Below are 45,499 nucleotides of genomic sequence, written 5' to 3'. Positions count from 1 at the left end.
CCTCGTTACTGAATGATATTTTTTGGACCTTTGGGATCAATGCCCCGCTGCATCAGAAAAAATATCATTCAGTAACGAGGCCTGTTAAGTACTTAAGTTTTATTGACACAGTTTATTTTACACACCCTTACAATTAAAAATTTGATATAACCTGGTTCATATACTTTCCCGTTAGACTTGTCATACCTGCAAATCACCAAAGCATGAATAGACTCCGGTGTATCCCTAAGTATGATCGGGCTGCCATTATTTATTTCCGTCTGTACATCCGCGAAAGAAAGATTAAAATGAGAATCTAAAAAAAGGCGGCAACAACTGTTACCACCTTTTTTAGATTCTCACCATTTATTTTTTACAGGCGTCTGTACATGTATGCCCTTTCTCACCGTGCGCATACACATGCTTGCCGCTATCATGGCAGGTCTGGGTGCATACGTGATCTTTCAACTTCATTTTCTTTTCTGTTTTGGCTTTTGGCTGCTCCTTTTTTTTGTCTTGCGCCTGGGTTGCTAATGAAAAAGTTGCCAGGATACAGGTTGCAATGAAAATTTTGCTGATCGATTTCATGTTTCTTTGTTTGTTTTGTTATTGAATAGTTACTTTAATGATGTTACTAATGGCAGGTAACGTAGTAAACCCATTGGGATTAGGTACAGCCTGTATAGGCTTTGATTCAGTCAATGGAGTTCCCGCCAGGTTAAACTGTGTAATACCTGCGCCGGGGAATTGATTCACCGCGGTTCCATCATCATACAATCCAATGGAAGAAGAAACATCGCCTTTCTGCGTAGCATCCCAGCCATTGTCTGAAGTAGCAAAAAACCAGTCGTTGGAGAACCCATACATAGTCGCAATCGCAATCCTGTCACCTTTTATTACCGATAACATTTGAGATACTTTGCCGCCATCAGCGCCATCAATACGTGGCAACAATACTGTATTGGTAGCATCCTTCAGTACATACACTGCTTTTACGCCTTGTTTTGTTTTCAACGTAGCTGCCAGTACATCAGCATTTCCTTTTTGTGCCAGGTCTTTCAGTCCTTCGCCGCGGTCATTTTCTCCTGTCATAAAGAAAGGATTCTGCTCACCGTTGTATACAACCACTAACACAGGTGACAATGGTGTAAATATGCCGGTTTTGCCCATCAGGTAAGTATGCAGTACAGAATTATCGCCCATTTCTGCAATGTTGCTAACACCATTGGCCGAAAGCTTGCCATCTGAGTAGATGGCCTCGGGCAACAATTGGTTACCACCGGCTACATAAGAAAGGGTCCATACACCAGGGCTGAAGGGAGTTTCATTAGCTGTACCACCCGATGTGTTGGTAATAGTAACCGTAAACATAGAATTGCCATTATAGGCTATCGATACCTGCATTAATTTTGAAGCGGCCAGGTAGGTGTTACCATAATCATCAGTTCCATTTACTTCCTTAATGTTCTTTGTCACTTTTTCCATGGTGCCCGGGTGCATTACTGCAGAACCTGGCGCCTGGTTTACCCGCGTACCATTGTCCCATAGTTTTATTTGTGCCGATACATCGCCGGTAATAGGGCTGCCATCATCGTTGTACAATTTAATGCCTGGATTCTCCGGAGCAAAAAAGAGGTCATTACTCCAGCCATACATCGTGGCAAATGTAAGCCGCTGGTTTCTGGCGGCAGAAAAAGTAAAGGTGGTTGATTGACCAGGCAAAATCACTGGTGGCGTACCTGTTCCCTGGAAAATGCCGGTCTCTACCAGCGGTTTGCTGTTAAGCACATTCTCGATGGTAATGGTTTCTGATTGGCTGGGCGGCATATCATTGTCTTTTTTACAGGCGGCCAGAGATAGTAAAGATGTTAATAACGTGCATGTTATTAGTGAGTTATGCTTCATTTATGGTGAGTTTTAATACTACAAAACAAAAGAAACGGTGTCCCACAGATATTGCAGAATTGTAACAAAAGTATCACAGTGATAATTCCTGCCTTTTATTTAGCAACTTTGCCTTCATCAATATGGACAATAAAACAGTACTGATCATCGAAGATGATCCCAACATAGTGGAGCTGCTACGGATTCATTTGCACGACCTGGGTTGTAAGGTGGCATCGGAAAGTGATGGATTGAAAGGATTGGCCTCTGCAAAAGAAGGCCATTTTCAGCTGATTATACTGGACATTACTTTACCGGGGTTGAATGGAATGGAGGTGTGCAGGAAATTACGGCAAACCGACCGGCAAACGCCTATTCTGATGCTTACCGCCAGAAGCGAAGAGATAGACAAAGTAATGGGACTGGAAACGGGGGCCGATGACTACCTGACCAAACCTTTCAGTATCCGCGAATTCATTGCCCGCGTAAAAGTTATTTTCCGCAGAAGCGAAGATTTTACTGCTGAAGCGGGTCCTGCAGCAGCATCTTCCGTAATAACCTTCAGTGGACTTGAAATAGACCTTGACAAGCGAAAGGTAACACTCAATAGAAACCGGGTAGACCTTTCACCCAAAGAGTTTGAACTGATCACTTTACTGGCATCGAACCCCGGTAAAAGCTATAGCCGTAAGCGACTGCTGAACCTGGTGTGGGGATACGATTTTGAAGGTTATGAACACACCGTAAACAGTCACATCAACCGGCTGCGGGCAAAGATTGAAGAAAATGTATCGAACCCTAAATTTATTTTAACCACCTGGGGCGTAGGTTACAGGTTTAACGAGGAATTATAAATGTCAGTACGAACTATAAAAGGCAATCGGCTTTTCTGGAAGATTACCGCAGTGTTTACCGGGCTGTTGATTATTTTGGGAGTAGTATTTGTGATCATCGCTTCAAATTTTTCCAGGTCGTATTACACCGCTGCACACCAGGAATTGTATGGCGATATAGCCCTGCACCTGGCTACATTTACACAACCTTTTAAAAATGGCCGCCCCGACACTACTGTAACGCATGACATCATTCATAGTACAATGGTGGCTAACCCCAGCGTGGAAGTATATTTGTTGGATACGGCTGGAAATATAAAAGACTATGTTGTGCCGGATAAAACGGTACAGATACACCGGGTAGATATTGCCAAGGTAAAACAATGGCTTGCTGCATCCAAAATGCAACGGCCCCTGGGCGATAATCCTAAACAGCCAGGTGAACCCAGTATATTTTCTGCCGCACCTGTGCGCGAAAATGGACGGTTGGTGGGATATGTATACGCCGTACTGGCTAGTGAAAAACAAAAAGCCATTTTGCAGTCGTTAGATAATAATTTGTACTTACGCCTGGCCAGCTATATGTTTTATGCAGCGCTGGCTGTAGCGTTTATCGTAGGCGTTGTGACTTTTTTCCTGATCACCGATAGTATTTGCCATATAGCCGGTGTGGTTAAACGATTTAAAGAAGGTGATTATACCGCGCGGATTGAAGGATATGCACAGGGTAACCTGGGTATGCTTACCTCCACCTTTAATGAAATGGCAGATGTGATCGTAGATAATATTGATAAAATTTCTGCCACCGACAAATTTCGCCAGGAGTTGATCGCAAACGTATCACACGACTTGCGTACCCCTTTATCTATCATGCAGGGATATGTGGAAACACTGATGATGAAAAAGGATGAACTGACTGCTACAGACAAGGAAAAGTACCTGACAATCGTATATGACAGTAACCGGAAGTTGTCGGTACTGGTTGAACAATTGTTTCAATACGCCAAACTGGAAGCTAATTTGATAACGCCTGAAAAGGAACCATTCCTGATCGCCGAGCTGGCGGCCGATATTATGATGGCTTACCAGTTGATGGCAGCTGAAAAGAAGATCCGGCTCAGTATTCAGGTGCCTGATAACTTACCGCTCGTATTTGCCGATATTTCTCTTACAGAGCGGGTGTTGCAGAACCTGCTGGATAACGCTTTTAAATTTACCCCCGCCGGCGGAATCATTACTATTCTTTTAACTGAAACTAATACCGGGGTGAAAGTAGCCGTAACAGATACAGGCGTGGGGATTTCTCCAGAGAACCTGGCGCACATTTTTGAACGTTATAAACAGATCCATCCCCGGTCACCCGAATCGAAAGGAATGGGCATAGGGCTAGCCATCGTAAAGAAAATATTAGAGCTTCACCAGGCGGTCATAGAGGTGTCCAGTGAACCAGGTAAAGGAACCACCTTTAATTTTGAATTACAGGCTATATGAAAGAGAAAGATGCTGTTTGCATCGATTCGGTAATTCTCAATTGCCTGTCATTTTTCTTTAGCATTCTTCCCTGATTACCACCTTAGAACGCTATATCAATTACCAAATTTTTCAGGGACATACTATTCTGTCAATTTGATAAGCAATTACAAATAAAAAAATGCTTTTGCCATCGGCAAAAGCATTTCATCCTCTTTAACGCTTCGTAAAACACACCTGCGAAGGATATTTACTATAAGCAAAAATAATTGAAGAGAAAGGCCCAACTGCCGGCCCGGTTTCCGGGTCAAGCACATACACATTCCCGTTAGATTTGTCATACCCGCAAAGCACCACAGCATGTCCCTGCTGAACAGACCCTGGCGTATACCCAAGTATGATCGGGTTGCCATAATTTATTTCCGACTGTACATCCGGGAAAGAAAGATTACTGATGGCAAGAACCCGGCTCAGGTTATTCATCAGCTGCAACGCATTACTGGGAGACCCCGGTATATTACACGGACCAGGATTAGCGCAGCAAGGCTGGTTCATCATCATACTGGCCAGCTGGCACTGACTGCCCGGCTGCGCAGGATAGAAATAATTATGAACGCTGACAGAACAAGCCAGCCAGCACCAGTTGCTTTGCTCCTGTTTCTGGACTGTAACAGGCAGGACTTTAGCTACATCCACATTTATTTTGGATGCAATAGACTCCATACTTAATTCATTGGAAAGAATCTGGAAGTCAGACGGTATGGCGCTGACAACTTCCTGTTCCTGTAAAGTCTGAGAATGATTTTCCATAGTCAGGTTATTTGAGATGATAGCCTACTCTTTTAAAGGTTTTTCGGCATCTACCTTGAATAAAAGCAGCATTGGTTGCAGATGTAATAACTCCCGAAGGCGCTAAAATGTTCAGGAACAGGAATTTTTTTATCAGCAGGAACAGGATCACCGGCACAAGGTTTCTTTTTTATAATAGCCCAGACAGGAAGCTGATCTTACGCAAATCCTTTTCCGTTATATCTATTGTGACATAACGAGCTAAAGCATCTTGTTTGAATTTTATAATTCTTAGTTTGATTCCTGCAATTGCAATTCTGAGGATCGAACTAAATTTGTTGCTAAACGTTAAGAGACAAGGAAGCATCGGTCAAATTCTTTTAAGGGAATCTCTCTGCAACAGATAGAGAGTGCTGGTTTTGCGCATGCCTGCACCTATTCCTGTATAAGCGATTTTACCCCTGCCATCTGATCCCCCTGCAAATTTTTTATTACTGAAAAGCATTCCTTTATGGTGAAATTAAACATCAACCAGAAAGAGTACTCCGTCGATGCCAGCATGGACATGCCACTGCTATGGGTATTGCGGGACCTGCTCGGACTGACCGGTACGAAATTCGGTTGCGGTATGGCACAATGTGGCGCCTGTACCGTTCATCTGGACGGAGACGCTGTCCGTTCATGTGTTACACTGGTTTCAAGAGCTGTCGGGAAAAAGATAGTGACAATTGAGGGATTGTCGCCCGATACCACACATCCGCTGCAGCTGGCCTGGAAAGAAGTTGATGTACCGCAATGCGGCTATTGCCAGTCCGGTCAGATCATGGCGGCGGCTGTACTATTGAAAGAAAATCCAAATCCTACTGATCAGGATATTGATGATGCAATGTCCGGGAATATCTGTCGCTGCGGCACCTATCCCCGTATCAGAAAAGCCATTCACCTGGCAGCTAAAATGCAGCAGGAAGGAGGTAACGGAAAATGACAGACATACTTAAATCTAGTCGTCGCGGCTTCCTGAAAACAGGAGCTGTATTCGGCAGCGGACTGCTTATCTCATTCGCAGTACCCGGTGCCCGCAGAATAGCCAGCCTGACTAACGCCCAGGGTGGCATGTTTGCGCCTAACGCGTACCTGAGCATAGGTACTGACAATACATTAAAGGTATTACTGGCACATGCCGAAATGGGACAGGGCATATGGACCACCCTTACTATGATGATAGCAGAGGAGCTGGATGCCGACTGGAGCAAAATAGTGGTGGAACACGCTCCCCCCGGAGAACCATATAAACACCCCGCTTTCGGTATCCAGCTGACGGGCGGCTCCAGTACCACCTGGTCAGAATTTGAACGTTACCGCAAAGCAGGCGCCATGGCACGTGCCTTACTGGTACAGGCTGCCGCCGCAAGGTTCGGCGTACAGCCCTCCGCCTGTAAAACAGAGAATGGTTACGTAATAGCAGGCGATAAACGCGCCAGCTACGGAGAACTTGCCGCCGATGCCGCCAAACTGCCACCTCCAACAGATGTTCCCCTGAAAGAGGCCAAAGACTGGAAATATATAGGTAAAGGCGCTAAACGCCTCGATACGCCGGCCAAGATCAATGGCACCGCCATCTTCGGTATGGACGTTCATTTCCCCGGTATGCTGACTGCCCTGGTGGCCCATGCGCCGGTATTTGGCGGAAAGGTGAAGTCCTTCGATGCCTCTAAGGCCAAAGCCATCCCCGGCGTACGCAAAGTAGTACAGGTCCCCTCCGGCATAGCCGTTCTGGCAGATCACTACTGGGCAGCCAAAAAGGGCAGAGACGCCCTGAAAATAGAATGGGACCTTGGCCCGGGAACATCCGTAAACACCACTCAGCTTTTTGCAGACTACAGGAAACTGGCCGATACCCCAGGCATCAAAGTGGTACAGGAAGGTAACGCAGATGCTGCCTTTTCCAAAGCAGCCAAAATAGTGGAAGCTGAATACACTTTCCCTTACCTGGCCCATGCTCCCATGGAACCATTGAACTGTACCATTAAGCTGGAAGACGGAAAATGTGAGATATGGACAGGTACCCAGGCGCCCGGCCTGGAACAGGCGGCGGCAGCAAAGATCCTGGGACTGAAACCTGACCAGATCACCGTAAATACCACCTTCCTGGGAGGAGGCTTCGGAAGAAGAGCTACCGCCGCGTGCGACTGGGTCACCGAAGCGGCAGAGATCATCAAAGCACATGGTAAAGGCACCGTGAAACTGGTATGGTCCCGCGAAGATGATACCCGCGGCGGATACTACCGCCCCGCCTTCCTGCACCGTGTCAAAGTTGGCCTGAACGCAGAAGGAGCTCCCATCGCATGGAAACATATGATAGTAGGCCAGTCCATCATGGCAGGCACCATGTTTGAAGTCATGATGAAAGACGGCATAGACCCCGCATCAGTGGAAGGTGTGAACGACTCTCCCTACATGGAGGCCATCCCAGACCGCTACATAGGGCTTCATTCTCCCCGCAACCAGGTGCCCGTACTCTGGTGGCGCTCTGTAGGTCACACGCATACTGCCGCTGTAATGGAAACCATGATAGATGAACTGGCACATACAGCAGGACAGGACCCGCTGGAATACCGCCGCAAGCTGCTGAAGAACCATCCCCGCCACCTGTCAGCGCTCAACCTGGCAGCAGAAAAAGCAGGATGGGGTAAACCACTGCCTGCCGGAAGATTCCGTGGCATAGCCGTGCACGAATCATTCCTCAGCTATGTAGCCCATGTGGCAGAAATATCTATCAATGACGATGGCAGCATCCGTGTACATCGCGTGGTGAGCGCTATAGACTGCGGACTGGCGGTAAACCCCGATGGAGTAAAAGCACAGATCGAAAGCGGTATCAACTTCGGCGTTGGTGGCGCATTGACCAGCGAGATCACGTTGGAAAACGGACGTGTTCAGCAGAGCAATTACCATGACTATCGCGTTGCCAGGATGTTTGATACGCCTCTGGAGATAGAGGTATATATCGTAGACAGCAAAGAGAAGATGGGAGGCGTAGGAGAGCCCGGCGTACCGCCTGTAGCTCCGGCCATAGCCAACGCCGTTTTTGCTGCTACCGGCAAACGCCTCAGGGACCTGCCCTTTAGCAAGACAAACCTGAAAGCGTAAATACACTACTCCCGATTATTGTACACATAATGAGATGTTATGGCACAAAGAAATAAAAAACAAGTTTTTCATATAAAGAAGATGATTTATCTTCTGTTGGGTGTGACGGCCGTTTCATCCGTTGCATTATCTTTCCGGACAGACGCGCTGAACATCAGCCGGAAAGAAACAACAGAAGAGCCGGTGGCAGAAGCAGATAGCATAGTATCTAAAAAAGCGTTCCTGCAGGCATACAAAGTGCTCATGCATCCACGTTGTATGAACTGTCACCCTACAGGCGACAGACCCCTTCAGGGAGATGACAGCCATGTACATACCATGAATGTGAAAAGGGGTGTCGACGGAAAAGGATTGTACGCCATGAAATGCTCTAACTGCCACCAGCCTCAGAACACACCAGGACTGCACATGCCTCCGGGAAATCCCAGCTGGCACCTGCCGCCTGCAGACATGAAGATGGTCTTCCAGGGAAAATCTCCCCGGGAACTCGCCAGAACCCTGCTGGACAAGTCTCTGAACGGTCATAAGGACAAAGCGGCGCTGCTGGAGCACGTTGCCCACGATACCCTGGTGGCCGCAGGCTGGCACCCTGCAGAAGGACTGGCACATCTGCCCATGAGCCGCGCCGAATTTGTGAAACACTTTAAAACCTGGCTGGATAAGGGCGCTTATCTGCCTGATAAATAAGGATGAAGGAAATTGCAGATATACTGACATCATTTAAACTTGCACAACAGGCCGGGAAGAAAGTTGCCCTGGCCACTGTTGTGCATGTGGAAGGCTCCTCTTACCGCCGCCCCGGAGCCAGGATGCTGGTTACGGAAGACGGACAGCTGACCGGCGCCATCAGTGGCGGATGCCTGGAAGGAGATGCCCTTAAAAAAGCGCTGCTGGCCATCATGCAGCAGCAAAACAAACTCGTCACCTACGATACCACAGACGAAGACGATGCCCGCCTCGGCGTACAGCTGGGCTGTAACGGTATCGTTCACATTCTCTTCGAGCCCATAGACCCGCAGGCGCAACACCATGCCCTGCATCTCCTGGAACAGGCAATGGAAAAACGCAGGGACGCCGTACTGGTCACCCTCTTCCGCCTCAGCAAAGCGGCAGAACAACCCGGCACCTGCCTGCTGTATGCAGATGGTGCTTTCAGCGGACCATTGGAAGAAGGCGCCCTCAGAACTGAAATAGTGAACGACGCACTGGAAACAATGGGCAACCGCCAGAGCCTTATCCGCCGGTACGGAGATGAAAAGCCTGCCCTGCATGGTTTCATCGAACTTTTACAGCCACCTGTTTCCCTGGTTATAGCCGGTGCCGGCAATGATGCCATACCACTCGTTGAAATGGCAGCCATCCTCGGATGGCATACCACAGTAGTAGATGGAAGAGCGCTCTATGCCACGCCCGCAAGGTTTCCCCGGGCTTCCAGGGTCATCGTAACCAAGGCCGCAGAAGTACCTGAAAAGGTAGCTATAGATGCGCGCACGGTTTTTGTACTGATGACGCATAACTATAACTATGACCTGGCCCTCCTCGAAGCGCTGCTGCAGGCTAAAGAAGAAGTGAGATATATCGGTACCCTCGGACCGAAAAAGAAACTGGCGCGCATGCTGGACGAGCTGGCCATAAAAGGGATCTCCGTTACCGGAGAACAGAGGGCAAGGATCCATGGGCCGGTAGGCCTGGATATAGGGGCGGAAACATCGGAAGAGATAGCCCTGTCTGTAATGGCAGAGATCAAAAGCATCCTGTCTGACAGAACAGGCATCCCTCTCAGGGAAAAGGATGGTCCCATTCATGCTTTGTAAAATCATTCATGATGGAAAACGTTGGCATATTGATCCTCGGTGCTGGTAATTCCTCACGTTTAGGTCAACCGAAACAACTGCTGGAATTCCAGGGAAAACCACTGATCTGCAGAATGGTAGATGAAGCCTCCGGCGCAGCAAGCGGCCCGGTAATGATCGTGGCAGGCGCCAGCGCCGTTGAAGTGAAATGTAAACTGCAGGGAACACCCGCACTGATAGTGATGAACGACAACTGGGTAGAAGGTATGGGCAGCTCCATCGCTACCGGCATGAAAGCCATGACCCAACAGTTCACAGAACTCGAAGGAGTGATCATCATGGTATGCGATCAGCCCTATGTCACCAGCGCATTACTACGCCAGCTCGTAGAACAGCACATCATCACCCGCAAAGGGATCATCGCCAGCACTTACGACAATACCGCCGGTACGCCGGTCCTTTTCCATAACAGGTACTTCCGCGCACTCTCCGGCCTCACAGGCCAGCAGGGCGCAAAAAAGATACTGCAGCAATCGACGGACGATCTGGCCCTCGTGCCCTTTCCCCTCGGTGTGCTCGACATAGACACCGCTGAAGATTATCAGCGATTATTAACAGGGGAACTTAGCCAGACTGACAGATGATAATTGATGGATTTAACCGTGTGCACGATTATTTGAGGATATCCCTTACTGATAACTGCAACCTGCGCTGCTTCTATTGCATGCCGGAAGAAGAGTACGACTTTACACCAGCTTCCCGCCTTATGCAGGCCACCGAAATATATGAACTTGCAAAAGTATTCACAGACAACGGAGTACGAAAGATCAGGCTTACCGGCGGTGAACCACTGGTACGTAAAGATGCTGCAGCTATCATCCACTCCCTTTCCACCTTACCGGTCGAGCTTACATTGACCACCAACGGAGCCCGCCTGCATGAATTTGCAGACGTGCTGACAGCCGCCGGGGTACGCTCTCTCAATATCAGCCTGGACACCTTACAGGCAGACAAATTCCTCTTTATCACCAAACGGGACCTCTTCCACCAGGTAAAAGAGAATATCGACCTGATGATAAGCAGGGGAGTGCACGTAAAAGTCAACGTAGTGGCAATGAAAGGACTGAATGATACAGAGATCTGCGATTTCGTGGAATGGACCCGCCTTACACCGGTGCACGTACGTTTTATTGAGTTCATGCCTTTCAGCGGTAACCGGTGGACAAGCAACAAGGTATTGTCCCTGCAGGAAATTCTTACTATTATTGGGGCAGAATACGATTATCTTCCCCTCAAAGGCGGGGCGCATGATACAGCTAAAGGGTTTATAGTACCCGGTCACGCCGGTACATTTGCTGTTATCAGTACCATGACAGCCCCTTTCTGCAGTACCTGCAACAGGATGCGGCTCACAGCAGACGGCAGGCTAAAGAACTGTCTCTTCTCAAAAGAAGAAACAGACCTGCTCACAGCCTTACGCAATGGTCAGGAAGTATTGCCGCTTATCAGGAAAAGCGTAGGCGGCAAAGCGAGAGAGCTGGGCGGACAATTTGCCGCCTCCCTGCAAACCATACAGGCAGAAACAATTGAGAACAGGAGCATGATCACTATAGGCGGTTAACTAATTCAACTCATCATGGAAAAGCATATAAAGGATATTCTGTCAAAAGGGATTCTCAAAGTAAATGGCAGCCTCTGGCTCGAAAGCAGCGGTAAACGTTTCTTTGGCCCCGGCCCTGTAGAACTGCTTGAACTGATCAGTGAAACCGGCTCAATCAACCAGGCCGCCAAAAGAATGAAAATGTCCTACAAAAAAGCATGGGAACTGATCAACAACCTGAACAGCATGTCCGCTTCCCCGCTTGTTCTTACCAGCACAGGTGGCGATAACGGTGGCGGCTCAACTATTTCAGATGAGGCCAGGCAACTGATCGTCTATCACAAAGAACTCCGGACACGTTTCAGTCGCTTCCTGGAAGAAGAAACCAAACGGTTGCAATAAAAGAGGGTTCCTCTTTTTTTTCTTGCCGTTATGTATGTAATTATATAACGATAGCAGAACTCAAACATTAAGCCGCGCGCAGCGCAAAAAAAAGCACCCTCAAAAAATCGCTTTCGCCGAAGGCGAAAGCGATTTTTTGAGCAATTTATCTCGCCTTGAGCACTATTAAACAAACCATTATGAAAACACTTTTACTATTAGCATGCACGCTCGCAACATCCATAGTAGCCGCCCAGGACACCAGCTACATCCAAAGAGACACGGCAGTCAAAATCCTGTCAGAAGTAACCGTATCCGCTTCCCGCACCCGTGAAAGACTCCTCAGTTCCCCCGTAAGCATCCAGAAAGCTAATTCCGCATACTTCAACAACTCTCCCTCACCAGGATTCTTTGACGCCCTGGAACATTTACAGGGCGTACAGATGATCACCCCCAGCCTTGGCTTTAAAGTGCTCAACGCACGCGGCTTCGCCAACACTACCAACGTCCGCTTCGCTCAGCTGGTAGACGGTATGGATGTACAGTCACCTCATATCGGCGGACCAATAGCCAACGCCCTTGGCCCCTCAGATCTGGACATCAGCAATGTAGAGGTCCTTCCGGGCGTCGCCTCAGCGCTCTATGGCATGAATACTATCAACGGACTGGCAAACATCTCTACAAAGAACCCATTTGTATCCGAAGGAGTAAGCATACAGCAGAAGACTGCACTGACACATCTGGGCGACAGGAACAGCCGGGCAAAGCTGTTCTCAGAAACCAGCCTGCGTTGGGCAAAGGTCATCTCCCCGCAACTGGCATTTAAACTGAATGGTACTTTCAGCAAAGGATACGACTGGATAGCAGACGATCACCGGGAACTGAACCCTAACGCCAATGCAAGTACGGGACTGACCGGGGCAGACAACCCGGCCCAGGATCCGCTGAGCAGCTACGGCAACGAATCGTCAGACAGGCGAACAATTTCCCTGAAAGGCAGGAACTATGTAGTGGCCCGCACCGGCTACGATGAAAAAGATGTGGTAGATTACGACCTGCAGAACATCAAAGCAGACGCAGGACTTTACTATCGCCTGAGATCAGGCGCCACACTGAACTACATGTATCACGTAGCCTTGCTGGATAACGTCTACCAGCGCGCCAACCGTTTCCGTTTACAGGATTACCTTGTACAACAGCATGGTCTGCAATACCAATCCAACAGTGTACAGTTAAAAATATACCTGAACAGGGAAAATACAGGCAACTCCTATAACCTGCGCTCCATGGCAGAGAACATTGACCGCAATTACAAAGCCGATAACATATGGTATGCCGACTATACCAACGCCTTTAATACCGCATCCAATGCCGGCGCTACTGCAGCACAAGCCCACCGTGATGCCCGCACAGCTGCCGATGCCGGCCGTTATCTTCCCGGAACTGCTGCTTTTAACCAGACCCTGCAACGTTTACAGCAGATCAATAACTGGGATACCGGCGCTGCCCTGAAAGTTAAAGCCAGCTTCATTCATGCCGAAGGACAATGGGAACTGACCAACGGACTGTTAACCGGATTGAAAAAGAGCACCGGTATGGAATTAATGGTAGGAGCAGATCATCGTACATATATCATTGAACCGGATGGTAACTATTTCATCAATCCTGAGGCAGGGAAGGAGTACAGCAATATCAACTATAGCAAAACAGGTGGTTTTGTCTCTGTTACGCAATACCTCCTGCATAACAGCCTGAAGCTGGGCGCCATTCTGCGTGCTGACAAGAACGATTATTTTCCGTTGATGTTCACACCAAGGTTTACAGCGGTCTATTCCCCTTCAGACATGCACCACTTCCGGCTTTCCTTCCAGAGCGGTTATCGTTATCCCAGCATCTTTGAAGCCTATTCCAACGTAAACAGCGGTGGCGTAAAACGTGTAGGCGGATTACCAGCCATGTCAAACGGTATTTTTGAAAACGCCTGGCTGCAATCTTCCATTACCACATTCCAGCAGGCAGTATTGAATGATATTAACAGCAACGGATTAACACAGGCCCAGGCCATTACAAAGAACGCCGGCCTGCTGAAGAAGAACCCTTATACCTACATAAAAGCGGAGCATGTCAATTCTTTTGAAGGTGGACATAAAGGTGTTTTCATGCAGGGGCGGCTCTTCCTGGATGCAGATTTTTACTTTAACAAGTATAAAAATTTCATTGCCCAGGCTAATATGAATGTACCTAATACCACAAATACAGATTCCATTCCTTTTGCTTTATATAACAGGTCCAGGCAAAGCCCTTACCGCATGTGGACCAACTCCCAGACAGAAGTTTACAACTACGGTGGCAGTCTGGGATTGACCTACACTATACATGGGTACACCGCCAATGCAAATACTTCTTATGCAAAGCTGCGGATGTCAGGAAAAGAGGACGGGCTGGAAGATGGATTCAATACACCCGCCTGGATGCTGAACCTTTCCGTGGCAAAAGAACGCCTCTGGAAACAGGCAGGAGCAGGCATATCCTGGAAATGGCAGAGCAGCTACTACTGGCAGTCCTTCCTCGTGAACGGTGATGTGCCTGCTTATTCATCGCTGGATGCACAGGTAAGCTGGAACTTCAGCAAACTCGGCTGCAAAGCAAAACTGGGCGCCAGTAACCTGCTGAATAAGTATTACTATTCCTTCCTCGGTGGCCCGGCCATAGGCGGTATGTATTATCTCACGCTTACATACACTGTAAAATAATAGCCGGCCGTAGGCCGGTTACCCCTCTCTAAAAAAAATGGTTTCGCCGAAGACGAAACCATTTTTTTTCCCCACTCTCAATCAAAAAGAAATTGCACTACCAGAAAATCAGTAACTTGGTAAACTGTATCTGAAATCAAGCAACATGAGGACTGCCAACTTAAACATAAATAAGCATTTTGAAGAAGTATGCTGTAACCTGCCTCCCAACGGACAATTTACTGTATACCGGTTGGAAGATATGCTCGGGCTACCACCCCTGTACAGACGCCGCGACTTCTACAAAATAACACTGATGACAGGAGATGTGAAGTTGCAGTATGCAGATCAGGGCATCCTGGTAGACCGCCCGGCTGTACTATTCTCCAACCCGCTCATCCCTTATTCCTTCGAAGCGCTCTCTGAAAATGTGAAGGGGTTTGCCTGCCTGTTTACTGACGCTTTCCTGAAGAATGGCGATCGCTCCGCATCTTTACAGGATTCACCTCTCTTCAGGATAGGTGCTTTCCCCGTTACCTTTCTCAGTGATATACAATACAATACACTCAGTGATCTTTACAACAGGATGATCGCCGAAATGGAGACGACCTATGTATACAAATTTGAGCTGATCAGGAACTATGTGAACCTCGTGATCCATGAAACCATGAAAATGGAGCCTGTCAATGATACCAGACCTCATCATAATGCCTCCAGCCGCATAGCCATGCTTTTCATGGAACTCCTGGAAAAACAGTTCCCTATAGGAGCTCCCTCCCAGGTATTACAGCTGAAAACGGCAGGTGACTTTGCCGGCAGCCTCGCCATTCACGTCAATCACCTGAACCGGGCAGTCAGGGAAGTAACCGGTAAATCTACAAGCATCCATATCACAGAACGTATTATCACAGAAGCCAGAAGCCTGCTGAAAAATACTGACTGGAGCGTAGCCGAAATAGGGTATAGCCTGGGCTTCGACTATCCTGCGTATTTCAATAATTTCTTCAAGAAACAGACAGGTGTTACACCAAGATCAGTGAGGTAATCTGAAAAGGGCCGGGCGCCGGGCCCAGCCCTTGCCGCACTGGAATCATGGGCCAACGAACATGCCAGTGAGGAAGTGAATAGGTTGACAGAAGGAAAAAAGGTAACGTTAAATTGAGTTACAGCACACTTCTCAGGCTCTCTTTCAGCTGACTGAGATACTGTGTAACCGAAGTAGCGGTGCCGGATTCCGGGTATTCAACGGCACAATTACTTTTAATATAACTTTTCACATCTGCCATTTGCCAGATAGCCCCGCCTTTTAAGTCTGCATAGTCCTTCTTGAACCTCGTCATATCTGACAGGATCTCAGCCGGGTTCCGGGCGTTATGCCTGTCGGCCGATGTACAGGTGCTGAATGAGCCCCGGCACAGGAATATAGGATAAACCGGGATACTGGTTTCCAGGTTCTTAGCCCATACACCCGGGTTATTGTTCCTGCCGCCATCGTAGCACTGAACATAAACAGCATCTATAAGACCTTTCTCCGAACCGGTTATGATCCTCTTCCAGTAATCATAGTTCCGGAAAGGGCAGAGTGTCATATGCAGGTCCAGCTGACCAAACATTTTACCCAGCTGTATGATAGATTCACTGTCGTATACTGATTCATCATCAATGCATACCGCATCAACAGCCAGTTCCTCCTTCAGCACCTTCGCTATATTATAGAGCGTACTGTTAACACCTGTCCCCGTCGCTATACCGCTAACGGTCTTCGACGGATTATACCAGTCAAGAATAAAATCATAAGTATTAGGCGGTTGATTGTACCATCTGCCTTCCAGCAGGAACTCAATACGGGTAACCGAAGTTTTACTCTTTTTCAGGGATGCCACACGTTTCAGCCATTCCCTGCTGCCCACAAACTTCCCGTCATGAATAATAGGATTGACATTATCATCGCCGGAATATACGTCACCGTTAGAGCGTATCCAGAAGCTTGATAAGATGATAGTTGTAAAACCGGACCTTTTTAAGGTATCATAGGTGGCATCATCTCCCGGGTATAAACCCCTTCCAAACATGGTCAGGTTGGTGGCCGCCGGAGAAGCCTGCCCCTGGCAGACATGAGAATATACACCTGTTGCCAGTAGGATAAACAATAAGAATAATTTCTTCATAGAGAGACCTGTAGTTTATATTATCACTTCGTTTAGAACAAGAGGCTAAACTTAATACATTTCTCTCTTTTGTATTAGTTTAATGTATTATATATGTGTAGTATTACACTAACGGCAATTATTGAGGATCGGTAAAAAAAGATAATAGTAGGTAAACATTTTCCACTTGAGCTTGTTACTCATTCTAACGTTGTCTTAACTATCCTATATTCCTCTGAAAATCTATCAGGAATAGTTGGCATATTTGCGATCAAATTTTATCAAAAACCTATTAAATCTTAAGTATGAAGAATTATCTGGCAGAATTTTTTGGGACCTTCTGGTTAGTTTTTGGCGGATGTGGTAGCGCGCTTTTTGCAGCCGGCATCCCCGAACTGGGAATAGGATATCTTGGGGTATCCCTGGCCTTTGGACTAACGGTACTGACTATGGCTTATGCGGTAGGACATATTTCCGGAGGTCATTTTAACCCCGCTGTTTCATTCGGTTTATTTGCAGGAGGCCGTTTTCCAGCTAAAGAATTATTGCCCTATATCATTTCCCAGGTACTGGGAGCCCTTGTTGCCGGTGCTGCGCTTTATTGCATAGTAAAAGGCAATAATACGCCTATGGTGATAGATAACACCCATGCCGGCGCTTTTGCTGCCAACGGCTATGGAGATCTGTCCCCTCATGGCTACACGCCTGGCGCCGCATTCCTGGCAGAGTTTTTACTCACGGCTTTCTTCCTGATCATTATATTAGGTGCAACAGACAGGTTTGCTAATGGCCAGTTTGCAGGAATTGCAATAGGGCTTGCCTTAACGCTCATTCACCTCATCTCTATTCCCATTACAAATACATCAGTAAATCCGGCCCGCTCCACATCCCAGGCAATATTTGCAGGAGGTGGCTACATACCGCAGCTCTGGCTGTTCTGGGTAGCGCCCATAGCAGGGGGGATACTGGGAGGCCTTATATATAAGACCCTGTTGCAAAAACCGGAAACCAGATAAATTAAAGGCAGGAGCTGCTTACATAAGCAGCTCCTGTATAAAGAGTAAAGTTATATGTCTATTGTACAATCAGTTTGTGAGTAGACTTAGCCCCTTTGTCACTTATAATGATCACGTTATATAACCCCGGCTGTTTGTTGCTCAGGTTAAATGGGATCTGTTGTGTACCTCCTGCAGCAGACCTGATAATACCAAGATTATCTACTACACGGCCCATGGCATCATATACTGTGATAGCTGCTTTCTCATTGCTTTTCAACGTTACTGTTATCGTAGCCTGGCCATGAGCAGGGTTAGGATAAACATTTGCAAATTTTACAGCAGCTTCTGATGTATGCTCCGGAGCAGTATAAGCAAGTCTTGCTGCGCTGCTTGCTGAACAGCTGGCGGCTGAAACACCTTTACCTTTAACTTCTATCCAGTCAATATCTGCCGTAGCAGCGGATGCTACTGATTCCAGGCGGATAGTGTTGCTGCCGGCTTTTAATGATACCGTGGCACTGCTGGTAGCAAATGTTGTGCTGTTGCTCGTTTTCGCAAATGATTGCGCACTGTTTACAGTTGCACCGTTTACGATCAGCGCCATAGTATAGGCACTACTGCTGCTGCTGTTCACATAACGCCATGTCAGGGTATAGGTACCAGCCTGGGTTGCGTTTACTTTCCACTCAACGCCCTTACCTGCAGAATTGCTCAGGTTCACAACTTTACCGTTATTAGCGCCGCTGTTGCTGCTGATAGCGCCATCATAGCTGCAAAGTCCGGTAGTAGCATCATCTTCTATTCTGATAGTAGCAGTAGATGTATCGCCGCCGCCAGTGCTTTCAGCCTTGAAGTTGGCCGTAACAGATTTATTGCCGCTCATGGTTACTGATGCTGAAGCAGAAGTGCCGGTAACAGCGCCGCTCCATCCTGTGAAAGTATATCCTGTGGCCGGTGTAGCCTTTACCGTTACTACCGTCCCGGACTCATATGTACCGGCCCCTGTCACGGTACCACCTGCAGCTGGCGACGCTGTAGTGGTGAGTGTATAAGTAACAGGTGTTGGAGGTGTAGTGCCACCGCCGCAGGTAGGGCTGGTCAGCGTGGCGCCGGCGCCCGCTGTAACCTGGCTCTTTACATTGGCAACAGGAGTGACGCTTAATGAATAAGGAGGTTTAAATGAGGTACCACTGCCTGCTGTGTTGCCGGAAGTGTTGGTGAAAATATTATCCCTCACAGTGATGGCTGTGAACTTCTTATCCATCAGATCTATAGGATTTTTAACATTCTCAAACACGTTGCTTTCCACCAGCAGGTCTGCTTCAAAGCCTGCCATTACGCATTGTGCTGCCACTGAGCTGTTAAACAGGTTGTTAACCAGGTGTACTTTACCAAAGCGTACCCTTGGCATACGTGCTTTACAACCTTCTGCCCACCAGCAGTTCTGCATTGTAACACGCAGCTTGCCCCTGTCGCCCGTAGCACCGTCGCTGGAGCCGAACAGGTTAGAGAACCTGTGGTCGTCCGAACCACCTGAACCACCTGCAATAGGAGTTTTCTTGTACGTAAATTTGCACCAGGTTACAGAAACGTAATCAGCTGCACCTTTAATATCCAGGTTGCCGTCTAAACCATCCTGGTATTCACAATGGTCTACCCAGACATTAGTACTGTTGTCTATGGTCATGTTATCCCATCCATCAGTGTCATAAGCTGCCGGTCCTTCAAATGTGAGGTTCCTGAAGATGACGTTTGAGCATCTTTTTACATAGAGGATGCCCGAGCCGTCCTTTGTTTTGTCGTTAGACACTAACCTGGAACCTGGCAACCCATAGATCGTTTTTCCTGACTGGTCCTGGAAACTGATTCGGCCGCCTGCAGGAAAGGTGATGGTGCCTGAAACATGCACCACCTTCACAGAAGAAGATGTAATGGCTGATTTGAGTGCATCATAGGTTGTAACTACAGTTGCTGTGGCTGTTCCTCCACCTGTAACCCCTCCGTTCTGGCTGGCCCAGCCGGTAAGGGTGCATTGGCTTCGGGCAGATAAATTGGTAAGGCACATAGCAGCACCAGCTACCAACGATAATAGTTGGGTTTTCTTCATAGGTGTGTTCGGTTTTATGGTTATTGGTTAAAAAATAGGATAGTACAGATCTGATCAGGTTAATACAGGTATAACAATTGTTTCACTGTGTTTTAATAATTGTTTCACTGTGGTTTTTCGTTCGCTTCGGGCGCAAATGTCTGTAACTTTTGCATAATTTAAAATTATTCACATGAGTATTTTTACGCAAACGTTTCCGGAGCCTGTAAAGCAAAAAGGCCGCATCTGGTCAGATACGGCCCTTTTCTGTTGATAATCTTTTAGTTCGGAGTGCTTATCATTATGCCATCTCCATTGTGCCTACCAGTTTTTCTATCTGCTCCAGCACTGTCTGACGCAAAGCTTTCACCAGTTCAGGAATGAAATTGCCATCAGCCGTATCCGTTAACCATGGGTTCATCGTAGTAGAGATCAGTATATTTACCGGTTCGTCATTATCAGCAGATAACCCTAACCGCACCTTATAATCATCTACAAATGGTTTCCCGTAAGAGTCAATATCAAACTGTGACTGGGTCACATACATCGGAGTAGTGGATGGATGGTCATGTTCTCCCGGAGACAGGCTGAGGGCCTGGAAAATATTCAGGTTCAGCTCATTCAGCTTGTCCACATCTTTATTCAGCACACCATTTTCCTTAAAGTTGAAAGTGTAGGTGATAATGATCTGGTCACTGCCCAGTTCCGGTAATAATGCCACCGCCTGCGGATTTGCCATGATCTCCTCATTGGTTTTCGGAACGATCTCATTTTTGATGAAATCATATTGTTCTTTCACCTTCTGAGGATCTTCACCGTTCTTCTCTGCCGGAAGACGCTGGAACGGAACAATGATAAACGGATCATCCGGCTCTGCCATAGTAATGAAAGCACTGTACAGGCGTTTACTGTTGAAGAGACATTTGCCAAGTATCTGCCCGTACCCGCTCTGGTCCAGTGGAATGACCTGGTGACTCAGGTATGTCGCAGCTGCAGCAGCACCCGGCTTGGAACCTTCCAGTCCATAAATACCCACAGTAGGATCAACACCGCCATGATATACCACCGGCGCCGTAAATGCTACCAGGTTACGCATAGCGCCGTTCTTATAACACAGACCACCGGCTGGGTATGGAATATAACCGGCTTTATGCGGATCAATAGTGATGGAGTCACATTCCTGTATATGCTCATACTGCTCAGTTACATACGCATTCATCGTAAGTGCAGGCGTATACAGCAGAACATTTTTGGACACCTGGCGCTCCGGTTTCCTGAGAATGGAAGTGAAGTAACCACCCCATGCTCCATCAGCATGTACAACGAAATTCAGCCCTTTCTGCCTGAATTCCTCCCTTACCTCCAGTATATCTTTCAGCGGATCTACTGCGCTTTCTTCCGTACTGCCTATCACAGCAACCACCATCAGTACCGGACTGCGTTTGTCAAGTGCTTTCTGCAGCTCTTCTCTCAGACGCCCAATATGTAACCGGGCATTTTCATCTACATATACCTTGATCAGGTTATTGGCGCCTATTCCTAATACTGCGGCAGATTTTGGCCAGGAATAGTGACAGGTGGAGGCTGCCATCATAGAGGGCGACTGAATACCGCTGTCAATGTATTGTTTGATACCGTCAAAACCTATATTCTGGATACTGTAGTTGTTCATTACAGCTGTCAGTACATCCGGGCTGATATCGAATTCACTCTGCAGTCTGTCCGGTAAACTGAGCACTTCATCGACAGAAAGGTTCAGCAGGTCCCAGCTATTGGCGTCTGCTATAGTAGTGATGGTCCCATTGGCCAGTTTTATTTTCATACCACTGGCTTTCTGCAGTATAGGATCATTCTCAATGGCAGCGGCCAGGCTGATAGGATAATATTTCAGGTTGCGGGCAGCCCACATCGCTTCATTGTTAGCAATAGAACCATCGCAGGTAATATGTCCCCAGGCCTTAGGCGTGGAAGTATTATCCAGGATATTATATCCAAGCATTTTACAAAGCTCGTCACCCACAATCATTTCCAGTACTGTAGTAACCGGAGACGCCTCTGCTGCCACGTTATTGGGGTTATAGAGCATTGTTCCGAAATAACCGGCCATACTGGGCAGAGTGGTGTCCCAGTTCATGTGCGATTGCCAGCGATAGCTCCAGAAAGGCACAGAACCTTTCAGCTCCTGGAGAAGTACATCCAGCTTGTCAGATAATACCTGCACCGTCTCCTTGTATTCGGGTGTCTGCTTCATTTCTTCCGTTACATATACAGGATCGTCAGGATACAGGTTCTTACGGTCATTACAGTGATTGTCCATCGCCCTCTGGATCAGTTGATGCAATAATGCCGTATTTTCTGCCTTGGGGCCAAGGAACCAGCCTGCAAGAGAATCAGAACCGGTACCCTTTACTTTCAGCTTTGCAAGGATTTCACTTTGCTGCTGTTGCAGCTTACGTGCAAAGAAGTGTTTTGAGGTTTGAGGATGTTTCATCGGTGGATTATTTTGAGTGAGAATAATGGTATCTGTGCAATGCACTATTATGCATAGAAGCCTTTCATAGCAGTTGCTTCAGCAGGCATATTGACAATTTCCGTATCAAAGAAAATATTATCTCCTACCTGCAGTTCGTATACCTCTTCCTGCCCCTGGAAGGTAACCTGGTATGTGCCGGCAGACAATGGCGGATTTGAAGGCATGGGCGTGGATGACATACCTGTAAAACCCACATTAGCAGAAATAGCGAGTTGATCCGCAGGCAACCAGTCGGGCACTTCACTCAACGCCATAATGTTAAGGAAGTCTTCCTCCATGGTCAGATAATGATCAATAAAAGCCTCTTTGGCATTCCCGAAAATGATATAGGTCATATCATCAGGGTAGGGGATAGAGTAGTCAAAATGACGCGCATAAACAACACGGGCAATAGTGGTCTGCACATTATGAATAAGCGGCTTGTCCGTATTGGGATCTGCAGGCATACCCCTGAAAATATCCGCCTGGAAATTTTTGACCTTGCCAAGCATTACATCAGGAATAGTGAAGAGGTCGGTCAGAAGATTTCCCAGTACATAAAAATTACCTGGATTCTCTTCTCTGTCCGCCAGGTATTGCGCTTTGGCATCCGGGGGAATAGTTATTTCCAGGGTTACCTGGTACATGTGATTGGGCATATTGAACATTGGCAGATGACAGATGTATAATGCCTCTGTGCCATTGAGAATAAACCCATGCTGATCCGGGGTGTTGATAATTGGATTGTTCATATTTTGAGGAATTAAGGTGTTCGGAGATACACAGCATTACATTATTGTCTGGAGGTAAATGCCGGTCGCAGATTGAGGTAGTTTTATGGTCTTTTGAGGTGTTAATGCGTATAAATACATTCCATGCCTTGCCAAGTTAAACTATATTTTGAATTCACAAAAATATTGTTTGGGAATCTCCTTTGTAAGCCGGTTATCCCCTCTCAAAAAATAGATTAACTTATATTAAGTATTCGTCCTATAATAACACGATCAGGATTAAGGCCACGGAAACGGTACAGGATTCATATAACAATCAACCACTTCAATTATTCTGATAGTAGGGTTTTCAAACTGTTGCAGCGACAATCTCAACGCTTCCAGTGATGGCGCTTCTTCCTCACATTCAATACCACCACCTATAGTAAAATAACAGGTATAAATATGCTTTTCTATTCTTTCAGCCGCCTGCTGCCGCTCTCTTTCAGCAGTTGCTTTGTCGGAATTAGCTTTAAGTATTGTTACATCACCCATTAGCACCTCCGGGTATTTTTGCAATAAGCTGGCTGTTTCCTGTAAATAAGCCTTGTTTAAGGTGATAAACTGCTCTCTGGCAGAACGGTTGGCATATATTTCAGCGCGTTGCGCAGTATATTGTTTATCTAAAGCGTTATCAGGCTCCAGCATTGACGTGTAATACCCGTTCACTGTCACCCATACAGGCGTTTCAATCGTCATTTCAAACCAGATATTTATTGTAATAAGATCATTCTTTGCCAGAAAATGAACCTCATACGCAATCTGCTGCTCTTCAAAATCCCCGAAACCATAACGCCGGAGGAACGCAAAATTTCCCTCAACAGATAACCTGATTTCGTCATAAAAGTTAGCCATACTCTTCATAGTTGAAAATTAGCAATAATCGGATAAAAAAGTATACTTAAGATAATCATCCTTTCAATAGCTTTGATAAGGCAAATAACGTTATGAAAACCTGTAGCTACAGTTGTAGTATTTACTCTCTGATCTTCTAAAAACTTCATGTATGTTGAATAGCTTTAGTGCTGTACTGGCGGCGCTCGGGATGTCTGTATCCCTGCTGGCCGGTTGCGGCAAAAACGGTAACAATGATCCTGCTCCCTCGCCAACTGGCACAGAGCGGAGGGAGGCGTCAGCCGAACTAACCAATGGCTGGGGCCATGGTGTTAATCTCCAGCCATCTTATTATAACGGTGGCAACGTCACCTTCGGATGGTCTCTGATGAAATCTTATACTAAGATCAAAACCGTCCGTATTGAAATTGAGCCCACAGTTAGCGTCACATTGGCTAAAAGCTGGATCCAGCAGGCTATCAGTAACGGCTATGCCGTTATAGCCACTTATCACAAATACACCGTCCTGGGCTCTGACGATGCTAACGAACTTACAGCCGCTGCCAACTGGTGGAAGAATAACTATGCTACCCTGGCAGGCGCCGGCGCTTTCACAATCAATCTTATGAATGAATGGGGAAGTCACAACATAACATCCAACGCTTACGCCGCCGCTTATAATAACGCCATCAGCATCGTAAGACAGGTATACAGCGGCCCTATTATCATTGATTGCGCCGGCTGGGGACAGGAAACAGCTACCGCCGCAGCAGCCGTAAAAGGGCAGGGGGGAACAAAGATCAACGATACCAATATTATTCTTTCTGTACATATCTATCCCAACGGCTGGAACCAGGGTAAAAATCGTAACCTGCAGAATGCTGACCTTGACGATCTCGCATCTGCAGGACGACCCTGTATAGTAGGGGAGTTTGGCAATAGCCCCTCCGGTAGCGTAGACTGGTCCGGCATGGTCAGCTATGCAAAGTCCAAAGGATGGACCGTATTAGGTTGGTGCTGGAACGGAGACGGCGGAACTATGAACATGGTCTCTCCTGCATGGACCACTAATCCCACAGCTTCCTCTTACAGCGCAGGTAGTTACTTTAATGTGATATACAATTTATTATAAGTAAATAGCGGGCAGTTATCTGCCCGCTGTTTATTTTAGCTCATCCGGTAACCATTGAGGCAAACCGGATACCTCTCTCCTGGCTTTATCAGAGACCGGAACAGCCCATTTATCAAAGAACACAGAAAGGTTCTTTTGCGTGGCATTACAGATCATTTTAAACCAGTAATCCCTTCTTTCCTCTTCTGTTGATGGATACCGTTCCTTTGGCAAGGCTCTGTATACACGGTGAACTTTCTCTATAGCCTGCCAGCCAAAGCCTTCTATGATCTCTATATACATACAAAGGGCAAGGAACGGATCTTCAGACCACTTTTTAAAGTCAGCCCCTTCCGCCATGTATTTTTTTATCTTGTTAATGACAGCCTCTTTACCTGGTATGTCTTCATGATTATATATACCTTTTCCCAGCACTTTGTCAAAAACATACATGGTGTAAAGATTGGTTGTCACTTCGCCTAATTCCTGGAAGTCTATTCCCCAGAATTGATGCCTGTGCCCCAACTCATGAAAATGTCCCCACGACCCATGAAGACGCATATATTCTTCATCAAGCATATAGATGCAACTTAAATCATCCGGAGCAACGATCTTTTGATATGATGTGAACATGTAACCGAAAGCCACCTGTTTATCAATAATTATTCTTTCAGGATGAGTTCTCGATGAAGGGATATTGGCCAGAGCAGCATCTGCATCCAATACCTCATCCCAGAACCGCATTAATTTTTCGGGATCTTCAAGAGTTCTTATACGCTCAGCAGGAACGGTGAGAATAACCTTATCAGTGGCCAGTTCCGCCCACGGTGCACCGAAGTTCCTTATACTGTCCCTCCAGTCATTAACATTCGTAATACCTGACTTAAAGTAAGGATATTTGACAGCGCCACCTATCTTCAGCGTCACCACCTTCAAATGGGAAGTGTCGGGCACGGAGAGATATAATATGCCTCCATAGGGAGAGTAAACTACAGTAGTATCTTTTGTTATATCGAAGCTGCTGGTAAGATCATAAGGTTCCCGCACAAAACGGTCCATATGCAGAAGATTATCATCGTGTACACCTATCCGGATCTTTAAGTTCTTATCAACATAATCATCGGCAATGGAGACAGTGACCTTTTCTCCGGCAGGTACATACAGGCCTGTACTATGTAAAGCATGGTAGGGAGATCTGGGCTCCAATAACCCCTGGGCGCCTGTTTTTACCGGTATTTCAATTGTCCTGGTTACTCTTGGTGCGGCAGGAGAGACTCCGCCCGGAAAAATTTTACTTGCCGGGGCTATATAATATGGATTGGGAGCCTTTCCCACTTTCCTGGCGAATAAGAGGCTTTGCAACTCATACTTCAAAAAAGACCTTACTCTGTCCTTATAGATGGGGCTTTCCTCGGAAGGCACAATCGGATTGTCTTCGCTGTAACCCAACGACTCTTTGATCTCATTGGTCAAAGATGTATCCGCAAAATAAACAGCAAGACTTATAGAGGAGGTAACTGCATCTTTTATTCCCTTGTTTTGATAATGAGTATCATTATCTGCCAGCTCTTTTAAAATAGTATTTATGTGTAAATAATATGGAATGCTGTCCTCCAATGCACTCGCTTTTGTATGTTCAGATGGGTTAAAAGAATGATAAACACCTGCTTTTGTAAATAGTTCATTGAGATGAAGTGAAGGACTGCTTTGAGGATCAGCGCTAAACATCTTTGCCAGAGGTGAGCCAAAGATAAGTGTACCACCCCGGCGCACAAATATTTCTATCTCCTCCATTTCAGTTGAATCAGTTATATCTTTTGTAAGTAACAGGATATTTACCGAAGGATCAGAAAGGCTCTTGCTGTCAGACACAGTTGGGAAATGCCGCTCTTTAAAGAGTTGTTGTAACGTATCAGATCCTCCCATCAACAGGATCTTTACTGCCTTTTTATTTCCCCACAGGATTGTATTGGATAGAATGTTCCTGGTATCCGGGTCCCTTAACATAGGGGCAGTAAAATATTCAGAAGACCCGAAGATAATGATCTTACCCTTGCCCAGTGAGGTCTTCACAATATTATTAAAGAGGAAAGGCTCTTCCCCCTCAGCTTTGACCGTGGTTATGATTTCCGGTCTGTGATCAAAAATATAAGTTGGGCAAATATAGCCGGGGGTATCAGGTAAAGGTATTTGATGAACGCCCTTTAGTAAGATCGCCCGGTCTTTTTGCTGTGCATTTGCATGTACACCTGTAATTAGGAATATAGTGATTAAAAGGACCGTATTACATAAACATGGATATTTTGTGTCTTTCTTTTTGTCATTCATTTCTGTAGGTTTTATAGTCGGGACTGTAAGGGAAAATAAGGAAATCTCACTGAATAATAGCGTTATTAATTGAGTAGTGTACCAGTTTAAATTCCTGGCGGGCCGCTGTCCAGATGTTCCCTCTCAAAATCTACCGCAAAAACGTATATTTATTACTCATTAACCCGGTAATCTATGCAGCTGACAAAAGCTATTTTAATCGCCTTCCTGTTATGTAAAAGCTTTACATCCTGTGCACAAAGCACATCCATCTGGAAAAATAAGAAATGTGCGGTTGCACTTACTTACGATGATGCAATCAATATTCATCTCGACAAAGTTATTCCTGCCCTGGATAGTGCAGGCCTAAAAGGTACATTCTACCTCATCGGTTCTTCAGACGCCTTCACCAAACGCATCCCCGAATGGAGAAAGGCCGCTGCCAATGGGCATGAGCTGGGAAACCACACCCTCTTTCACCCCTGTTACGGAAAACGGCCAGGCCGCGAATGGGTAAGACCAGATTATGACCTTAACATCTATACCCTGCAGCGAATGACAGACGAAGTGAAAATGAACAACGCACTACTGGAAGCTACTGACGGTAAAAAGAAGCGGACACTGGCCTGCCCCTGCGGAGATACAAAAATTGGCGATTCCTCTTATCTGTACGGCGTGAAAGATAACTTCGTTGCTATACGCGATGCCACGCCGGATGCCTATGATGTAAACGGTTTCGGCGGAGTGAACATTCAATGGGTGACCGTCATAAACAACTCCGGCGATCAGCTGATAGCTGCCGTAAAAAAAGCAATGGAAAGCAATGCACTGCTGGTCTTTGTTTTTCACGGCGTAGGAGGAGACCACGCCATTAACGTATCTGCACAGGCCCACAGGGAACTGCTGCAATTCCTGAAAAAGAATGAATCACAGGTTTGGGTGGCTCCTTTTATCGAAATAGCAGAAAATATTAAGAGAAAGTAAGGAAAGCAGCGCTCAGCAGGAACTGTTCCTGTTGAGCGCTGTTATCAGCTTAAGGCCTGTTTTAAATAATGGCCTGTATGTGAGTCTTTTACCGCAACCAGGTCTTTCGGTGTACCCTCAAAGATCACCTGCCCGCCTTTATGGCCTCCTTCCGGCCCCATATCAATGATCCAATCCGCACTTTTTATGACATCCAGGTTGTGTTCTATTACAATCACTGTATTCCCGCCATCTACCAGCCGGTCCATCAGGGAGATCAGCCTGCCGGTATCAGACATATGTAATCCCGTAGTAGGTTCATCCATCACATAAATACTGCCCTTTTTATGCAACTCACTCGCTAACTTGATACGCTGGCATTCCCCGCCGGAAAGAGTGCTTAACGGTTGTCCCAGCGTCAGGTATTCCAGCCCTACCTCCATCAATGTCTGCAGCTTCTTTGAGATATCTTTTGCGGTAAAGAACTCACTGGCTTCTTTAATGGTCATTTCCAGTACCTCAGAAATATTTTTACCATCCAGTTTATAAGTAAGTACCTCATCCTTATACCTTTTACCCTGGCATATTTCACAAGGTGTTTTCACTCCCTCCAGGAAAGCCAGGTCTGTATAAATAACACCAGACCCCTGGCAGTTTTCACAAGCTCCTTTTGAATTGAAAGAGAAGAGCGACGCGTTCACATTGTTGGCGTTGGCAAAAGCTTTTCTTAACAGGTCCATTATACCGGTATAAGTAGCCGGATTAGACCTGCTGGATGTCCCTACGGGCGACTGGTCAACCAAAACAGCCTCCGGGTAGCGGGTCAGGAAAGCATGATGTATCAGAGAGCTCTTACCCGAGCCGGCTACGCCGGTAACTACTGTCATAATACCGGTAGGAATGTTAACAGATACATCCCGCAGGTTGTTGATCTTTGCATGAGTAACAGGAAGATGCCCGGTTGCTTTCCTGTATTGTTCTTTTAACGCAAAAGCATGGTTCATATACTTACCCGTCAGCGTATCAGACTTCAGCAGCCCGGCAAGACTTCCTTCATACATGATATTACCACCCTTTGAGCCCGCCATAGGCCCTACATCCACTATATGGTCGGCAATCCTGATCACATCAGGATCATGCTCTACTACTATTACTGTATTACCTTTATCTCTTAGCTTAGTGAGCAGCGAATTAAGCCTGTAAACATCCCTGGGATGTAATCCTACACTCGGTTCGTCAAAGATATAAAGTACGTCTATCAGGCTGCTGCCCAGATGTTTTACCATCTTCACACGCTGGGATTCACCACCGGAAAGGGTATCTGTCGGCCTGTTGAGGTTCAGGTATTCCAGTCCCATATCCACCAGGTGCTGTAACCGCTCTGTAAGCGTTTCTATCATCGGTTGAGCGATCGGGTCATCTATCTCCCGTAAAAAGGGAATGAGCTCACCTACTTCCATTGCCGACAACGATGCAATGTTCTGCCCGTTTATTTTGCAGCTTAATGTCTGCTGATTCAACCGCGCGCCCTTACATAGCGGACAAGGCCCATACTGCATATAAGGGGCCACCATCTTTTGTGTACGTTCAGAAAGTGTCTTTAGGTCCCTCTTTATATATGAACGATTGAATTTTTCAATAATACCCATGTAGGTGGCATTCATCGTGCCTTCCCCCATACGCAGCTTAAACTTCCTGGGAGGACTGTATAATAACAGGTCCATCTCTTCCTCTGTATAATCACTCAGCTTCTTATCTACATCAAAATAACCTGTATTGGCATACATATCTTTTTCCCAGCTTGCAAAGCCCGGTACCTGTAACGCCCCTTCCCTTAATGACTTATCAGGATCATAAAACTTTGTTCCGTCAAATCCCAGCTTCTGTCCCAGGCCGTTACATTCCGGGCACATCCCTTGCGGGTCATTGAAAGAAAAAACATTTGAGTATCCTGCAAATGGTTTTCCTATCCTGGAGAAAAGCAGGCGGAGCACAGGGGAGATGTCTGTAATAGTACCCATGGTTGAATGAGAACCGCCCCCCAATCGTTTCTGATCAACAACAATAGCCATGCTTAGTTTATCAATAACATCCACATTGGGCTGAGGATAGCGGGGCAGAAGATTGCGGATAAACATACTGAAGTTCTCATATAACTGCCTTTGTGCTTCGGTAGCAATCGTATCAAACACAATGGATGATTTTCCTGAGCCTGATACTCCCGTAAATATGTTGATCTTCCTTTTGGGAAGACGAACATCAACATTTTTTAAATTATTCTCCCGCGCACCGCGGATCTCGATGTATTCCTGGGTCATAAGCTTATTGAATAGGTTTCCGGTTGTTGCTACAGTGGTTGTTTCAAAGATAGAAATTTCTTTCATTCCCCTTCATTTGAAAAACATCAGGACAAATTGAGGGTACTTTCCCTCGCTTGCGTAAAGAAGTCCTGTCCGGGATCTGTATTGAATTTCTTAACTTTGTACTATGGCTGCTAAAATTGAAAGATCCGTATCCGAGTTTAATAATGAGTTGAAACTGAAAGGCTTTAACGTTTGGCAAATTGAAAGTGACAGCAATGCCACTAAAACCTACAGCAGGAAAGACTTTTATAAGATCTGCCTGACTTCCGGCAGAAGCGTTATCCATTATGCTGATCGTAGTTTCGAGCAGGAGGGAACAGTTTTGTTCTTCGGTAACCCCCATGTACCCTACTCCTGGGAAACGTTGTCTACTACCTATGTTGGATATACCTGCCTGTTTTCTGAAGACTTTGTGAAGCATTCCAACCGCTCGGAGAGCCTACAGCAATCGCCTTTGTTTAAGATTGGCGGCACGCCTTTATTAAAGATTACCGAACCGCAGCGCCTGTTTCTGAACGGTATCTTCCGGAAAATGATGGAAGAGCAGCAGACTGACTATCAATACAAAGACGATTTGATCCGTAATTACATCAACCTGATTATACATGAGGCGCTGAAATTGCAGCCTTCTGAGCAGATGGACAAACAGAAAAATGCGTTGTCCCGGATCACTTCCGTTTTCCTCGAACTGTTGGAACGTCAGTTTCCGGTAGAGACGCCTGACCGGCCATTAACGCTGAAGTCCGCTAACGATTATGCTAAAGCGCTGGCAATCCACGTAAACTACCTGAATAAAGCCGTTAAGGAAACCACCGGCAAATCTACAACTACACATATCAGCGAGCGTATTGCCCGGGAAGCAAAAGCGCTCTTACAGCATACTGATTGGAATGTTGCAGAGATTGCCTATGCGCTGGGCTTTGAATATCCTACATACTTTAATAACTTCTTCAAAAAGCTCACAGGAAGCAATCCTTCAGCGTTCAGAGAAGCAGTGATTTGAAATTCTTAAGGATTAATTTGAATTCCTTTAGCTGCAAAGTTCATTTTCATGGACCTTTGCTGTATGAAAGACATCTTCGAAAGATTAAAAACAGGCCAGCTTGTACAGCTCCACGATCCGGAATTTCACAGGGTCGATGAAATTGTAACCCGGACTCTGGCACTTTCTCCGGCATTGAACGCAGCTACAGATACAAATGAGATGCGTCAGAGGCTGAGCGGGATCATCGGATCACCATTGGATGAGACTACAACAGTATTCGCCCCTTTCTACACCAATTTTGGCCGTTTCATTACTATCGGCAAACATGTATTTATTAATCACGCCTGCTCATTCCTGGATATGGGTGGCATTACCCTTGAAGATCATGTGCTGATCGGGCCAAAAGTTAACCTTATCACCGAAAACCATCCACTCGATCCCGTAAATCGCCGTGGCATGTTATGTCAGCCCATTTTAATTAAACGGAACGCCTGGATCGGCGCCGGTGCTACTATTTTACCTGGTGTAACTGTAGGTGAGAACGCTGTTATTGCGGCCGGTGCCGTGGTTAGTAAAGATGTGCCCGATAATACCGTAGTGGCTGGTATCCCGGCTAAAGTAATTAAACAGATTTCCTGAATATGAAAAAGTTATTATTTATAGCGATCATTTCGCTGGCCGTCACATGCCAGCTATCCGCACAAACATCCAGGCAAATAAAAGCAAAATCAATGGAGAATAAACAGCAAACAACACAATACACTTTTAATTTAAGTGATAAGGTGACAAGAAAGAAAGTGAACTTTAAAAACCGGTACGGAATAGTACTGACTGCCGACTTGTACCTTCCTAAAAACCATACCGGCAAACAGATGGCAGCACTCGCTATTAGTGGGCCGTTCGGCGCCGTGAAAGAACAATCTTCTGGATTGTATGCTCAGAATATGGCCGAACGTGGCTTCGCTGCTCTTGCCTTTGACCCGTCGTATACTGGCGAAAGCGGAGGCGAACCACGTAATGTAGCCTCCCCAGACATCAATACGGAAGATTTCAGCGCGGCTATAGACTACCTTGGCCTGCAGGATTTCGTAGACAGAAACCGTATCGGCGTTATTGGAATATGTGGCTGGGCCGGCATGGCGCTGAACGCAACGGCTGTAGACAAACGCATCAAAGCAGTAGCTACGACCAGCATGTATGATATGTCGCGCGTAATGGCTAAAGGTTATTTTGATAAACTGACTACAGAAGAACGCACAAAAATGCTGGAGCAAATGAGCCAGCAGCGTTGGGAAGATGCAAAGAATGGTAGTCCGGCTCCATCTGCAAACAATTTACCTGAAAAATTGAAGGGAAACGAACCACAATTCGTAGTTGATTATTTTAATTATTATAAAACCCCGCGTGGTTTTCATCCCCGTTCCATCAATTCAAATGCTGCCTGGACAGCAACAAACGCACTTTCATTTATGAATATGCCTCTGCTGACTTATATTAAGGAGATCGCCCCTCGCCCGGTCCTTTTTATTGCTGGTGAAAATGCACACTCGCGCTATTTCAGTGAAGATGCGTACAAAGCAGCCGCAGAGCCTAAAGAATTAATGATTATTCCCAATGCCAGTCACGTTGATCTATACGATCAGTTGAACATTATCCCTTTTGATAAGCTGGCTGTTTTTTTTAATAACAGTCTTAAATAGAAGGAGAATTGGCATGGTTTAAACTTAGAACGCGTTCTTATTTTGAGAGGTTTGTAGGGGCATACCCAAAATGTTTTTTAAAGCTGAACGAAAAGTGTGACAGATCTTCAAAACCTGTTTCAAGATAAACTTCAGCAGGCTTTTTCTTATACTGCGTTATCTGATAATGAGCCAGCTCAAGTCTTTTTTCTGTAAGCCAATGACGGGGCAGTGCATTAAATTTCTTCCGGAAATCCCTGTTAAAAGTAGAAAGGCTCCGGCCTGTAAGATAAGCGAACTTCTCAAGTGGCATATTGAACATGAAGTTCTTTTCCATAAAATCAACCAGGTCAATTTTACCCGGATCATCGAAATGTGACAATATATCATCAATAGCCGGATCAATGATCCTCAGAATACTGATTGCCTCATTGATCTTCAATGAGGCTATGTTTTCGGGAAAGTTGTCTTGCATGTCAAAATAAGGAATGAGAGATGCCATGCAGCTTTGCAAAAGAGGATGATGGCCAAAACAACATATCTTCTGTGGCGGAGTGCCTTTGGGCTTAAGGCTAAGCCCGCCATAGAGTTCTTTAAGCCGCTCCACAGACAGATGCATGGCTACCGTTTTATGCGGCAGTCCATCTTTCGGATAGTTGATAACTGTAGCCAGCTGATTTCTTGGAATTAAAAAAATGTCGCCAGGCCCGAATAAATAACTTGTACCCGCCTGGATAATTTTTGTTTCACCGGAAATGAACCATACCAGCATGTGATGTTCAAATACGACTTCTGTTTTGAACAAGCTATCCTCGTAGCAGGATAGTTTTATATCAGGTGTAATATATTTAGTCTGGAAATTCATGCCTTTTCAATATAAGGAATAAAGCCGGAAGTGCTATTCCGGCTTTACTACGCAAAATTAAAATAATACAGTGTCAGTTAACCGGAAACTTAATACCTGTCATTTGCTCACTTAACACCCACAACCGCCTGGCGTTTTCCACATCCAGTGAATAAGGCCTGACGCCACGCAACGTTGAAGGATCATCATACCTGTGTTCTATATTGCCCAGGTCCGGCTCCGCTATATCACCATCCTCACAATATACACCGCCAATATTATTCAGTAGCGGACTGACCGCGCACCAGGTCGTTGTAGCCGCTCCCTGGGAAATGGTCTTTAATCTTTGAGCCACTTCTGGCAGTATATTCCCATCTTCACCATGTGTTCCCATTTGCTTAAATAGTTCAACCGGCGCTTCACGTCCCAGGTCCGTCTCGGGGATAGAACCGGGATGCACGGCATAAGCTCTTACACCAAAAGCTTTGCTGCGATGGTCCAGTTCTACGGTAAAAAGATTATTCGCCGTCTTGGACTGTCCGTATCCCTGCAACGTTTCATATTCCCGTTGCTCAAAATTAGGATCATCAAAGTTGAAAGGAGCCATCTGGTGACCGAAAGACGATACATTTATAATTCTTGCGCCATCAGCCTTTTTCAGGGCTGGCCATAGCAGGGCCGTAAGCTGGAAATGCCCCAGGTGGTTAGTAGATAACTGTGATTCAATATTCCTGGCATCGCGGCGAAGGGGCACCCACATAATTCCGGCATTATTAATAAGAAGGTCAAGAGCTTTGCCCGTCAACAGGAAACTTTTCGCAAACTCATTTATAGAATCCGGGTCCATCAGGTCCATAGTACCAATAGTTACGTTGGGGATAGAGCGTAAATTCTGAGCTGCCTTTTCCATATTCCTGGCAGGGACCCATACTTCCGCACCGGCGTTTACCAGCACTTTTACAGTTTCAAGCCCTATGCCGGCATAACCGCCGGTTACAATAGCTGTCTTGCCTCTCAGATCAATTCCTCTGATCACTTCAGCTGCAGTCGAAGTGGCTGAAAATCCGGATTGAAGGGGTTGTTGTAAAGCTCCATTGTAGTTATCTTCCTTTGTTGTCATTTTAAATTGTTTTTAATCTGCAACAAAGGTAGCATTGCATATCTCCCGGGGCTTTGTTCAAAATGTCAATTTTGCTTTGTTATGCATGTCATGCATAAGAGCTCATTTAAAGCATGCTATTCACCGAAAGTTATGGTATCGCCAACACTGATAGTACCACTGCCATGATACAGAAGGTTCTGGCCAAAATAGATCTTATTATTCCTGTTACGGTAAGTGCTGAGTGTTTTCAAAGGCTCTTTCCCTTTTACTGCGGTTTCCTGGTCTGTAGTGGTAATTACACATCGTGCGCAGGGTTTAACACCAAAGAACTGAACATCTCCAATACCGAATTGTTTCATATCATCTTCCTGGAACGGTGTTCCCCCGGTAAAGACTATATTAGGCCTGAAACGGTTCATTGGTAAAGGAGACGATAAACGGCTGTTAAGGTCATCAAGAGATGCCTGGCCAATTATCAGTAACGGATATCCATCAGAAAAACTCGTGATTTCTTTATTGCCGGCATAATTTTCATCTACCAGCCGCCGGGTGCTGTCCGGCATATATACCAGCCTGCAGGGAATATCCAGTTGCTCACTGAACCAGGCGTCTGCTTCAGCGCTTACCAGTTGTGCAGGATGTGATTCTCCCCATACAGAGACTATAATAGTTTCAGTAGATGCCGGCTGAAAAGGTATCCGGTAAAAGAAATCTGTTTTCCTGACGTTTATCACCAATAAACCTTCACTGTGCAGGCTTACATGCAGGCATGCCATAACAGGTACTTCACGCTGCGAAAGGAAGCGGTTATTCTCATCTACCAGCATCCACCTTCTGTCGTACTCAAAACCACGGTCTGTAAGAGCAGCAGCCGGTAAGGCAATACCCCCTAACGATTTGATGGGGTAAATGTATAATTCACTAACGGTAAGCATAGAGCTAAGATACAGAACTTGTTGATTTATTTGACGCTGGTAATTTTTGTGGTATCCCGGTTCAGATTTTTAACCGGCCGCAGGCCAAATGCTCTCTTCCCGAAAAAAGGGTTTCGCCTCGGCGAAACCCTTTTTTCGGGAAGAGAAATATTTTCTGACTATATTTAAGCCGGCCACTTATTAACCGTTATGACAAACAAGCAATTTCTACAGGCACTGACCTTACTGATACTATCTGTTATCTTTCAGCATACAGCCCGGGCACAGGAATGGACGCCATTATTCAATGGTAAGGACATTAATGACTGGATCGTAAAGATCCATCATCATGAAACCGGCAATAACTTCGGAAATACCTTCCGCGTACAGGATAGCACTATCCAGGTCCGTTACGACCAGTATGGCAATTTTAATGAACAGTTCGGGCATCTGTACTATAAGATTCCCTTTTCATATTATCACCTTAAACTGGAATACCGTTTTACAGGAGAATGGGAAAAAAACGCCCCTTCCTACACAATACTCAACAGCGGAGTAATGTACCACTCCCAGGACCCGCGTACCATGCCCAAAGAACAGGACTGGCCCATTTCTATTGAGATGCAGTTCCTGGCAGGGCTGGGAGATGGGCAGCCAAGACCAACCGGCAATATGTGCTCTCCCGGAACGCACGTTGTGTATGAAGGTAAGCTGGATACCCGGCATTGCATCAATTCCAGCTCTAAAACCTATGGCAAGGATGAATGGGTCCAGGCAGAACTGATCGTTCTCGGAGATTCACTGATCACGCATATTATTAACGGAGATACGGTATTAAGGTATTCTAAACCACAGATAGGCGGGCCGGTAGTGAACAGGTATGATCCTAAGCAGAAGAAAGACGGGAAGTTGCTGAGTGCAGGGTTTATTGCTTTGCAGAGTGAAGGACAGCCTGTAGATTTTAGGAATATCAGGATATTGAACCTGGAGGGCACGCCCTCCAGGAAATGATCACTATTCCTTGTTCTCCTTTAACCACTTTAGCCGGCGCTGATCAGGCAGATGCTTTACGGTGAAGTTTTCAAACTTAGCATTGAAACCATTCCCGTCAGGGCTTGCCGCCATCATGCCAACCATAACAGGTGTATTATCCTGCAGCCAGGCATTTCTCATTAAGATATATGTTTTATCATCAAAAGAATAGTATATCTCTACTGCGTCAAGTTTTCTGACCGCTTTTATCCATACAAAGGGAAGCGTTTTATCTAAAGTGATAATGCTCCAGTCACTCGTTTTATGGGTGACTACAGTGCTCAGGTTAAACTTGCCATCTACAAACTCAACACCTGCCTTGATGTAATTCTCTTTATCTATACGAAGCATTAATCCCATCTGGTCAAATCTGGCTTTATAATCGCCGGTGATCTTCACTTTTGTTTCAAATTCCCCGCCATATACGCCATAACAGAAAGGCGCATCATCTACCGTAAATCCATAGTGGGAAATCCTCCAGTAATCGCTCTGAGGGGTAACAAGCATAGAAAGGACATCGTTCTTTACCTCCCATTTTTCAGGTTCATTGAACCATTGCAGCTTCTCCGGTCGTTGTGCTGACACTGTTCCTAAAGCCATGATACTCATCAGGCTTAATGCTAATTTCTTCATATTTGTTGAAACTTTAATTATTAGGCAATTTCCCCTAGTTTCGCAAAAGTAAAATGGTGCCGGTCAGTAGTCAATACTGATAAATAACCATTTTGGGGATGACAATGAGTAATATCTTCAGCACACTCAGCAAAAAGTTATTGGAGCAATCCTTTGAAGGGGAGCAGAATGCTTCCCTGCAGCTGGCTAATTGTCAGTATATAGCTCAGATGTACGCCAGGGTAGAGAGTTCTGTAGCTGTTCTGAGTGATCTCAAGTATAATAAAAGTTATATATATAACGGCGCCGCCGCTGCAGAACTGGGACTTTTAAATGAAGATAATTCAGCAGAAATCGATTCTATCTGGGAAGAAGCCATTTTTGCCAGGATTCACCCCGAAGATCTTTCAGAAAAACATCTGCTTGAACTTCAGTTTTTCCAGCTGTTAAAGAGCCTGCCTGTTTCTGAGCGTTATAATTATCACGTCATAAGCAGGATCAGGATGCGGAACAGGGTGGGGGATTATGTTCCGGTGCAACATCGTATGTTTTACGTCTGCAACTCTCCCAATGGCAGTATCTGGCTGGCGCTTTGCCTTTATAATTTTTCCTATACTCTTTCTGCCCCTGAAGCTTACGAAGGAATGATCGTTAATGCGGCAACAGGTGATATTATCAGACCTGACAGGCAAAAATGTGATGATATTCTTTCAGACCGGGAGAAAGAAATACTGAAGCTGATTAAGAAAGGAAAAAGAAGTAAAGACATAGCAGCGCAGTTGTCTATAAGCATAAATACTGTGAACAGGCATCGTCAGAACATACTTGAAAAACTACGGGTAACTAACTCTCTTGAAGCCTGCCGGGTAGCTGAACTGATTAAACTGATTTAGCCGCATTGTATATTGAAGATATCTTTCTTCAGCACTCCGCTAATTTGGAAAACAATATTTTTTCCTTCGTATACTCAATACATTTACTTTTGCGTAGTCAACCTATATTTTGCTTGTTATAACCCCCATGCTTAGTGATTATTTATTAAACATAAACCCCGCAATTATGAAAATGAGAACCCGTTTAACACTATTCGCGTTAGCCCTGTCAGCTACTCTATTTACGTATTCCTGCACAGAAAAATCTCAGGATGTTCCAAAAGTCAATACCGGAACTGAAAATCTTATTGAACGTGATGCCAATCCGCAAAGCCAGGCCATTCAGTATTACAACAGGATCAATGATGCATTCGGTGTATCGGCAGAGAAAGACAATAGCGCAGCTATTGCCGGCTTCCCTGACTACTATGGTGGCGCATTTATCAATAAGGAGAATAAGCTGGTGGTGTATGTGAAGGGAGATCTTGCTGCTTCAGGACAGAAGATTGCCGGCATTACAGGTGGTAATGATGTCGTTATCAAACCCTGTAAATTCTCTTATAAAGAGCTCACTGCAATCATGAACAAGCTGAACAGTATCAAATTAAGCAATGCAAGAACATCTTCTGCTGCAAACCTCACAGCATGGGCTTTGATGGATGCGGAAAACAGGATTGTGGTAGAACTGGAAGACTACAACGATCAGAAGATCGAAGAGTTTAAAAGATCAATCCTTAATTCCCCAGCCATTGAATTCAGGAAGTCAGCAGGCAGGATTACCCTGGAAGCCAGCCTGGACCCCGGATGTAAGGCTGCTGTCAATGTCTCCGGTACCAGCTATGGGTCATTTGCTTTCCGGGCCAGACGTACATCAGATTCTAAAAAAGGTATGGTAACGGCAGGGCATGTTGTATCAGTAGGAGGAACGATCTATTACAGCGGCAGCAGCATAGGCACCTGTTCAGCATCTATTCAGTCAGGTTCTGTTGATGCGGCTTTTGTACCTGTTAATGATACAGTAGCATATACTCCCAGTAATACTTTATGCGGAACCGCTACTGTGCTTTCAACATCTACAAGCTTACCGGGAACAGGTACGCTGGTAAATATGAGAGGAGCAACTACAGGCACATCTTCCGGCAATATCATCAGCACCAATGCAAGCACTACAACTGCCGCAGGTATCTCTTATACAAATCTGACCAGTGCTGATTATACCAGCGCCGGTGGAGACAGCGGAGGTATTATCTATACATATGTAAGCGCTAGCAATACCAGGTTTACAGTTGGTCTGCACCTGGGCGCAAGCGGTACCACAAGGTATTTCACCAAGGCAGGCCTGGCGCTTACCGCTTTAAGCGTGGCAAGATATTAGTACTAAACTGCTTAGGCAGGAATTGCTATTGAACAGAAATTTTCCGTAATATAGTCATCAAATTTACCTGCTTATGCGAATTTCATTGTATTACTTAATTATTCCTGCGTTCATCCTTGGCAGTTGTGGCAACCCCGGTGGGAAATCTGCCTCCGACAGCCAGGATACCAGCAATCCTTCAAAAATGCAAGATACTGCGGTGTCAACAGGAACAGCCGATCCTGCCGGTAGCATTGCTATGACAGTTGTTCCTGCTGCTTTTAAAGCAGGAACAGTAGGTGAAGCTAAGCTCACCATTACTAATAATGCTGCCGAAGAAATAACATTCGGTGATCCTTACAGGGTAGAGTATAGTAATAACGGCAACTGGGAAAAGGTAACTCTTTTTGACAGTGTCTCATTTACTGCAATGGCTCATGGGCTTGCTCCCGGAAAATCACAGGAATTTTCCATTAATCTGCAGCCCATGCCGTATGATTATAAGCCTGGCCAGTATCGCATATTGAAAGATGCACAGGCAGGAGAGAAGAAAATACAGTTAACAGCAATATTCTCTGTAGAACAGTAAATACCCTTACATAAAGCAGCTGGCAGGAAACATCCCGCCAGCTGCTTTTTTATTGCTAAGACAGCTTTCTGTCAGACATTTCAATTGCCACATCATTTATACTGGCATAGCGTTTACGCATCAAACCATGTTCATCAAACTCCCATAGCTCATTACCATAACTACGGTACCATTGCCCATTGCTGTCATGCCATTCGTATTCAAAGCGAACAGCTATCCTGTTTTCAGTAAAACTCCAGAGTTCTTTTTTCAGTTTATAGTCCAGTTCTTTCTCCCATTTCCTGGTAAGAAATGCTTTCACTTCTTCACGGCCATTAATAAACTCTGCCCGGTTTCTCCATTCAGTATCTGTTGTATAGGCCTTGCATACAATTTCAGGATTCCTGGAATTCCATGCGTCTTCAGCTAATTGTACCTTCTGCCTTGCAGTATCCAGTGTAAATGGAGGTAGTGGATGTTTTTGTTCCATAAAATTGATCTGTTTAAAATCAGGATGCGAGAAAATTAAGAATGTCGTCAGCTATTTCAGAAAAGTGTGTCTCCAGCGCAAAGTGCCCTGTGTCATAGAATTTCACAGTTGCATCAGCAAGGTCCTGCTGATAAGCTATTGCTCCGGGTGGCAGAAAGAAAGGATCTTTATTGCCCCATACAGCCAGCAGTTTGGGCTTATATGTCCGGAAGTAATGCTGAATGGTAGGGTAGAGCGCTACGTTGTTGGCATAATCCTTCATCAGGTCTAACTGAATGTCGACATTACCCGGCCTGTCCAGGAAGTGCTGATCTAATGTGTAGGTTTCCGGCGCAATCAATGAAAGATCAGGTACGCCTTCTTCATATTGCCACCTGGTTAGTTTCAGCTCTGTAAATGCTCTCAGGCTTTCCCTGTTCTCTTCGGTTGGCGCTTCCCAGTATTGCCGTAAAGGATTCCACGAGTCGCTCAACCCTTCTGCATATGTATTCCCGTTTTGGGAGATAATAGCACTGATTTTTTCCGGGTGTTGCATAGCCAGGCGATAACCTACCGGTGCGCCATAATCAAACACATAGATAGCAAACTTATCCAGCTGCAACTGCAATGTAAAATCTGATATATATTTTGCCAGGTTATCAAATGTGTAGGAAAAGTCTTTGAAAGATGGTGCATCAGAATAACCGAATCCTGGCAGGTCCGGAGCTATTACCCTGTAAGTCCTGCTCAGTAACGGAATAAGGTTTCTGAACATAAACGATGATGTGGGATAGCCATGCAGTAAAAGTATTACCGGTGCATCAACAGGGCCAGCTTCGCGATAGAACAGCTTAAGGTCGTTTACCTGTATCGTACGATAGTGAACAGCGAGTGTTTTCATTTTTTATTTTTTTTCAAAAAATAAGTAGTGTCTCAGTTTGGTCCCAGGACCAAACTGTCCTGATCAAATAGTTCTAACTGATAACTATCCAAAAGTAGGCTGATTGTTTGATCTCTAAAAATGATTAATTTTGATTGGTGAAATCATAATTAGTGATGTATGAACACGAATGACCTGAAAATATTTGAAGCAGTAGCTGCCTGCGGCAACTTTACCAAAGCGGCAGAAACCATGTTTACAGTACAGTCTAATGTCACCGCAAGGATCCGCAGCCTGGAGCAGGAATTCAATACAGAATTATTCCTGCGTAATTCAAGAAAAGTAGCGTTAACGCCCGCCGGCGAAATACTCATGCGATACTCAAAACAGATCGCTTACCTGCTGGAAAAGGCCAGGACAGAAATGCAGGGTGCAGATCAGGTCAGCGGGGTACTAAAGATCGGCTGCATAGAAACCACAATGGCCTTAAAAGTACCACAGATGCTGCAGGAGTTTATGGAAGCGCATCCCAATGTAGACCTGGAGTTCACTTCATCTCTTCGTACAGCCCTGATTCAGGAAGTACTTAACTACAGGCTGGATGCTGCCTTTGTATCTGCTCCTATCAATATTCCGGGACTACAGGCAGATTATATAAAAGAAGAACAGCTGGTCATCATTACCTCTTCAAAGGTCAGTTCGCTGACAGCATTGGCAAAAGAGAATAAATTACTGACCATAGTAGTATTTGACCAGGGATGTGTATTTCGCGAACGATTGGAATCATGGTTAAGCGCTAAAGGAATCGTACAATATAAAGAGATCGTAGTCAATTCGTTGGAAGGTATTGTCAACTTTGTAGAAACCGGGTTGGGAATTAGTATTCTGCCACAGGAAATCATTAACGCTTTCTACGCCAGAAGAAAGCTGAAAACATTTCCGCTTAATAAAGAATTAGCTACTATGACAACTGTGCTTATCTATAGAAATGATATACCCCCATCCGGGGCATTACAGGCTTTTATTGATATGTATAAAACGGGTGACTAATTTTTATCCGTCCCACTCTTGCGGATAAATCCCCCTCAAAAAATCATCTCCGGCTGGCCGCAGGCCAAAACCATCGCCCTCAAAAAAATCACCCTCAAAAAATCGCTTTTACCGAAGGTAAAAGCGATTTTTTGAGCAGTTCCATCCCATCTTTATCAGTTTTTTGTTTTTTTTACATATATCCCGTATATTGTTATATAATAACCTATTCTGAAAATGTGCCGGCTGTATTAAGTTAACCATCTATAACCCAAACCAGATATGCCAAAATCTTCCCTCTGCATGCTTAACAGACCCATATACCCGCAATCCTTGTAAATACCTTAAACCCAAAATAAAAACCATGATTTTGCTTAAAGTTAGAGAACTTGCGATGAAAAGCCATTTAGGCATCATCCTTTGCTTTTGTTTTTTATTCTTCAGTTGCTCAAAAGACAGAGCAGCAATAAAAGCAGCCAAAGATGCAAATGATAAATTAATTGCATCGAAGTCAGCCCGTATAGCTTCTTATTCTTCTACAGATCTGTTCCGGGGCATAATGTTTATGAGTGGCGCCGCTGCCGCAGAACTCCCTGAAATACAGGAACAGGTCCAATTGATCCGGATCCTCAATCCCACTGCAGAAAACCAGGAGAACCTGACCCGTATGCAGAATAACTTTATTCATCAGATAGAAGAACAATACCCGGGGTATATCGATTCCTTTGCAGAAACTATCAGATCCGACGATCATGAACGGATCAGGGAAGAATTGACCAGGGCGCAGGATATCATATTTGCTGCAGTTTCCAAATATTTCAGGTTCGAAACAGGTACCGCTACATCTGCAAGAGAACAGGTGCTTGAGCTGTTTAAAAATAAACAGGAAGAAATAGAAGACCTGGTGACAAAGCTCCAGTTTGAGGAGATCTCAAAAGAAGATTTTGAAACCCGCATAATGAGCACGCTGAACCTTGATGAAACACAATTGCGCGCACTGGCTGAATCAGCCGGAACAGACCCTGACAGCAACCTCTTTGGCGGATGTGTGGCATTCCTGTCATTTGTAGGATGTAACGTTGCCGTTGCTATCAACATAGCAGGATATGTAAACATTGCACTTGCTGCCGCCGTTGCTGTTGCCGCTGCTGCATGGGTATTTACTTACAAATGGAAATGGAACGGCGGACCAACAAAAGCCTTCACAGAACTGGATTATGAGAAGTATATAGACAGAATTGTGATAACTTTTTGATAAACCGCTTGTATGTTAAGACTCGTTTTCCTCGTTACCATATTTTCTGTATTCCTGTTAATTGGCTATGTTATGGTAGGCTCCTTACCCGGAGCCACCATAACCATGTCAAAGCTCAGCAAAATTCAAACTGTCAGCATTTTTCCTGAAGGCTGGGCATTTTTTACAAAAGACCCGCAGGAAGAAGATTATCTTCTTTTCCAGGCAGATGAACAAACCGGAAATTTTATAAATGTGATCAGTCCTACCTCTTCGCCTGGAAATGCATTCGGCCTGAACAGAGTTAGCCGGTTACAATCCCAGGAGCTTGGATCAGGTATACACCACATCCGTGACAGCTCATGGCTCGACATAAAGGGAGATTTAACGGCGAACACACTTTTGATCAGGGATATGAAACCCATTGCCATCCCTATCAGGTCGCAACGTCCTTATTTTGAAGGTACCTACATCCTGCAGAAGATAAGACCTATCCCCTGGGCATGGGCTAAAAGCTTCAATGAAAAGAATAGAAAATCAAAAATCTGCAAAATTGAATTTAAGAAACTCCCTCATAAGGCTGGATAGCTATATAGAGTATTACGCCAGCTATTCAATATATAATAATGCCTTAGGGCTGGCAAGAACGCTCCTTGCTGCAGGAACAGCGTTAACACTACTTTTTACTGACGAAAAAGTGCTGTTTAAAAGCGGGTTACATCCAGGCTGGAGCAGTGAGATCGTTCCCATCAATGCGCTGAATTTCTTCAATTTAGTTCCTGTTAATTTCATTACGCTTACAAAATGGATCGTCTTCCTTATTTTAATCATCATTGCATCAGGCTGGCGCCCCCGGTTCACCTGTATCCCACATTGGTATATCTCGACCTGCTTCCTTAATTCAGCACTGGATATTGAAGGTGGCGACCAGATCACTTCAAACATAACGATGTTGTTATTGCCAATCCTGTTAATGGATAGCAGAAAATGGCATTGGCAAAGACTCAGCACAAACGGGAACAGCTTTGGAGAAAAGGTAAGAGGAATAATTTCCAATACCTTGTTCTATGTAATAAAACTACAGGTCTGTGTAATTTATTTCCACGCTGCCATCGGAAAGATAGGCGTGAATCAATGGCTTGATGGAACGGCGCCGTATTATTGGTTTAACCACCCGGTTTTTGGCATGAGCAGCTGGTTAAAGCCGCTATTGAATCCTTTTC

Annotated in this window: 41 protein-coding genes (1 of these 41 running past the window's edge); 25 read left to right on the top strand and 16 right to left on the bottom strand. The window is 45.5% G+C overall.

Features of this window, described 5'->3' with window-relative positions:
• Positions 1–345: 345 nt before the first annotated feature.
• Together GO493_RS28120 and GO493_RS28115 are read right to left on the bottom strand one after the other, a co-directional pair.
• The gene (locus GO493_RS28120; protein ID WP_157309569.1) at positions 346–567 is read right to left on the bottom strand and encodes a hypothetical protein; all 222 of its coding nucleotides are present in this window, start codon (positions 565–567) and stop codon (positions 346–348) included.
• Positions 568–585: 18 nt separating this feature from the next.
• Positions 586–1,806: a spondin domain-containing protein gene (locus GO493_RS28115; protein WP_232539141.1), complete on the bottom strand. Its 1,221-nt coding sequence runs from the start codon at positions 1,804–1,806 to the stop codon at positions 586–588.
• A gap of 200 nt (positions 1,807–2,006) precedes the next feature.
• Between GO493_RS28115 and GO493_RS28110 the strand changes: the two genes are divergently transcribed.
• Together GO493_RS28110 and GO493_RS28105 are read left to right on the top strand one after the other, a co-directional pair.
• Complete coding sequence (locus tag GO493_RS28110) at positions 2,007–2,717, top strand: response regulator transcription factor (protein ID WP_157309567.1); 711 nt, start codon at positions 2,007–2,009, stop codon at positions 2,715–2,717.
• On the top strand, positions 2,718–4,187 hold the full coding sequence (locus GO493_RS28105) for a sensor histidine kinase (protein ID WP_157309566.1): 1,470 nt from the start codon (positions 2,718–2,720) through the stop codon (positions 4,185–4,187).
• A 195-nt stretch (positions 4,188–4,382) separates the two neighbouring features.
• Here the strand turns inward: GO493_RS28105 and GO493_RS28100 are convergent, their stop codons facing one another.
• The gene (locus tag GO493_RS28100) at positions 4,383–4,976 is read right to left on the bottom strand and encodes a C39 family peptidase (RefSeq protein WP_157309565.1); all 594 of its coding nucleotides are present in this window, start codon (positions 4,974–4,976) and stop codon (positions 4,383–4,385) included.
• 490 nt (positions 4,977–5,466) lie between these two features.
• Between GO493_RS28100 and GO493_RS28095 the strand changes: the two genes are divergently transcribed.
• From GO493_RS28095 to GO493_RS28055, 9 genes are all read left to right on the top strand, one after another.
• A complete protein-coding gene (locus GO493_RS28095; RefSeq protein WP_157309564.1) occupies positions 5,467–5,940 on the top strand; it encodes a (2Fe-2S)-binding protein in 474 nt (157 codons plus the stop codon).
• A complete protein-coding gene (locus tag GO493_RS28090; RefSeq protein ID WP_157309563.1) occupies positions 5,937–8,105 on the top strand; it encodes a xanthine dehydrogenase family protein molybdopterin-binding subunit in 2,169 nt (722 codons plus the stop codon). Before GO493_RS28095 ends, GO493_RS28090 begins: the two co-directional genes overlap by 4 nt.
• 81 nt (positions 8,106–8,186) lie before the next feature.
• Positions 8,187–8,792 carry a hypothetical protein gene (locus GO493_RS28085; RefSeq protein WP_232539140.1) on the top strand — a complete coding sequence of 202 codons (606 nt, stop codon included), beginning with the start codon at positions 8,187–8,189 and terminating at the stop codon, positions 8,790–8,792.
• 2 nt (positions 8,793–8,794) lie between these two features.
• Positions 8,795–9,919: an XdhC family protein gene (locus GO493_RS28080; RefSeq protein ID WP_157309561.1), complete on the top strand. Its 1,125-nt coding sequence runs from the start codon at positions 8,795–8,797 to the stop codon at positions 9,917–9,919.
• Positions 9,920–9,927: 8 nt separating this feature from the next.
• Positions 9,928–10,542, top strand: a complete 615-nt coding sequence (locus GO493_RS28075; RefSeq protein ID WP_232539139.1) for a nucleotidyltransferase family protein — start codon at positions 9,928–9,930, stop codon at positions 10,540–10,542.
• Positions 10,539–11,519: a GTP 3',8-cyclase MoaA gene (gene moaA, locus GO493_RS28070; RefSeq protein ID WP_157309560.1), complete on the top strand. Its 981-nt coding sequence runs from the start codon at positions 10,539–10,541 to the stop codon at positions 11,517–11,519. Before GO493_RS28075 ends, moaA begins: the two co-directional genes overlap by 4 nt.
• 15 nt (positions 11,520–11,534) lie before the next feature.
• The gene (locus tag GO493_RS28065) at positions 11,535–11,900 is read left to right on the top strand and encodes a winged helix-turn-helix domain-containing protein (protein WP_157309559.1); all 366 of its coding nucleotides are present in this window, start codon (positions 11,535–11,537) and stop codon (positions 11,898–11,900) included.
• A 179-nt stretch (positions 11,901–12,079) separates the two neighbouring features.
• Positions 12,080–14,632, top strand: coding sequence for a TonB-dependent receptor (locus GO493_RS28060; RefSeq protein ID WP_157309558.1), 2,553 nt, complete (start codon positions 12,080–12,082; stop codon positions 14,630–14,632).
• A gap of 145 nt (positions 14,633–14,777) precedes the next feature.
• Entirely contained in the window at positions 14,778–15,656 is an 879-nt protein-coding gene (locus tag GO493_RS28055; RefSeq protein WP_232539137.1) for a helix-turn-helix domain-containing protein, read from the top strand.
• A 118-nt stretch (positions 15,657–15,774) separates the two neighbouring features.
• Here GO493_RS28055 and GO493_RS28050 read toward each other — a convergent pair whose 3' ends face one another.
• Positions 15,775–16,779: a hypothetical protein gene (locus GO493_RS28050; RefSeq protein WP_157309557.1), complete on the bottom strand. Its 1,005-nt coding sequence runs from the start codon at positions 16,777–16,779 to the stop codon at positions 15,775–15,777.
• A 284-nt stretch (positions 16,780–17,063) separates the two neighbouring features.
• Here GO493_RS28050 and aqpZ point away from each other — a divergent pair, with 284 nt between their 5' ends.
• Positions 17,064–17,774, top strand: a complete 711-nt coding sequence (aqpZ, locus tag GO493_RS28045) for an aquaporin Z (RefSeq protein ID WP_157309556.1) — start codon at positions 17,064–17,066, stop codon at positions 17,772–17,774.
• Between the two features lie 58 nt (positions 17,775–17,832).
• Here aqpZ and GO493_RS28040 read toward each other — a convergent pair whose 3' ends face one another.
• The 4 genes from GO493_RS28040 to GO493_RS28025 all read right to left on the bottom strand — a co-directional run bounded on the left by GO493_RS28040 (position 17,833) and on the right by GO493_RS28025 (position 23,979).
• Positions 17,833–19,863 carry a pectate lyase family protein gene (locus GO493_RS28040; RefSeq protein ID WP_157309555.1) on the bottom strand — a complete coding sequence of 677 codons (2,031 nt, stop codon included), beginning with the start codon at positions 19,861–19,863 and terminating at the stop codon, positions 17,833–17,835.
• A 280-nt stretch (positions 19,864–20,143) separates the two neighbouring features.
• The gene (locus GO493_RS28035) at positions 20,144–22,333 is read right to left on the bottom strand and encodes a pyridoxal phosphate-dependent decarboxylase family protein (RefSeq protein WP_157309554.1); all 2,190 of its coding nucleotides are present in this window, start codon (positions 22,331–22,333) and stop codon (positions 20,144–20,146) included.
• Positions 22,334–22,380: 47 nt separating this feature from the next.
• Positions 22,381–23,106 (bottom strand): hypothetical protein, encoded by a 726-nt coding sequence (locus tag GO493_RS28030; protein ID WP_157309553.1) that lies wholly within the window; start codon positions 23,104–23,106, stop codon positions 22,381–22,383.
• A gap of 258 nt (positions 23,107–23,364) precedes the next feature.
• The gene (locus GO493_RS28025) at positions 23,365–23,979 is read right to left on the bottom strand and encodes a hypothetical protein (protein ID WP_157309552.1); all 615 of its coding nucleotides are present in this window, start codon (positions 23,977–23,979) and stop codon (positions 23,365–23,367) included.
• A gap of 151 nt (positions 23,980–24,130) precedes the next feature.
• Here GO493_RS28025 and GO493_RS28020 point away from each other — a divergent pair, with 151 nt between their 5' ends.
• Entirely contained in the window at positions 24,131–25,090 is a 960-nt protein-coding gene (locus GO493_RS28020) for a glycoside hydrolase family protein (RefSeq protein WP_157309551.1), read from the top strand.
• Positions 25,091–25,120: 30 nt separating this feature from the next.
• Here the strand turns inward: GO493_RS28020 and GO493_RS28015 are convergent, their stop codons facing one another.
• Positions 25,121–27,142, bottom strand: coding sequence for a M60 family metallopeptidase (locus GO493_RS28015; RefSeq protein ID WP_157309550.1), 2,022 nt, complete (start codon positions 27,140–27,142; stop codon positions 25,121–25,123).
• A gap of 429 nt (positions 27,143–27,571) precedes the next feature.
• Here GO493_RS28015 and GO493_RS28010 point away from each other — a divergent pair, with 429 nt between their 5' ends.
• Positions 27,572–28,360: a polysaccharide deacetylase family protein gene (locus GO493_RS28010; RefSeq protein ID WP_198315854.1), complete on the top strand. Its 789-nt coding sequence runs from the start codon at positions 27,572–27,574 to the stop codon at positions 28,358–28,360.
• A gap of 44 nt (positions 28,361–28,404) precedes the next feature.
• Here the strand turns inward: GO493_RS28010 and GO493_RS28005 are convergent, their stop codons facing one another.
• A complete protein-coding gene (locus GO493_RS28005; RefSeq protein ID WP_232539136.1) occupies positions 28,405–30,723 on the bottom strand; it encodes an ATP-binding cassette domain-containing protein in 2,319 nt (772 codons plus the stop codon).
• A 103-nt stretch (positions 30,724–30,826) separates the two neighbouring features.
• On the opposite strand from GO493_RS28005, the gene GO493_RS28000 reads away from it, so the two are divergent.
• The 3 genes from GO493_RS28000 to GO493_RS27990 are packed head-to-tail and all read left to right on the top strand — an operon-like array spanning position 30,827 to position 33,387.
• Positions 30,827–31,705 carry a helix-turn-helix domain-containing protein gene (locus tag GO493_RS28000; RefSeq protein ID WP_157309549.1) on the top strand — a complete coding sequence of 293 codons (879 nt, stop codon included), beginning with the start codon at positions 30,827–30,829 and terminating at the stop codon, positions 31,703–31,705.
• A 48-nt stretch (positions 31,706–31,753) separates the two neighbouring features.
• Positions 31,754–32,326 carry a sugar O-acetyltransferase gene (locus GO493_RS27995; RefSeq protein ID WP_198315853.1) on the top strand — a complete coding sequence of 191 codons (573 nt, stop codon included), beginning with the start codon at positions 31,754–31,756 and terminating at the stop codon, positions 32,324–32,326.
• A 2-nt stretch (positions 32,327–32,328) separates the two neighbouring features.
• A complete protein-coding gene (locus tag GO493_RS27990) occupies positions 32,329–33,387 on the top strand; it encodes an alpha/beta hydrolase (RefSeq protein WP_157309547.1) in 1,059 nt (352 codons plus the stop codon).
• Positions 33,388–33,424: 37 nt separating this feature from the next.
• Here the strand turns inward: GO493_RS27990 and GO493_RS27985 are convergent, their stop codons facing one another.
• The 3 genes from GO493_RS27985 to GO493_RS27975 form a co-directional block, all read right to left on the bottom strand.
• Positions 33,425–34,231, bottom strand: a complete 807-nt coding sequence (locus GO493_RS27985; protein ID WP_157309546.1) for a helix-turn-helix domain-containing protein — start codon at positions 34,229–34,231, stop codon at positions 33,425–33,427.
• A gap of 73 nt (positions 34,232–34,304) precedes the next feature.
• Positions 34,305–35,330, bottom strand: coding sequence for an SDR family NAD(P)-dependent oxidoreductase (locus tag GO493_RS27980; RefSeq protein WP_157309545.1), 1,026 nt, complete (start codon positions 35,328–35,330; stop codon positions 34,305–34,307).
• Between the two features lie 116 nt (positions 35,331–35,446).
• Positions 35,447–36,247, bottom strand: a complete 801-nt coding sequence (locus GO493_RS27975; protein ID WP_157309544.1) for an MOSC domain-containing protein — start codon at positions 36,245–36,247, stop codon at positions 35,447–35,449.
• A 189-nt stretch (positions 36,248–36,436) separates the two neighbouring features.
• Here GO493_RS27975 and GO493_RS27970 point away from each other — a divergent pair, with 189 nt between their 5' ends.
• On the top strand, positions 36,437–37,237 hold the full coding sequence (locus GO493_RS27970) for a 3-keto-disaccharide hydrolase (RefSeq protein ID WP_157309543.1): 801 nt from the start codon (positions 36,437–36,439) through the stop codon (positions 37,235–37,237).
• Positions 37,238–37,240: 3 nt separating this feature from the next.
• Here the strand turns inward: GO493_RS27970 and GO493_RS27965 are convergent, their stop codons facing one another.
• Positions 37,241–37,891 carry a DUF1349 domain-containing protein gene (locus GO493_RS27965; protein WP_157309542.1) on the bottom strand — a complete coding sequence of 217 codons (651 nt, stop codon included), beginning with the start codon at positions 37,889–37,891 and terminating at the stop codon, positions 37,241–37,243.
• Between the two features lie 104 nt (positions 37,892–37,995).
• Here GO493_RS27965 and GO493_RS27960 point away from each other — a divergent pair, with 104 nt between their 5' ends.
• The 3 genes from GO493_RS27960 (at position 37,996) to GO493_RS27950 (ending at position 40,685) form a co-directional block, all read left to right on the top strand.
• Positions 37,996–38,763, top strand: coding sequence for a response regulator transcription factor (locus GO493_RS27960; protein ID WP_157309573.1), 768 nt, complete (start codon positions 37,996–37,998; stop codon positions 38,761–38,763).
• Between the two features lie 166 nt (positions 38,764–38,929).
• Positions 38,930–40,117: a chymotrypsin family serine protease gene (locus tag GO493_RS27955; protein ID WP_157309541.1), complete on the top strand. Its 1,188-nt coding sequence runs from the start codon at positions 38,930–38,932 to the stop codon at positions 40,115–40,117.
• Positions 40,118–40,190: 73 nt separating this feature from the next.
• Positions 40,191–40,685 carry an immunoglobulin-like domain-containing protein gene (locus GO493_RS27950; protein ID WP_157309540.1) on the top strand — a complete coding sequence of 165 codons (495 nt, stop codon included), beginning with the start codon at positions 40,191–40,193 and terminating at the stop codon, positions 40,683–40,685.
• Positions 40,686–40,740: 55 nt separating this feature from the next.
• Here GO493_RS27950 and GO493_RS27945 read toward each other — a convergent pair whose 3' ends face one another.
• Both GO493_RS27945 and GO493_RS27940 read right to left on the bottom strand, forming a co-directional pair.
• A complete protein-coding gene (locus GO493_RS27945) occupies positions 40,741–41,154 on the bottom strand; it encodes a nuclear transport factor 2 family protein (protein ID WP_157309539.1) in 414 nt (137 codons plus the stop codon).
• Positions 41,155–41,173: 19 nt separating this feature from the next.
• Positions 41,174–42,034: an alpha/beta fold hydrolase gene (locus tag GO493_RS27940; RefSeq protein ID WP_157309538.1), complete on the bottom strand. Its 861-nt coding sequence runs from the start codon at positions 42,032–42,034 to the stop codon at positions 41,174–41,176.
• Between the two features lie 159 nt (positions 42,035–42,193).
• On the opposite strand from GO493_RS27940, the gene GO493_RS27935 reads away from it, so the two are divergent.
• The 4 genes from GO493_RS27935 to GO493_RS27920 form a co-directional block, all read left to right on the top strand.
• Positions 42,194–43,063 (top strand): LysR family transcriptional regulator, encoded by an 870-nt coding sequence (locus tag GO493_RS27935; protein ID WP_157309537.1) that lies wholly within the window; start codon positions 42,194–42,196, stop codon positions 43,061–43,063.
• A gap of 373 nt (positions 43,064–43,436) precedes the next feature.
• Complete coding sequence (locus GO493_RS27930; protein ID WP_157309536.1) at positions 43,437–44,297, top strand: hypothetical protein; 861 nt, start codon at positions 43,437–43,439, stop codon at positions 44,295–44,297.
• Positions 44,298–44,309: 12 nt separating this feature from the next.
• Entirely contained in the window at positions 44,310–44,864 is a 555-nt protein-coding gene (locus GO493_RS27925) for an SdpA family antimicrobial peptide system protein (protein ID WP_157309535.1), read from the top strand.
• Positions 44,830–45,499, top strand: partial view of a sporulation-delaying protein SdpB family protein gene (locus GO493_RS27920; RefSeq protein WP_157309534.1) — the 5' portion only. Its footprint extends 236 nt past the window's final position; the window shows 670 of its 906 coding nt (coding positions 1–670); the start codon lies at positions 44,830–44,832; its stop codon lies off the right edge, out of view. Before GO493_RS27925 ends, GO493_RS27920 begins: the two co-directional genes overlap by 35 nt.

It is taken from the genome of Chitinophaga tropicalis, assembly GCF_009758205.1.
Taxonomy (GTDB): Bacteria; Bacteroidota; Bacteroidia; order Chitinophagales; family Chitinophagaceae; genus Chitinophaga; species Chitinophaga tropicalis.
The sequence above is the reverse complement of the archived record's forward strand: the minus strand, read 5'-3'. Positions and strand labels throughout refer to the sequence as shown.

What these genes read in the sequence shown, in the direction of transcription:
- GO493_RS28005 (WP_232539136.1), bottom strand. Translation starts at nt 30,723, where the DNA reads ATGAAAGAAATTTCTATCTTTGAAACAACCACTGTAGCAACAACCGGA.
- GO493_RS27990 (WP_157309547.1), top strand. Translation starts at nt 32,329, where the DNA reads ATGAAAAAGTTATTATTTATAGCGATCATTTCGCTGGCCGTCACATGC.
- GO493_RS28115 (WP_232539141.1), bottom strand. Translation starts at nt 1,806, where the DNA reads ATGCCGCCCAGCCAATCAGAAACCATTACCATCGAGAATGTGCTTAAC.
- GO493_RS28085 (WP_232539140.1), top strand. Translation starts at nt 8,187, where the DNA reads ATGATTTATCTTCTGTTGGGTGTGACGGCCGTTTCATCCGTTGCATTA.
- GO493_RS28095 (WP_157309564.1), top strand. Translation starts at nt 5,467, where the DNA reads ATGGTGAAATTAAACATCAACCAGAAAGAGTACTCCGTCGATGCCAGC.
- GO493_RS28065 (WP_157309559.1), top strand. Translation starts at nt 11,535, where the DNA reads ATGGAAAAGCATATAAAGGATATTCTGTCAAAAGGGATTCTCAAAGTA.
- GO493_RS27955 (WP_157309541.1), top strand. Translation starts at nt 38,930, where the DNA reads ATGAAAATGAGAACCCGTTTAACACTATTCGCGTTAGCCCTGTCAGCT.
- GO493_RS27940 (WP_157309538.1), bottom strand. Translation starts at nt 42,034, where the DNA reads ATGAAAACACTCGCTGTTCACTATCGTACGATACAGGTAAACGACCTT.
- GO493_RS27945 (WP_157309539.1), bottom strand. Translation starts at nt 41,154, where the DNA reads ATGGAACAAAAACATCCACTACCTCCATTTACACTGGATACTGCAAGG.
- GO493_RS27960 (WP_157309573.1), top strand. Translation starts at nt 37,996, where the DNA reads ATGAGTAATATCTTCAGCACACTCAGCAAAAAGTTATTGGAGCAATCC.
- GO493_RS27985 (WP_157309546.1), bottom strand. Translation starts at nt 34,231, where the DNA reads ATGAATTTCCAGACTAAATATATTACACCTGATATAAAACTATCCTGC.
- GO493_RS28035 (WP_157309554.1), bottom strand. Translation starts at nt 22,333, where the DNA reads ATGAAACATCCTCAAACCTCAAAACACTTCTTTGCACGTAAGCTGCAA.
- GO493_RS28080 (WP_157309561.1), top strand. Translation starts at nt 8,795, where the DNA reads ATGAAGGAAATTGCAGATATACTGACATCATTTAAACTTGCACAACAG.
- GO493_RS27965 (WP_157309542.1), bottom strand. Translation starts at nt 37,891, where the DNA reads ATGAAGAAATTAGCATTAAGCCTGATGAGTATCATGGCTTTAGGAACA.
- GO493_RS28025 (WP_157309552.1), bottom strand. Translation starts at nt 23,979, where the DNA reads ATGGCTAACTTTTATGACGAAATCAGGTTATCTGTTGAGGGAAATTTT.
- moaA (WP_157309560.1), top strand. Translation starts at nt 10,539, where the DNA reads ATGATAATTGATGGATTTAACCGTGTGCACGATTATTTGAGGATATCC.
- GO493_RS28020 (WP_157309551.1), top strand. Translation starts at nt 24,131, where the DNA reads ATGTTGAATAGCTTTAGTGCTGTACTGGCGGCGCTCGGGATGTCTGTA.
- GO493_RS28120 (WP_157309569.1), bottom strand. Translation starts at nt 567, where the DNA reads ATGAAATCGATCAGCAAAATTTTCATTGCAACCTGTATCCTGGCAACT.
- GO493_RS27980 (WP_157309545.1), bottom strand. Translation starts at nt 35,330, where the DNA reads ATGACAACAAAGGAAGATAACTACAATGGAGCTTTACAACAACCCCTT.
- GO493_RS28100 (WP_157309565.1), bottom strand. Translation starts at nt 4,976, where the DNA reads ATGGAAAATCATTCTCAGACTTTACAGGAACAGGAAGTTGTCAGCGCC.
- aqpZ (WP_157309556.1), top strand. Translation starts at nt 17,064, where the DNA reads ATGAAGAATTATCTGGCAGAATTTTTTGGGACCTTCTGGTTAGTTTTT.
- GO493_RS27950 (WP_157309540.1), top strand. Translation starts at nt 40,191, where the DNA reads ATGCGAATTTCATTGTATTACTTAATTATTCCTGCGTTCATCCTTGGC.
- GO493_RS28055 (WP_232539137.1), top strand. Translation starts at nt 14,778, where the DNA reads ATGAGGACTGCCAACTTAAACATAAATAAGCATTTTGAAGAAGTATGC.
- GO493_RS28010 (WP_198315854.1), top strand. Translation starts at nt 27,572, where the DNA reads ATGCAGCTGACAAAAGCTATTTTAATCGCCTTCCTGTTATGTAAAAGC.
- GO493_RS28110 (WP_157309567.1), top strand. Translation starts at nt 2,007, where the DNA reads ATGGACAATAAAACAGTACTGATCATCGAAGATGATCCCAACATAGTG.
- GO493_RS27970 (WP_157309543.1), top strand. Translation starts at nt 36,437, where the DNA reads ATGACAAACAAGCAATTTCTACAGGCACTGACCTTACTGATACTATCT.
- GO493_RS28040 (WP_157309555.1), bottom strand. Translation starts at nt 19,863, where the DNA reads ATGAAGAAAACCCAACTATTATCGTTGGTAGCTGGTGCTGCTATGTGC.
- GO493_RS28060 (WP_157309558.1), top strand. Translation starts at nt 12,080, where the DNA reads ATGAAAACACTTTTACTATTAGCATGCACGCTCGCAACATCCATAGTA.
- GO493_RS27930 (WP_157309536.1), top strand. Translation starts at nt 43,437, where the DNA reads ATGAAAAGCCATTTAGGCATCATCCTTTGCTTTTGTTTTTTATTCTTC.
- GO493_RS28075 (WP_232539139.1), top strand. Translation starts at nt 9,928, where the DNA reads ATGATGGAAAACGTTGGCATATTGATCCTCGGTGCTGGTAATTCCTCA.
- GO493_RS27935 (WP_157309537.1), top strand. Translation starts at nt 42,194, where the DNA reads ATGAACACGAATGACCTGAAAATATTTGAAGCAGTAGCTGCCTGCGGC.
- GO493_RS27925 (WP_157309535.1), top strand. Translation starts at nt 44,310, where the DNA reads ATGTTAAGACTCGTTTTCCTCGTTACCATATTTTCTGTATTCCTGTTA.
- GO493_RS28105 (WP_157309566.1), top strand. Translation starts at nt 2,718, where the DNA reads ATGTCAGTACGAACTATAAAAGGCAATCGGCTTTTCTGGAAGATTACC.
- GO493_RS28050 (WP_157309557.1), bottom strand. Translation starts at nt 16,779, where the DNA reads ATGAAGAAATTATTCTTATTGTTTATCCTACTGGCAACAGGTGTATAT.
- GO493_RS28000 (WP_157309549.1), top strand. Translation starts at nt 30,827, where the DNA reads ATGGCTGCTAAAATTGAAAGATCCGTATCCGAGTTTAATAATGAGTTG.
- GO493_RS28090 (WP_157309563.1), top strand. Translation starts at nt 5,937, where the DNA reads ATGACAGACATACTTAAATCTAGTCGTCGCGGCTTCCTGAAAACAGGA.
- GO493_RS27995 (WP_198315853.1), top strand. Translation starts at nt 31,754, where the DNA reads ATGGACCTTTGCTGTATGAAAGACATCTTCGAAAGATTAAAAACAGGC.
- GO493_RS28030 (WP_157309553.1), bottom strand. Translation starts at nt 23,106, where the DNA reads ATGAACAATCCAATTATCAACACCCCGGATCAGCATGGGTTTATTCTC.
- GO493_RS27975 (WP_157309544.1), bottom strand. Translation starts at nt 36,247, where the DNA reads ATGCTTACCGTTAGTGAATTATACATTTACCCCATCAAATCGTTAGGG.